This is a genomic window from Porcincola intestinalis, assembly GCF_009696445.1.
In the GTDB taxonomy this organism is placed as follows: domain Bacteria; phylum Bacillota; class Clostridia; order Lachnospirales; family Lachnospiraceae; genus Porcincola; species Porcincola intestinalis.
In genome coordinates this window covers 57,672-114,445 of sequence record NZ_VULZ01000009.1, presented here as the reverse complement: position 1 = coordinate 114,445, position 56,774 = coordinate 57,672, and the positions used below count along the sequence as shown (strand labels likewise).

Below are 56,774 nucleotides of genomic sequence, written 5' to 3'. Positions count from 1 at the left end.
CACCGGTTTGTCTATTTGTATACTTTACGATTGACATATGAGAAGTCCTCATATTGGTACTTATATATATCATACCAACACATATGTCAACCATTATTGGTACTTTTATTGATAAATAAGTACCAATAATTCTAGGCCTTTTTTTGCATGATTCAGCCCTGACATGCAGGAGCACATCAGGGCTGAAAGGTCCGTTCAATCTGATTTTCAGACAGTCCCGGAACAGGCTGGTTCCATTTTTACTCAGAGGGGTTCTGCCCGGAAATGTGTCTGATAGTACCATCGATGGTAAATCCATCCATCAGATGGCAATACTGTTCCCTGGTAAGATTCAGGGTGTCGCCGGAATTCCGGGGCCATTGGAAGCGGTTGCTGCCAATAAGATGTTTCGTCATGATGAACTAGCCGTCTCCCTCGAAAACAAGGATTTTGATCCGGTCAGGTCGTTTTCCGCAGAAGAGAAACATTGTGCCTTCTTCCAGCGGGCTGATTCCGGTTTCCATTTGGATAATGGCCTGGAGAGAGTAGATCCCCTTCCTGAGATCTGTGCGGCCAGCCCGCAGATAGATCTTCCGGATTCCGGTGGCCTCCCTAAGCATGGGATATCGCCCGGAGAACTATGTTCAGGCCCATTTCCGATACGCTGTTGTTCAGGTACAGGCTGTAACCGCTATGCTGAAGAAGCATGTCCCATGACGGGACAGAATCAGCATTAGACCCGCTGGGTTCACGGTCAGTGGAAGATGCCGGGACTGATTGCACAGACACTTCTATAAAGGAAGAATTCTGCAGACCGGTGGCAGCTGTCTTTTCGAAAACAGCCGTGAGAGACGACGAAACAGATGGAAGATCTGTCTTTTCAGCAACGGCTTCTCTGCGGAACAGCCGCTGCCAGTAATAAAAGCTGTTTTCAGAAAGGTGGTGTTCGCGGATGTATTGGCTCTTGGGAATATCTGAGTTGTTGGCCTCTAGAATAATCTGGCGCCATTCCCTGGCGCGAAGATCATGAGCAATCGTAGAAGAATCCATGGCATTACCTCCATAAATGACGGGTTTATCACCAGGAGTAATGCTAGCAGATCTGATATTTAGTCAAAAGACGCTTATTGTGTACCGCTCACGGTTGTTCAGTAAAATATAGTTATTCTAAGTTCCTCCATTTCAGTAGTTATTGTTCACTCTATTATTATGTCAAAATATTCAAAAATGATAACATTCTACCCTCTCTTCTTTTTTCTTATTCTCCGTGAACAACTTAGATGAAAATTAGAGCGGCTATGAAAGATCCTGATACTGCCGTTTATTTAATGCTAAATATACTGCACAAATATCTGTCTTATCTCAGCGTATGATTTATGCATATTGTATGATACCGTGCGGTATTTGTATAACCTGCATATTTTAGTGCTCGTTTTACAATATTATTTCTAAACTCCCACCTTCTGGCCGATATTTATAGCATACTATACAAATATTTTTATGTATTTTGCCTATTGTTGCTTTACAAAAGTACTTTTATGTGACATCTCTAATATCATGTACAAATAATTCCGTCATACATAGTCTTAAATTGTGCATTATTTAAACTTTATCCTGACACAGAGTCATTCATCCCTCCTTTTTCTGCCAATCCTACTCATCCTTGCACTGTTTTATCCTCTGACGATCGCATGACCACTAAGCCCGGCAGCCCTGAAACAAAGACCAGATAGTGTTCGTATTTGAATTCATTCGCGCACGTTAAAAAGAGACATCTGTTATGATACAGATGTCTCTTTTTTGTGAAGATGTCGTGCCAGAAGCCATGCTGCAAGTTTACATGGTATTCCTTACGATTCAAATCACCACGATATCGATACGCATCAAAAAAGATTCCCCGGAGCAGCTGCTATTGACAGCCTCTCCGGGGAATCTCTTCCGCTTACAGCCGCTTTACCACAATGTTCCGAAGCAGGGAGCCGTATTTGTTTCTCACGGCTGCCGTAAGATATCCGAGCTTCAGGCAGTTCTCCATGCTGTACGGATTCTTCGGGGAGACCGTTCCGACTGCATAGTGGAATCCTCTTCTTCTCAGCTCCTTCTCCGCTTCCATCATCAGCATCCGCTGGATACCATGTCCTCTGTACGCCGGCAGGACGGCAGCTGATTCCATATGCGCCGTGAACGGAAGCTCTCTGTCCGGAAGACCGGCATCCCTCCCAAGGTTCTCCGGTCCATTTCCCGGAATATGCACAATCAGGAAACCAACCACTCCGCCGTCGCACTCTGCAAGCTCCGTAAAGCCCTGATCTTTGATATGTCGGCAGATAAACTCCTCATCGTCTGTCACATAGATCTCCGGATCCTCCAGATTCTTTGCGACCGTCTTCATGATGTTCGCGATGGAAGCAGCATCCTCCTCCATCGCCATCCTGATTGTAATGTGAGTCATAAAGTCCGCCTTTCGTTACGCACTCTCCGCAGATGCTTCGTTCCTGAAGCCGGATTTTTTTCTGCCGCTTGTCGATATGAGAATCAGCATCGCAAAAACAGCCGCAAATCCAATCGCATCATAAACGGTGAACCGGCCTCCGAAGATAGTATAGGTAATGACAGCCGCCGTAACCGGTTCCGAGAAGCCGTACAGGATCGCCTTGTCCGGTCCGATCATGGACACTCCCGTCATGTAAAAGGTGAATGCAAGGACATTACCAACCAAAACAACAAATGCAATCCCCAAAATCCCTGCCGGAGCCGGTGTATAATGGAAGGTCCACGGGCGGAAAAGGATAAAGAAGGATGCTCCTCCGATCAGAAATGCCCACGTCTGGAGCACCGCAATCGGATATCTGTCCATAAAGGACTTTGGTACTTCATTGTAAAGAGTAACCATCAGCGCGCAGCCAACTCCGGTCATGACAGCCCTGGGCGATACCGGTACCGAATTCAACCGCCCATGTGTCGTGATGAGAAGGACCCCGGCCAGCGCCAGAATGATTGCCACGGCTTCCCGTGGTTTCGGTTTTCGCCGGGCTGTGAGGCAGGCCCAGGCAAGGATGAAGATCGGTGAGAGATCCTGAAGAATCGTGGCTGCCGCAGCGCTTGACCATTGAATCGTCTGGAAATACAGATACTGACAGATGCAGACCCCTGCCGCGTAGGTCAGGATCTGCCGCACATCCTGAGCCGCCGCAAATACCTGAAACAGCTTGTTCCGATGCCGGATCAGGCAGTACACAAACAGAACGACACCGGCAAGCCCCAGCCTGTACGGAACCAGCCAGCGGCTGTCCATTCCCTGATAGCGAAACAGATACTGCCCCATCGAGCCGCTCAACCCCCAGCAGATTCCGCCGCCTGTGGCAAGGACCGCACCGGCAAGCCCTTTCTCTGTGCTCTTTCTCTGAGCCCCTGCTGCTCTGTATTCTGCCTTTTGCAATCCTGCCTGTCCCATATATATCCGGTCTCCGCCTTCACAAAAAAAGCCGCGGGATTTCCCGCGGCCCTCTCTACGACATCCATCGGCTGCAGATTAAAGTGCAATCTGTCCCTTCACATCATCGTTCAAAACATAGTAGGCAGTATTGTCATCCGTGTTGACATACAGGCTGACCTTCTTCAGCTCAGCCGCCTTTCTGCCGAACTTCTCCGTCCAGTCCTTCTTCACCTGTCCCATTAGATCGCTGACCAGGATATCCTTCCCCGCGTACTGAACGGAAACAGACTCCTCCGGAGCTGCTGCCTTCTCGGCCGCCTTTTTCACTGCAGCTGTCTTCTTCTCTGCCTTCTTTACCGCAGTTTCCGCTGCAGCCTTTGTCTCCTCAGCTGCCTTCTTCACAGCGGATGCAACAGCTGTCTTCGTCTCCTCAGCTGCCTTCTTCACATTCTCTGCTGCCTTCTCGGCCTTTGCAAGTGCCGGTTTCTCGACAACCTTCGCCGCAGTCTTCTCAGCTGCCGCTTCCTTCTCCGCTGCCTTCACCTCTGCTGTCTGAACCTCTGATGCCTTGACTGTCTTCTCTGCAGCAGTCTTGCTCTCTGCTGCTTTTACAGCCTTGGAAGCGGATGACTTTTTCTGAACATTTCTCATAACTGTACTCCTCCTGAAACATAAAATACAATGAAGCTGTTCTTTGTCATGCGTTCACATTCGGCATCATACAACGAAACTGAAGCAAGTTCAAGCCTGCTTCCTACAAAATAAGCCCTGAATCGTCCATTTTAAAGCAATTTCTGGTATAAACGAGTCCGTTCAGAGTGTCATGTGAGCCTTTCCTGCCTCCGCCTGCCTCTGCAGCTCTCTGCGGATCAGGCGGTTTTCCTCTCGCTCCAGCTCCGGATCCTGCGTCAGAATTTCCTCCGCTGCCTCTGAAGCCTCCTGCATGATCCCGGCATCCTGATACACGTCTGCCAGAAGGAACGAAAGCTCGCCGCTTTGTCTCAGGCCGAACAGTTCCCCCGGCCCCCTGAGTTCCAGATCCTTCCTGGCAATTTCAAACCCGTCATTGGATTCCTTGAGGATCTGCAGTCTCTTCTTCACGGCGTCGCTTTCGCTGTGATGCATCAGGATACAGTAAGACTGATCTTTCCCTCTGCCGACCCGCCCCCTGAGCTGGTGCAGCTGCGCCAGCCCGAACCGTTCACAGTTTTCGATCATCATGACGGTTGCGTTCGGCACATTCACGCCGACCTCCACGACGGTGGTTGAGACAAGGACCTTGATCTCTCCGTCCAGGAACCGCTGCATGACAGCATTTTTCTCCTCATTCTTCATTCTTCCATGCAGATACTCTACCCGGATATCAGGCAGGTACCGCGTCAGCGCCTCCCGGAGCATGTCTGTATAATCAATGACATTCTCCGCCTCTATTTCTCCACTCCCGGATTCCTCAACCATCGGGCAGATTACATACGCCTGATGGCCCTCCTTCACCTGCGAGGCAATGAAAGCGTATGCCTTTGGCCGGTAAGAGGGGTCGACAACTGCGTTTTTCACCGGAAGCCGTTCAGAAGGCCGCTCTCTGATGACCGAAATGTCGAGATCCCCATACAGGATCACCGCAAGCGTCCGCGGAATCGGAGTTGCACTCATGACGATGGTATGCGGCATCTCCTCTGCTTTTCCGGACAGTGCCTCCCTCTGACCGACACCAAAACGGTGCTGTTCGTCCGTCACAACAAGTGCCAGATTCCGGAACCGGACGCTCTCCTGGATCAGGGCATGTGTTCCGATAACGACCTGCGCTTCTCCATTCTCAATCAGACCGCAGGCTTCGCGTTTTTCCCTTGCCTTCAGGGAGCCTGTCAGCAGAACCGCCCTGATCGGCAGCCCGGCCTGCTGCATCAGCTTCACGAAGCCATCATAGTGCTGCCGCGCAAGAACCTCCGTCGGAGCCATGATGGCCCCCTGCATCCCTGCAGCGGCCGTCTGGACCAGAGCCAGGAATGCGATGATGGTCTTCCCGCACCCCACATCCCCCTGGAGAAGTCTGGCCATCACTTTCTTTTGAGAAAGCTCCTCCGAAATGACCTCCCAGACCTTCTCCTGGGAGACAGTGAGCTGATAGGGCAGCGATTGGATCACCTCAGCTGTCTTCGGGGTTTTCGGAATCACATAGCTGTGTATCTGCGCTGTCCTTCGTTCCCGCAGCTGTTTGAGCAGCAGAATAAAATTGAAAAATTCCTCAAAAACCAGACGATGTCTGGCGTCCTGAAGCTGATCCTTGCTCTGCGGAAAATGAATGGCCCGGATGGTTTCCCGAACCGGAGGCAGACGATACCTTTCCATGATCCATTCCGGAAGCGGATCCATTGAAAAATCAAGCGGGTCTTCTCCAAGAAGCACCTGACGGAGTGCCTTGCGGAGTGAATGCTCTGACAGACCGGCCGTCAGCGGATAGACTGGCTGCAGGCTCTTCTGCAGAAGTGTATAATCGAACAGGTCATAGACCTTCGGCTGAAGGAGATAAAAGCTGCGCCCCTTCGCTTTGACCTGTCCCCGGAAGATATAGGTTGTCCCGGGGTGCACCTGGCTTCTCATGAACGGCATGTTGAACCAGGTAACGTCCAGCGTTTCCCCGTGCGAGTGGATTTTTCCTGTCACAATTCTGAAATTCCTGAGGTAACGGACGGACAAGGCCGCCTCCACGTGTCCTTCTACAGCTACGACTGCCCCGTCGTCTCCGGCAGAGAGCGTGGAAAGCTCCACCGGATCTTTCATTTCATCATATGCCCTGGGATAGTACCGGATGAGATCGCCGACTGTTCGGATGCCTGCCTTCTCATAAATGACGGCACTCTTCGGCCCGATTCCTTTGATCTTTGTGATGGGCGATGTCTCCTGCATGTGCTCACACTCCTGTCTTCGTTCCCTTCAAAAAGAAGACACAGGCATTCCGCCTGTGTCTTCCCTGGAAAACGATCTTCTGGTGCCTCCGGCACGCTCTCTGAGTCTTTACTCCACAGAAATAATGTAGTATTCCCTGTTCTGCCTAACATGACGTAACGGGTGGTAACGTAATAATACTGATTATTCAAGCATTTCAGGCGTTTTCGCTTCCTTATTATATGACGTGCAATAACATATTGCAACGCTTCGAAACGGTAGTACACGGTAGTAACGGTAGTGGTAACGGTAGTATGAAAGTAGCAGTTAAAACGGAATGACAATTCTGCTCATTTCTTCCTGCTTCTGCTCTTCGAACGTGTGATAGTACAGATTCATTGTGATACTGATTGACGAATGTCCGAGAATCTTCTGAAGTGTCTGAGGCTTCATCCCCTGATTAACGCACATCGTTGCGAACGTATCACGGAATCCATGGACTGCAAACCGCTCCATTCTCTGCCCGCTCTTCACAATCCGCGCTGTGATATGGTCGATTGCATCATCAACGTCTTTTGCTGAAATAATGCTGCCGTCCTTCTTCGTAAAAATCAGCTGAGATATGCTGACAACCTTATGCCCGTACATCATTTCATTCTGTGCCCGCTGCGCCTCAATCGCTCTGAGTGCAGCAGCTGTCAACGGAACATCACGATAGCTGCTCTCCGTCTTCACAGAATCCACAATCTGTGCTGTGTTCTTCCCGTTCTCATCCTTGCGGCGTGATACTGTCCGTGTGACGTGAATACAGTTTCCTTTTCGATCGATGTCGCACCACCTCAGAGCAGCAGCCTCACCGCATCTCATGCCTGTGCAGAGCAGCAGCCTCATGAGGTTGCAATACATCGTGTTACCCTCTGCGAATGAGAGAAACACCCTCAACTCATCGTCTGTGAGTGCTCTGTGAATGGTCTTCACTGCGCGCTCTTCCGTCCGTTTGATACCCTTCACATTTGATACGGGATTGAATGGAATCAGCCTATCTGATGCCGCGCTCTTTAAGATAGTTCCGAGGGTGGTTATCCTGATGTTTACACCCTCTGTGCTGTACCGATTCACCGTTTCCTTTTCAGGGCGCGGTTTGAGTGTTGCGCGCTTGTCATAATGCGCCCGCCTGCCGTTCTCATCCATCACATACCGCTCGACAGTCTCACTCAACAGCTGCTGCTGAAGTTTCCGCACCGTTGCCGCTGTAATGTCCTTTATCTTTACGCTGCCGATATACTTCGAAATGCTCTTGTATCTGTCATCATAAGCCGCCTGTGTAGCTTCTGAGACACTCTGCCGCCTGCCGTCCTTCCATACTTTGTAATATGCGTCAAGCGTCACATTGTTGCCTATTACAAGCCCTTTTGCAATCTCTTCCCGCCTCTGCTGTACCTTCTCAGCAACTTCTCTCTGAGTCTTGCCATAGACAAAAATCTGCTTGCCGTCTATCGTGAGTTTCTTTACATACAACCCGTCTGCCCGTTTTTTCATGTTGTCTGCTCCTGTCAATCGTTCCTGTGAATGCGCTGCTGAAAGATGAAACAGTTCAACGCCTGCCTGATAACATCGCTCACTGAACCGTCAACTGCATCTGCTGCCGCCTGAAGCTGTAAATACTCTTCCTCTGTCAGCCTGATTACAACCCGCCGCGCTTTTGGATTGTCAACGGGTGGTCTTCCCTTGCCTGCCATTGTTTCACCCCCTCTCTTTTCTGCTGCCTATAACCATAGTATCAAATGTATGCCATTTAATCAATAGACAATATGTCTGTAATATGGCATAATTACAGCGTTTCACCTCTTTTTCACTCTCTTTTAATTGTCATACAATTTAAAAAGAGCGTCATTTTCTGACTCTTCTCGGCCTGAAAGTACCCGCCCTATTGAGTGCAGCAGGCGCACAATATCTGCATTTGAACAAGTACACAATTCACTACAATTCAGATTATTTTGGGGGTGTCCTTAAACCCGCATAAACACTGCATTTCTCGAATCTATCAATAAATCATCTATGCGTAAAACAGTTGTTTATTATATAGATGTTGTTCAAATACAGCGAATTGTGTCTGTAATTGTCATGTTGCGTATTGTATTCTGTCTTATGAATACAATTATGATTTGTTGCCCATCTGGACAGAAAACGGCAGCAGGTATTCACCCGCCGCCGCTCTGCTCATTGTCATCTATTCCCGCTTCATCGCTCCAATCACTCTCCGCTGTCCCGTTGAGTGCGTCAAGGAATCCGTCATCCGGCTGCTGCTCTTCTGTTGACTGCTGCCCTTTGTCGAATGCTCCCGCGATTGTGAAAAGGAACTGTGCCGCCCTCACATCTCCGTGAATCGCGCTCTGAAGTAATGCAAGCAATACGCCTACACCCGCGCTGTAATTGTTCCCGCTCACATCCGAGAGTGACTTCATGCACTCCGCTGACAATGGCTTGCCGTACTTCTCCCCCGCCTGATTGACTGAGCGCGGATTACTAACAGGAATGTCCAACAGTGCGCGCGCCTCTTTTTTCAGATCCGCGCGTTTCTTCCGCGCCGCTCCTGAAGCCTTGCCGCCCCTTCTGCCAATTTCCCTTGCTTCGTCCTTACTTCTCCTGTCCATCGGAATCAGGTTTTCATGTCCGTACATATATTGCCGCCCGCTGTGAAATAATGTAAAATGTAACCGTGAGTTTCTAGAACTGCCCGTTCTGAACCACGATACAGCCGACCGCCTGACCGCTGCCGACTGTATTTTTTTACCCGTCCACGCTCATCACTCCTCTTCTGACATGATTTCAAACCATGTTTCCCGCTCCTGTTCTTCTTCCTCTTCCTTCTCTGCTGCAATCTCTGCATAAATCTTAGCCTCTCGCGCCCGCTCTTCTAAGTCTGCTGTGCCCTCAGATATTGCAAATTTAATCATTGACTCCCTGAACTGCATCTGCTGCGCGTCTCCATATACATCACGCATCCATTGCATAATGCAAAGCAGCAGTTCCGATGAAGATAATTTTATCTTTCGCCCGTCAACGGTAAATGTGTACCGCTCTTCCGTCTGTCTCATGCCGTCCCCCTGTGAAACTGCACCGCCCGCCCCTTAAAACCCTTTAAGAAACGTTCTCTCTAAGATGGCTATATATAATTGAGTGGGTGATTGCCTACTACCCCCACTGCCGAAATTTTCACACGGTAGTGGGGGATTGCCTACTACCCTTGACGGGGGGTAGTGGGTGATTGCCTACTACTTTGGGTGAAAGTAGTGGGTGATTACCCCCTTGGGTTTTAAACTCGCGGGGGCTTCCACGTTCTCCATTTTGCCGAATATCTATATATACTTTTTGTGTGGTTGGCTCGTCCGTTTGCAACTTCAGTGATAAAACCATGTTCCTTCAATGACCGCATATCTGCATAGAATTCCTTGCGTCCGTTCTTGCTGTATAGCCTGCATTTTTCTGATGCAAGCGCGAAATTAAAATAGAATGCGGGATTTTCATCGTCCCTGAATTCAGATGTGTTTGGAAAATCCTTGCATGGTCTGTACTTCGCGCCGTACCTCTGCGCCGCAATGTTGACGTAAAGAATCTGCTGTCTGCTGCTCATATCGCAAAACGCATCTGAGTGCAGCAGGTCGGTATATATGCGTGCAAACGGATAGTGCCTGTCGGATGTTTCCCACGGTTGAGGTGGTATCCGTTGCCGTTCCCCGTATCTTTTCAGCATCGCTCTCCACCGTTACACTGCATCTGCTTCATTCTTCAGCAGTTTCCGCGCTGATTTCACAGATATTGCAATGCCTGCAATGCGCTGCTCCATGTTCTTCACGAATGACTCAACCTCTGCTCTGCTCTGAGGTATCCAATAGCCCGCCTCACCGCTGCAAATAATGTGTCCTTCGTGTCTCTCACGCCGAACTTCTGCCCGCACTTCATCGCGCGTCCATCCGTATAACTGAGTCAGTTCAGCAACGTGCCAAGCCCGCTGCGTTGCCTCTAACAAGTCATATATGTTTGCCTCTGCCCGTTCTGTCATATTCTCACCTCACCTCTGTCTGAAGCAGTTTCGCGTCAATATCTGCCTTGCGTACACGGCTTGTATTACCAACTCTATGTCTAATGTCTGCCGCCCATTCACGGAACGTTGTCACACTCATGCGTGAATATGCCGCTCCCTGAAAGTCATCAAGCCACGTATAACGGTTGAAATCGGTCTGCTCTGCCTGCTGCATCCGCTCTTTATATCTGCTCATGTGAATGCCCCTTTTCTTTTGCTGTATGTTCTCACGCGTGAGCATTGTTTCTTTACGTGCATATTGTTGCATGATATATTCTTAATAAAAATAACTATTTTACATTTTCCTATTTTATGAAATAGGTACTTATTTACCTGTTGTGAAAGGAATGCACCATAGATGAAAAAGCACGAACTGAGCAGGATAATGAAAGCTGCATCACAGAATAAACTCAGAAAACTATTGCAGGAATCTTATGCGTTACCAACCTCTGCGCCTGAGAAAAATCAGCTTCTGAATTCAGATGATTTTTCAGAACGTATTTGGGAATTGAGGCGTGAAAAGGGACTTACCCAAAAAGAACTTGCTGAGAGAATCGGCGTTTCTGCTGAGACTGTGAAAAAGTGGGAATCAACCGAGAGAATCTATCCAAACGCCGCTGCGCTCTGCAAGCTGTCAACACTGTTTAACGTTGATATAGAATATCTGATTACAGACACTGAAGTACGCCGCCGCGCTGAAGTATCGGCAGCTGACTACACGGGACTCTCTTCTGAATCGATCGAACGTATTCGCAAACTGCCGCTGCTCCTGACGCAAACACTTGACGCTCTTCTGCAATACGGTGATGGAACACGGCTCTCTGCTCAAACCTTCACGGGGCTGCTCATGTCCGCAACAGCTGCAAAAGAGGCAAGCGGACAAAACCCGTCTGAAGTTGATAAAGACGAATATGAACTACAGCGCGACTATGATTTGGCACTCTTTAACGCATCGAATGATTTAACGGCTATGCTCCGTGCGCTCTACCCTCTGAAAAGCAGAAACGTTCCTGAAAGCCTCTGAGAGCCTCTGAAAGCCGTTTTACCCGTTTACATGATAAGTTATCAATCCGTGCCGTGAAATGGTTTCTGTGCCCTTCTGCGCGTTTCTGAAATGATTGAACAAAAATAACCGCCTCAGGCTTTACCCCTGAAGCGGTTATCCTAATCTCATGTTATCCTGTCCGACAGTCTTATTTAATCATTCGCAAAGTGTCTGCTACTTTCAACAATGCTTCACTCCATCTCTCAAAGTTCTTGTCTCTGCTCAACGTTGCTTCTCTGATTGCGGCAACCATTTTGGAATATATCGCCGCATCCGCTGAGACTAATTCTCTCAGTATTTTGCCCGTCAGACGCTCATTTCCCAATACACAATGCACTTCATCACTTTCGAGTTTGATTTCATCGGTTGCACCTTCTGTCAGCTGCACTCTCATAGCGTTTTTGCTCCTTCCTGAACTGAAAAAGTAGTAGATTTGGTAGTAAAAACCGTTCCAAAACGCCTGAAAGCATGATAAAATCAGTGTTTTTCTTACTCAACCGAGATAATGTAGTAGTAGATCGGCTGTCCGCCTGCGTTGACCTCGACATCGCAGTCCGGGAACGCCTCGCCAAGCTTCTCTCCCAGCGCCTGCGCCTTCTCCTCCGACATCTCTTTTCCATAGTAAACGGAAATCAGCTCAGAGTCGCTGTCGACCATCTTCTTCAGCGATGCGATTGCCGTATCATCGACTTCCTTCCCGACTGCGATGATGCCATGATCTCCCACGCCCATAATATCTCCGCTGTGGATGACATTGTCGCCAATCCGGGTATCGCGGACTGCATAGGTCAGCTCAACCGTCTTGACTGCGAGAATCTCTTCTCTCATCGCGGTCTCGTTCTCGGCAGGTGTCTTGTCCGGCATGTAATCAATCATCGCCGTGATTCCCTGCGGTATGGTCTTTGTCGGGATCACGATGATCTTCTTGTCGTGGATCAGATTCTGCGCCTGCTGTGCCGCCAGGATGATGTTCTTGTTGTTCGGCAGGATAAAAACGGTGTCAGCGTTTACCTTTGCCACAGCATTCATCACATCCTCCGTGGACGGATTCATCGTCTGCCCGCCCTCGATCAGGCAGTCCACTCCGAGATCCCGGAAAATGCCGCCAAGTCCCTCTCCGATGGAAACGGCAACAAAACCGACATCCTTATGGGGCGCAGGTGACGCTTCACTGGAAGCGGCTGCCAAGTCTACAGCGGCAGCCGCGGAAGAATTTCCTGCTTCTGGCTGCGATGCTGGCTCCGGATCTGAGTCCTCCTCCGGATTCTTCAGCGCCTCCTCCAGCTCCTTCTCATCAAACAGGTGGAGCGGATAAACCGGTCTGTCAATATTGTTGATGACATGGATCCGCGACATCGTACCGTACTCTGTCGCCTTTGTCAGCGCGGCTCCGGGATCATCTGTATTCAGATAGACCTTCAGCCCCTGGTCACAGCGCTCTGCGGCGACATCTGCACCAATGGATTCCAGGAACCCGACAAACTTCAGCCGTTCTTCCTTTGAGATATGCTTCGCGCAGTTCAGGATATACTCTACCCGGTAATTGAACTTGCGTACCTCTTCCTTCTCCTCTTCTTCCTCCTCGATTCCGAGGAAGCCGTTGAGACAGCCCTTCAGAATCTGGACAAGTCCCTGTCCGCCTGAGTCCACAACCCCCGCTTCCTTCAGAACCGGCAGCATCTCCGGCGTCTGATTCAGCACCTCATCCATATAACGAATGGTCTGACTGAGCAGATCACCGATCTCGATGTCCGGGTTTTCCTCAACCAGCTCGCAGGCTTTTGTCGCACCGCCCCGCGCCACTGTGAGAATTGTACCCTCCTTTGGCTTCATGACAGCCTTGTAGGCCGTCTCAACCGCCTTCTGGAATGCAGCCGCCGTGTTTTTCGGTGTGATCTCCGCTTCGTTCCGCCATACCTTACTGCATCCGCGGAACAGCTGGGACAGAATGACACCCGAGTTGCCTCTCGCCCCTCTCAGGGAACCTGAGGAAATGGCCTTGGAGACGGTCTCCAGTGTGACGCTCTCCAGTCCCTTCACTTCATCCGCCGCCGACTTGATGGTCAGGGACATATTCGTTCCGGTATCTCCATCCGGGACAGGAAACACGTTCAGTTCATTGATCCATTCTTTTTTTGATTCAAGATTTCTGGCTCCGGCGAGGAACATCTTCGCCATCAGCTGCGCATCTATTGAATTCGTACTCAATGTGAAATACCCTCCGAAGGGCAGAATGCCCTGCTCCTTATCAGTCGATGACTCTGACTCCTTCCACATAGATGTTGATCCGCTCAACCTCCATGCCTGTGAACGACTCCAGCTTATACTTGACATTGCTGATAAGGTTGTCCGCAACCGCGTGGATTCCTACCCCATAGGAAATGATCACATGGAAATCAAGTGTGATCTTTTTCTCGTTCACGTGAACGCTGATTCCATGCCCGAGGCTGTCACGGTTGAGGAGCTTGACCAGGCCATCCTTCATATTCACGCTCGCCATACCGACAATTCCGAAGCACTCTACGGCAACGGAGCCGGCATATGTCGCGATGACATTTGTATCGATGACGATCGATCCTAGTTTGTTTTCCATTCGAACGCTCATAGGATACCTCCAGACTCTATAATCACAGTCATTCTACCAGAATCAGCAATAAATGAAAACATCTAATTTCTTGCATTTCCCCTTGCATTCCGCTGTCCGTTCTGTTAGAATGTGTAAGTCGCGATTTGGCATGTCTGTTAAGTCTGCGGTGACAACAGAACGTATTCCCGCTGCACTGGTCTTTCTGCCACTTATACATGCGGGTGCAATTTTATAAGGAGGTGCTCAGGATGGCCAAGTGTGAAATCTGCGGTAAAGGTGCTCATTTCGGGAACAACGTATCCCACTCCCACAGAAGATCCAATCATATGTGGAAGTCGAACATCAAGCACGTCACTGCAAAGATCAATGGTGCAAACAAGAAGATCTATGTCTGCACGCAGTGCCTGAAGTCCGGCAAGGTTGAAAGAGGCTGAGCCTCTCTTCCAGGATGAGGACGTATATGTGAACCGGCAGGGTTGAACCTGCCGGTTTTCTTTTTTCAGCCGAATGTTCTAAGCGGGCAATACCGGGCAATCCTTTATGGATGCCCGCTGCCCCGCATCATCCCTCCTGCTGCTATGCTCAGAATGTCTGATCCTTCTTTGCTGCTTCATCCATAGCTGCCTTTTCCTGAGGGCTGTCCTGTTTCTTTTTGCCAGGCATAAAGCGGTTGATCAGATCCGGCGCCATGTCGATCAGCTTCGATATGGAGTCCTCATTCTTGATATTCACCAGTCTTGTCGAGCCGTCCTTGATGACGAGGAGAGCTGTCGGCGACATCTTCCCGCCCATTCCGCCTCCGCCGTTTGACCGCTGGGATTCATTCCGCGCGGAAGCCATGACCCCGAAACTCACATCAATGAGAGGGAGAATTGTCGTATCTCCAACTTTGACCGGTTCGCCGATCACAGTCTTACTCGTGACAAACTCTTCCATTCCCTTGAAAAGAGCTCCTACTGTTGTATCAAAGTGTTCTGCCATCCTGGTTATCCTCCCTGTTCCATAGCTCGCCAAAAGGCTTCCGAAACCGACCTATTTTCGCTTTTTCTTTTTCACTGACCGTCCTTTCGAACGCCCTTTCGAGCCTTCTTTCCCCTTCCGTCTGACATGGGCGAGAAGCTTTCTGAATTCTTTATCTCTCAGCAGTCTGATGAGAAACATCAGAACATGGTTCATACGGATATGCCCGGCTGCGTTCGTCCGGGTCTTCAGCGTTGCCTGATAAAAGTCCGCTCGAAGCTCATATGCTCTGGCTGTATCCGGCAGAATCATGTAGAGCAGCCCGATCAGCTCTCCGGTCAGATCCGGTTTCCCGGTACCGACCAAAAGGTATCCTTCCAGTCTGCGAAACCGCAGACTGCGAAGCAGCCTGCCAAGATGTCTCATGATCCTTCCGTATAGGCTGAATGCATCCGGTGAAACAAATGGTTCTGCTTTTCTCCTGAATGATTCGATCTTTGTATCCGCATTCTCATGGAATGTGTCGGAGAAGTCTCCAAGATCAGAAGGCAGTTCCTGCATCCGAAAGACAAACGCCATCGCCGTGACCAATCCCTTTGCTGCTTTCTGAATCGCCCTTGCGGCGATTCCCGCTGCCGCCCCGGATATTCTTGAAAGGATGTTTCTGACCGCTGAAACGGCGGAAATGGCAGCGCTCCGAATCCGGCTGGCCCGTTTTCGGGGTCCGATTCCATCTGAAGCTGCCTGCCCACCCGTTTTTGTCTTCTGCCCGGCGGTGTCCGTCTCCCCCCGGGGTATCTGTCTTCCAGTCTGATCCTCCCGTGTCTGCGTCCCCGTTTCTAAAGCCGCCTGACTGTGCGGCGCTTCCGCCCTCCTGCCCTCCGGTATCCGGAAGGTCTTCAGCCTCCTGCCGAAAATTTTCAGTGTGATCGTCCCGGTTCGTTCTCTGATCTGAACATCCGCGCTGAGAAGATGAAACAGCCAACCTGCCCTGCCCTCTGCTTCAAACGCCTGATCCTCCTTCCGAAGACTGATCTGATATTCAACCGGCCAGAAAAGTACCAGCAGGATCAGGACGGCGGCAATTCCCAACACAATCAGCAAAATGATCCCGATGATCCTCAGGATGGCCAGGATGATCTGTACCATATCCTACCCCCTGTCCTCCGATTCAAGGAATCGTCTCACATCTGCATCCCCCTGAGCCTCCCACGTATCCTGCACAATCCGGGATGCCACGTACTCTGCCTCTGCCTTTCCGCCCGCAATTCCCACGACCGTCGGAAGCTGGGAGCGGACACAGGCCACTTTCAGCTCTGAAGCCGGAATCAGCTCCAGCACCGCCTTTCCCTCCGAGAGCGTCACGAGGTAGACCCCCGGCGGATAAGTCCCCGTGTCAATTTTTCTTTTGATTCTGCCCGCCTTTTTTCGGACAAGTGCCCCCAGATAGAGGCTTTTATACCAGATGATCCCCATGCGGTTCTCCAACATCTGCATGCCCGGACACCAGGCCCGGGTTCTCCGGGCCGAGCACCCGGAGCTCTTCCTCTGTCAACGGCCTCCACTGATCTGTCCGCTTCAGTTCCTGATACATCCGGTATGCAGTCTCCAGAATCATCTTCTCGTTGGAGAACTTCAGAAGATGATAGGCCTCATGATACTTATAATACCCGGAATCCACCAGGTATTCTTCCCGCTGTGGCTTCGAATAATAACTGTCTGCCTCCATCAGGTACCAGTGTACCGTCTTGCGGATCGAATCCCTGGTCACATTGAATGTATACTGGCTTTGTCCAACATACTTTACAATCTTCGGCTGTGTCCCCGTCTCTTCATGCACCTCACGGAGTGCCGTCTCGGGAAATGTCTCTCCGGCTTCAACCGTCCCCTTCGGGAGAACCCACCCTTCATAACGGTTCCTGTAGCTCTTATACAGCACAAGAATCTTGCCTCTGAAGATTACGACTCCGCCGCAGCTTGTTGCCTCAGTCATTGCAACTCCTTTCTGCCTGTCAGAAGTCCGTTCCGGCTTTCTCAATAGTTGTTTCTGTCTGCGGAACATAGTGTGTTAAAAAGTATATCGCATCCTGAAGCAATTATCCACCGTAGTAGGCATCAAAAATCTGTTTGGCAATCGGAACAGCAACCGCTGATCCTGTCCCGGCATCCTCCGCGATCACGGCAACGGCAATATCCGGATCATCCACATTGGAAAACCCGCAGAACCATGAATGCGTGCCCGTTCCTCCGCTATCAATGTCATGCTCGGCAGACCCCGTTTTTCCGGCAACACTGTAGCCTGCTCCTGAAAGCGCCTGCGCGGTCCCGGAAGTGACAGTGGCTTCCATGAACTGCGTGATCGTCTGCGCCTCGTCCGGCGTCATCAGCTTTTTGTAAATCGACGGATCGTTCTTGGACACCGTGTCTCCTTCAGAGGATTTAATCTGATCCACCAGATACGGGCGCATCATGATTCCGCCATTCGCAATCGTGGATGTCACCATCGCCATATGGAGCGGGGTTACCAGCGTATCCCCCTGGCCGATCGCAGTCGTCATCTTCTCTCCGTCTGAGGAATTCTTCGTAAGCTTGAAAACGCTCTGGGAGGACTGGATGTCGGTCGGAAGCTTGCTGTTGAACAAAAAATTCTCCGCGACGTTGTGCAGCGCATTGTCCTTCAGATTCAGCCCGATATCAGCAAATGCAGTGTTGCAGGAATTCCGGAATGCTGCTGTCAGGTCTTCCTGGCCATGCTGCTCGCCATGGTAGCAGGTGATGGTTACATCGCCCTGAGACAAAGAACCGGTGCAGTCCCATGAAAACTGGGTGTAATCAGACGGATGTTCACGCAGATAGGCCAGTGTCGTCAGCATCTTGAAAGTGGATCCCGGAGGATACAGTCCCTGCGTCGCACGATTCAGCAAAACACCTGAGGAGGAGTCCGACACAAGGTTCTCCCACTGCGTGGAGATGGTGTTCGGATCAAAGTCAGGCTTCGAGACCATCGCAAGAATCTTGCCGGAATCCGGTTCCATGACAACCACTGCTCCCCTGTAGGAACCCAGGGCATAGTAAGCCGTCTGCTGCAGAGAGGGGTTCAGTGTAACGATCACATTGTCTCCCTGCACCTTCTTTCCGTCATCCTTGCTCTGGATCTGGGACAGTAGACTCGTATGGGAGGACATCAGGTCATAGTTTTCTTCTGCTTCAAGGCCTGCACTTCCATTCGACGCATACCCAATCACATGCGCAAAGATATTGGAGTACGGATAAGAGCGGGTTTCATTTCCGTCCCCGTCGATGCTGGTCGAAGCCAGGACCGTTCCATCCCCTGTCAGGATGCTCCCCCGGATCACATTGCCGCTCGCCCCGGCCTTCTTTGTATTGTTGATGTTGCTGTTGAGGTCATCCCGCTTGAAAATCTCGAGGTATCCGACCCAGACCGTCAGAAGAAGCAAAAGCGCAATGAATAAGTAAGTGACGGCCACAAGCTCTGTATTCCGGCGGTCCCCCGGCTCCTCTGTCTCTCCGGGCTGCTGCGGACTTAAGTCAATTTTCCGGATGTGGACGCGGCTCAGAAAACTTCTGCGCCGCCTGCTGTCCTTCTGAACGCTGTTTCCGGTGTCAGTCTCTGTATGGTTGTCCGGGTTCTGATATCCGGGATCGTTCTGTCTCATATTCTTCTCTCACCTCGTCGCTTCGAAGCATATACAGTCCCTGCACGATCGCAATCATGATCAGCGTGCTGAGCAGGCTGCTTCCACCGTAGCTTACAAGCGGAAGCGTGACGCCCGTCATCGGGATCAGCTTCGTCCCGCCTCCGATTGTCAGAAATACCTGTGTGGCATAAATTGCGCCAAAGCCGACCGCCGCCAGCCGGTAGAATCTGCTCTCAAGCTTCATGGCAATGTTAACAAACATGATAAATACCGCCAGGCAGACCAGGATGAGGCAAATCCCAAAGATGCCGCCCATTTCCTCGAGGATCGCACTGAACATAAAGTCCTCCTCGACATAGGGGATCGCTCCCGGACTTCCCTGGTAGAGTCCTGTTCCCAGCCAGCCGCCAGCCGCGATCGAGAACAAGGACTGACAGATCTGATACCCGCTTCCGGCATAGTCGGCAAACGGATCTTTCCAAATCTGGACACGCACCCGCACGTGTGAAAACAGAAAATAAGCCGCCACCGCGGCAGCCGCTCCTGCCAGCACGCCGATCGACACAAGAAACGGATTTCGTGTCGTTACAAACAGCATCACAAGATAGGCGACAAAGAAAATCAGCGCGGAACCAAGATCCGTTGAAATCACCAGGATGCCGACATGAACCGCTGCCAGTACTGTCGCTGTTATGATCCGTTTCAGGCTGTGCTCACCTGCCAGAAGACCTGCAACTGCAAACACAAAGATAATCTTGACAAACTCTGAAGGCTGGAAGGCAAACCCGCCAACTGTAAGCGTCAGTTTTGCACCATTTACAGAACGGGAAGCGACCATCACCAGCCCCAGAAGTCCGATTCCGACAAACGCGTAAGCCCAGGTCATCTTTGTCAGAAGATGCAGTTTCCGGATGATCACCGGAACGATGAGTGCAATCACCGTCCCGATGCAGGCAAAACGGAACTGTCGGACGGACTCATCATATGAAAGTCTGGTAATCATCACAAAGCCCGTCATCACGAGCAGACACATATTGTTCAGCAGCCCCTTTGAAATTCTCGGATACAGATTCCGGAACAGAAGCAGCACAAACAGAAAATAGACCAGCTGCGCTGCATAGAACAAAAGTAGCTCTGTATTGAGTGTCTTGAGATACATCGTCAGGTAGGCCAGAAAATGGATGCCCAGAAGCAGCCAGTCCTGTCTGAGGAACAGCCGCTCCCTGGTCTCCCTGCTCCTGCTTCGGAAGACTGTATAAGCAGCGACTGTATAAGCGACCATCAGAATCAAAATCAGGTAGTGGGCTGCCTTCATCAGGATGGTGAACAGGGTGCTCAGATTCACTTACTCCACTCCTTTCCGGATATGACCTCTTGTTATGGAAACCGGAAGTTCTCCGCCCAGCACCCGCCGGACCTCCGCAGCTGTCTCGGTTGTAAAGCTGTAGCGGATATACGCTGGGGAGAGAAGGCGGCGCTCCTTTTCTGCTGTGATCAAATCCAGCGGAACGCTGTTGTAGATGATGTTCCCGCAGAAGGCACACTCACATCTGACCGGAAACTGTGCTTTCATACGGTCCGTGAGCGTCAGCCAGGATGCCGCATGCGTGCAGCCGCCGGTATTTTTCCGCAGACACTGGGCAGTAACCATCAGAGGCTGACGCCCGTATACAACCAGCTCGGATCCGCTCATATTTCTGGCAGAAAGCTCCGCTGCCGTACACTCATACGGGCAGGTATCAAGTGTCGCCCCCAGCATGCGCACTTCTTTCTGTGCTTCCGTATTCCAGGTATAGATCCCAGCATCCGCAATCACTTCCCTCAGAGGAAGCCAGTCCGCCAGTCTGCCGAGCTGATCGATGCTTCTGACAAGAATCCCGTCAAAGAGCTTCATCTTCTCTGCAGGAAGTGTCTGTTCAAAGGTTCGCCTGACGTCCTCTCGCCAGATGTAGGGCATTGCCAGATATGCCCGTTTGCCTGCATCATGAATCAGGCCTGTGATCGCCTCGGGGGCAGTGGCAGGCTGCCCGATAAAAATCGACACCTCCACATAGACCCCTCCGACGCTTCTCTCCTTCAGCACCGCCTGAAGCTGCCCCATCGTCAGAACGGAGGCTGTGACCGACGGGTGTCTCACCGCCGCGCCTTCCCTCTGCATGCCCTCTGTGGCGCCATCCGTCGTCCCGGAAGGCGGGCTTTCCGGAGCGCCTCCTGCCCATATGCCTGCTTCAGACCGGTTGTCTGCCCCAGCCAGAGTGTTCTGTATGCTTTGATCACCCGCCTGCTTCGGGATTCTTCTCCAGCTGCCGGACAGAATCTCCTCTTTCAGCCGGTCCAGCACTTCCCTCCTGGCCCGGTTCATATCGCTGATCGGGAGGAAACAGTTCCCGGAAAGCTCCACATCCAGCTTTTGAAATGCAAACGGTGTGTCTCCGGTCTTTCCGAGCTGCCGGCGGACGTCCTGTGCCGAAAGCGGATGCTTCTCCGCCTCCTGGACAACCGATCCGCTGAAGACAGCCTCCCTGCCAAGGGCGGAGGCCGCTATCCTGAGCGGCTCTCCCGCTTTCATCACGACATGTCCTTCAGCCTCTACAGACAATTTCCGGTCCACATAGGTCTCTGTGAGCGTATCCAGCAGATGCTGGGCACGGACACGCATGACAATGCTCCCCGCTTTCAGTCCCGGGCAGGTCCCGAGCAGGGAAAATGTCTGTCCTGCACGGACACGCTCCGCACACTGCACCGTCTTTCCCTCAACGCTCAGGATGTCCGACGGATAGAGGTCCTCCAGCGCCTGCAGCCTGCAGCGGCTGCCTGTCTTCAGCACGCTCGCCGCCGCGCTCCCGCTGTGATCCGGCTGGTCCATCGTCATCATGGAGGGGCCGTTTTTCTGATTATAATACCCTTCGGAAAAGCCGCCTCTCGAATAGAGGTCTGTGAGCGCCGTCATATCCGCCGGATCAATCCTGTATCCTTCCCGTCCTCTTTCAAGGTACAGATCGATATACTTGCGGTAGATCGCCGTCACTCCTGCGGCATACTGCGGACGCTTCATCCGCCCTTCGATTTTCAGGGAGGAGATGCCGGCATCGATGAGGTCCGGCAGAATCTGCAGCGTGCAGATATCCTTAAGGCTCAGCAGGTATCGGCCGTTTCTCTGATCAGCCCCGAATCTTCCGCATCCGGCCTCCCGGCGCGGATTGTTTCCGTCCGCTCTGCCTGAACGGTTCCCGGCTGTCATGCTCCGGCTGCCGCTTTCTCCGCGCGGATTGCTGCAGGCGGCCTTCTCCCGGCTGACAGACCGGGCGTCACCTTCCGTCCCTGGAAACCCGTCCCGCAGGCTGTATGGAAGCCGGCATGGCTGTGCACACCGCCCCCTGTTCCCGGATCTTCCCCCGATCAGACTGCTCATCAGACATTGGCCGGAATAGCAGTAGCAGAGGGCTCCGTGCACAAAGGTCTCAAGCTCCACATCCGTCCGGCTTCTGATGGCACGGATATCGCTGAGCGTCAGCTCCCTGGAAAGAACAACCCTGTCGGCACCCATCTGCTGAAGAAGAGCTGCTCCATCCTCCCCGGTGATGGTCATCTGTGTCGAAGCATGCAGCGGCAGATCCGGAAACCATTCCTTCAGCGCTCTGAAAACACCCAGATCCTGTACCAGCACCGCATCGATCCCCCGCTCATAGAGGGGTCTGATGTAAGAATACAGCTCCTCCCGAAGCTCTCTTTCCTTGAGCAGCGTATTGACAGTCAGATACATTCTGACGCGGTGGAGATGGCAGAAATCGATGGCTTCCAGAAGCCCGCTCTCATCCGGATTCTCCGCATATGCGCGCGCACCGAACAGACTGCCGCCCGCATAGACCGCATCTGCTCCTGCCGCCACCGCGGCTTTTATCCCCGTCAGACTTCCGCCCGGGGAGAGAAGCTCTACCTTCGCCAATCGCCTGCCTCCTTCCTTCTCTACATCAGTGCCTTCTGCGGTTCTTCCTGCTGTAGCTTCCGGACTGGTTCAGGAAGTTTTCCCGAGCCGAGCGGAGCATGTTTTCCCGGTCCGCCGCTCCCGGGACAAATGTCTTCGCATGACCGTTTTCAGCATCCTCCGCCGCTGCCGGTTCCCCGGATGATGCGTCCTCACGCGCAGCATTACCAGGCCTGAAGACCGCACCTGGATCCTCGGCGGGTTCCGGAGCCGCCTGCTCCTTTCCGCCCGGCAGATCAAAGCTCAGCTGGCCCGGAATCTGTCCGTCCGAAGCCTCGTCCTCTCTGATCCCGGCAGTGATGCCGCTCTTTTCTGCTCCTTCTCCTGCAAAGGGCTTCGATTCTGGCTTCACAGCCGCACAGTCGGCTGCCTGATCGGTCAGCTGATCAGCCTGCTGACCGGCATCCTGCTCCGGCTTGTCAGACAGCTGCCCTGCCGTCTCGCCTGCGCCTCTTTGCGCTGATACCGCCTGAAGCCTCAGCAGCTCCTTCTGGCTGTCCTCATACTCTCCCTTCAGCGTCTGGATTGTACGGCTTGCTTCCTCCAGCTTCATCTGAAGCGCCACCAGATCATGCTTGACCCCGTAAAGTTCCTTGTCCTTGTCAGCAAGCTCCTTCTCAAGATGATCGGCGGACTTCTTCGCCTTGAAGTAATCATCCGCGATATTCAGCTCCATCATCAGGGCCTTCTGGGAGGTCGGAAGATGATGATACCCGTCAAGGGCCTTCAGCTCCGTTGTTTTATTGTTCAGATACCCGGCGACCTGCTGCAGGTACTCGCTGCTCTCATATCCGCCCAGTCTGTATATGACACCGTCAATCACGACCTCCGTCACATTTTTCTTTTCCATCACTCTGCTCCTGCTGTAGATGTACGGTTATCTCCTCAGTCCCAGATGGCTGAAGGCCAGATCTGTCACCTCGCGGCCCTTCGGGGTCCGGATGAGAAAACCATTTTTTATCAGGTACGGTTCGTACACGTCCTCGATGGTACCGCTGTCTTCGCCGATCGCCGCCGCAAGCGTGTCGAGTCCCACCGGCCCGCCTCCGAACTTGTCGATCATCGTCGTCAGAATCATCCTGTCCAGGTTGTCAAGACCGCTCCGGTCTACTTCAAGGAAGTCCAGCGCAGCTCTTGCAACCTGCTCCGTGATCTCTCCGTCATAACGGATCTGTGCGATATCCCGCGTCCGTTTCAGCAGCCGGTTTGCCAGTCTGGGTGTCCCGCGCGAACGCCTTGCAATCTCCGCGGCCCCATTTTCATCGATCTTCACGCCAAGCACCTCCGCGGATCTCAGCACAATCGTCTGAAGCTCCGAAGGCGTATAATACTCAAGATGATGTACGACCCCGAAGCGGTCTCTGAGCGGCGCGCTGAGAAGGCCTGCCCTTGTTGTCGCCCCGATCAGGGTGAAATGAGGCAGCGGAAGGTGAATCGACCTGGCGCCCGCGCCTTTTCCGATCATGATGTCCATCGTGAAGTCTTCCATGGCGGAGTACAGATACTCCTCCACCTGCCGGTTCAGCCGGTGGATCTCATCGATGAACAGGATGTCGCCTTCGCTCAGGCACTTCAGAATCGAGGCAATATCCCCCGGCTTTTCGATTGCCGGTCCGGATGTCACGCGGAGCTTCGTGCCCATTTCATTGGCAATGATGCCCGCCAGCGTCGTTTTCCCCAGTCCCGGCGGGCCATAGAAGAGAACGTGATCCAGTGTTTCATGGCGTTCCTTTGCCGCCGCGATATAGATCTTCAGCGACTGCTTCGCCTTCTCCTGCCCGATGTACTCGTCCAGCCTCTGGGGTCTGAGCTTCGGTTCGATCCTGGAATCCTCTTCCGTCTCATCCGTCGTCGTAATTCTTCTTGCCATCTTACAGTCCTATCACTTTCAATGCCTCGCCAAGGATATCCTCTGTCTTCATGTTCCCGTCCATCTTCACCCGCTTTACTGCGCGGAGAGCCTCCGAGCTGGAATACCCCAGTGTCACGAGCGCCTCCACTGCCTCTGTCACATCCGTATCCTGCATGTGGGAGCCGGCTTCCTCGTCCATATTTCCGCCTCCCGGAATTGCATCCTCCAGCTTCAGTCTGTCCTTGAGCTCCAGGATCAGCTTCTTTGCCGTCTTCAGTCCGACGCCCGGCGCCTTTGAAATGGCCTTGACATCATCCGAGAAGACTGCGAATCGAAGATCATTGGCAGAAAGAGCCGACAGAATGCCAAGTGCTGCCTTCGGCCCGACTCCCGAGACTGTCAGAAGCTGGCGGAAAACCTGCCGATCCTCCTCCGACAGAAAGCCATACAGCCAGATGGCATCTTCCCGGACAGACAGATAGGTATAGAGCTGAACCGGCTCGCCGACAGCCGGGAGGTCTGCCTGATCACGGTCTGTGATAAAGACCCTGAAGCCCATCCCGCCTACATCGACTACAGCTATTCCTTCCCCCGCGCCGGCCAGCTCTCCTTTCAGATATGATATCATTCTTCTGTGTCCTCCGCGGGAAGAAGCCGCTCGATCTTCCTGAAGCGATGCGTCCTCCTCCAGTCTTGTTCCGATACCGTTACCAGAAACCCATCTCCGTTCCAGACATGCCAGTCGTAATAGCTCTTTTCCGGATCCCCGAAGGCAGCCATCACACTCATGATGGTCCCTCCATGGACGGCAAAGGCAGCGTTCCGGATTCCGTCTGCAAACAGTTCCTCTGTCACAGCGAGAAATGCATCTGACGTCCGTCTTCTGAAATCCTTCGGATCCTCCCCGCCCGGAAATGCACCCATCCCGTCGGATTCGACCCAGTGCTGAAAATCCGGCACGCCGCTCAGCTCCGCATAGCTCTTCCCGTCAAACGCTCCAAAATCACACTCACGGAAATCCTCCACCACCCTGCACGTCTCCGGTCTCAGAAGTTCAGGCCAGATGATCTCTGCTGTCTGAAGACAGCGCTTCATCGGACTTCTGTAGAGCCGCTCCGCAGCCGGATACCTGCCCTCGCTTTTATAGATCTCAAGCTCCCTTCGCCCATCCTCGCAAAGGTCCTCATCTGTGCGGCAGCCGATATAGCCCCGCCGGACATTTCCCTCTGTCTTTCCATGCCGCACAAGGCAGATTCTGATCTCCCCCGTCATCTCTCTCCTCATTTCTGTCCTTCCAGCATCCGGTTTCAGCTGAAGGACCATTCCGATCCCGCAGACAACCCGGTCGACCCGCTGCGCACGGCATGCAAGGAATGTACAGACTCTCCCGACTGCCTCACGGTATGCCCGCTCCTCCGGATCCATGGGTACAATTCCCGAGCCGACCTCATTCGTCACCAGCACAAGGTCTGGGTTTTCTTCATATAATTTCCGTGCAAAGGCTTCGAGCTCCTCCTCTTTCTGCCCCGTGAGATAGCGGCGCACATAAAGGTGGAAGTTCACGATGCCCTCTGCATGAAATATTTCTTCATATTCAATCGTCTCTCCGTCCACAAATGCAGTCGCCGGGAGACCGGTCTGCTTCTGCGCATAGCTCCATTTTCCCTGGAATGCGCCGCCTGTAATGATATACATGTCTTTTATCCCACCAGTGCCATCACAGCCGCCATGCACAGCTCCTCCAGGCAGAGGAAACAGCCCGCCAGGTCGCCGGTGATCCCACCAAATGTTTTTTCGGACAGCCTCCGGTACAGCCAAAATCCGGCAGCCCCTGCCAGGGAGCAGCTCAGGCCTCTGACCGGAGCCATCAGGATCATCAGAGCTGTCTGCGCTGCCAGCATTCCCGTCAAGATCCGAGCCCCCCTGTCATTCATCGCCCTGTCGGAAAATGTCCGCAGAAGGCCCGTATTTTTCGCCTTCGGAAATGTCAGAAGCGCCAGTCCCGAGTATGCCCGCGCGGTCATGTAGGTCAAAAGCAGCTGTGCCATGCAGGATGGGCTGGATGTCTTCATTTCAGAGAAGACACCGAATGAGGCGAGGAAATAGGCACAGCACCAGATGACCGCGAACGCGCCGCAGTGGCTGTCCTTCATAATTGCGAGCCGCTCCTCACGCGGCTTCCAGGAGCTCAGGGCATCCGCCACATCGAGCAGTCCATCAAGATGGATGCCACCCGTCACAGCCAGCGGGATCAGGACCAGCACTGCCGATCTCAGAATTACACCGATCCGGAGTGCCGCCGCAAGGGCGGCAAAGAGCCATGAAATCCCGCCGATCACCGCACCGATGAGCGGAAAGAAACAGATGGTATACTTCATGTTTTCGTCATTCCAGTCCACCCTCGGCATCGGAATGCTGGAATAGGTGGAAAATGCAATGACCAGACTTTCATACAGATTCCGTATCGTCATATGCCTGCTCACAGACAGAGGCAGCCGCCAAGGTTCCTCCCCGAAGGGGAACAGGGATCCCGTACACAACCTCGTACGCCGCATCCGCCTGCCTTGCCGCGGCACTGTTCAATGCCCCGAGTAGGCGCAGATACTGCATCGTCCCCTCCCCATAACGGATACCGTCCGCAAATACCTCATTCATCACAACAACCAGATTATCAGCCTGATTCTGCAGATATCTGAGATCCTGCAGACAGGCCGCACAGGCTTTTTCCCTGTCTGCCCGTCCCACTGTTTCCTCTCCTGTTCCGAAGAAAACATTCGCAGCCAGGTTTGACAGGTCCTCCAGCAGTACCGTCGCCCCCTGAAGAATACCTGGATCGATCTCACAGAGCCTGTCGGTTTTCTCAATCGTCAGGAACCCCTTTCCGCGCCTCAATGCCCTGTGCCTGCGGATTCGCTCCTGTGCTCTGGCGCCGTCCCGCATCATCGTGGCAAGGTACAAAAGCCGGCCACCATCTGCCAGCCGGACGGCTGTCTGCTCTGCGTATGCACTTTTCCCGCTCCCGCTTCCGCCTGTCACCGCCACCAGCATCCTGCCGTCTCCTGTCCTGATAATCCTGTCAATTATAGCAACGAGACCGCCCTCTGACAAGTTTCACCCATCATCCAGTCACCGCCTTCCCGCTCAAATCGAGCAGAGCAGATTCACGCTGCCTGCCTGATACGGCAACTCGCCGGTATAAAAAATAAGCGAAGCAGCCGCAGCTGCTCCGCTGTTTCCTACGCATTCTTATAGAACCTTTGACAGAAAATCCTGAAGCCTCGGGTTCTGCGGGCTTGTGAAGAACTCGTATGGCGTGTTTTCCTCCGCAACGATTCCCTCATCGATGAACAGCACCCTGGAGCCGACCTCCCGGGCGAAGCCCATCTCATGCGTGACAACGACCATCGTCATCCCGTCCTCAGCCAGCTCCTTCATGATGCTCAGCACCTCCCCGACCATCTCCGGGTCGAGGGCTGACGTCGGCTCGTCAAACAGCATCAGATCCGGATTCATGGCAAGCGCCCGTGCAATCGCAATTCGCTGCTGCTGTCCGCCGGAAAGCATCCCCGGGTAGGCATCTGCCTTGTCCGGCAGACCGATCCGCTTTAAAAGCTCCTCCGCCCGCGCGTCGGCTTCCTCCTGCGTCATTTTCTTCAAGCGGACCGGTGCCAGCGTGATGTTCTGCCGTACTGTCTTCATCGGGAACAGATTGAACTGCTGAAAGACCATCCCCATCCGCTGCCGGACCTGGTCGATATCGACCTTTGGTGCGTTGATCTTCTTTCCCTCGAAGATGACATCCCCGGAGGTCGGTTCCTCCAGCAGATTCAGGCATCGCAGAAACGTCGACTTTCCGGAGCCTGAGGGGCCGATGATGACCACCTTCTCGCCCTTTTCAATGTGCTGGCTGATGCCGCGCAGGACCTCATGGTCGCCGAACGTTTTCTTCAGATTCACCGTTTCGATCATGCTGCTCATAGCGCGCCTCACTTTCTGGTTCCTTTTTCCATCCGATGTTCCACCATACTGAGAATCTTGCTCAGCCCGAGCGTCATTGCCAGGTAGAACAGTGCAGCGATCACATAAGGCGGAATGACATCCCAAGTGCGGGACCCCACATAGCCGGCCATTTTTGTCAGGTCGTTGACCGCAATGATGGAGATGACAGAGGTCTCCTTGATCAGGGATATAAACTCATTGCCGAGCGCCGGAAGGATGTTCCGGATGGCCTGCGGAAGAATGATTGTCGTCATCGTCATCCGGTACGGCATTCCGAGCGACCGGCCGGCTTCCATCTGGCCGATCGGAATCGACTCAATGCCTGCCCGGATGATCTCCGCGACATAAGCCCCCGAGTTGATCCCGCAGCATACGGCCCCTACGATCACCGGATTTGTATTCGGAGAGGTAAAGATCAGATTATAGATGATCAGAATCTGAACGATCATCGGTGTGCCGCGGATCACTGTCACATACAGGACCGCAAGCTTGTTCAGGAGCTTTACCACCGGACTTTTCGTATGTCTTGATGATACCCTCGTCACGGCGATCAGGATTCCGATCAGAATCCCGAGGATCACTGCGAACAGTGAAATCAGAAGGGTCATGCGCAACCCGGAAAGATACGCCAGATAGCGTTTTTCGGGTACCCACGCATTGTAGAAAGCCTCACCGATACTCTTCAGCCAGTTCATGTTTCAATCTTCTCCTGTCCTGTATGCGCCACAAGGGCGGAGCCCCCGTCTTCACGGAGGTTCCGCCCACTATGCCTTTGTCCTTCATCCGGCGGCAGTCTTCTCAAGCCTCGGTAGAAGCTTCCGTCTCCGCCTCTGTCTCAGCGCTTTCTGCATGAGATGCGAAGATCTGATCCATCTCTCCGCTCTTCTTGAGCTCTTCGATGACCACGTTTACTGCACTCTTCATCTGGTCATTGCCCTTCTGAAGCGCAATTGCATAGGAATCCTCAAAGACCGGATCGCCATCCACGATCGCAAGCTTGCCATCAGAAGACTTGACCAGCTCCTCAGCCGGAACCTTGTCCATCACGATGCAGTCGATCTTGGAATTGGCAAGATCCGCTGCTGCCTGCGCAAACTTTGTGTAGCGCTGCACACTCTTCGGCGAAGCGTTATCCGGGTTGGAAACCCACAGATCTGCGATGTTGCCCTGCTGGACACCCACTGTCAGATCCTTCAGCGCATCCGCGGAAGATTCCTTCACTGCCGGGCTTGCTGCATTCACGACAATCACGTCGCTGGAATCAACATATTTGTCAGAGAAGTCCATAACCTTCTCACGATCAGGAGAAACGGAAACGCCAGCCGCCACAATGTCAACCTTCCCCTGCTGGACTGCTGCCAATGCACCGTCAAAATCCATATTCTGAACGACGAGCTTGACACCCAGCTTGTCTGCGATCGCCTGGCTGATGTCGATATCGACTCCCTCAACCTGATCGCCTACCAGATACTCATACGGAGCAAAGCCTGCCTCCGTACCGACGGTCAGCTGACCGTCAACCACCGTCTTGACAGCTGAAAAATCAACTGAAGCTTCCGTGGAAGCCTCTGTCTCTCCTGCATAAGCTGCCATGCCAAGAGACATGCTCATCAGTGCTGCTGAAAGAACTGCGACAATCTTCTTCATAACAAGATCCTCCTCCTTCATGACCACCGCAGCAGGTCTTCCTTTATTCACTCCCCCGCCGCAGTACTGTCATAACATTTCCTCATATTATATGCAGGGAAGATGAATTATTCAAGGGGCAATATGCATATTTTCGTTGCATTTTTCCATAATACACTGTGAATATTCATTATATCATGCATATTTATTCTTAGGATCGTGAACAGTCCCGTGACTGTTTTCCTCTGCCGTGCATAAGCCCTCGCGACGCTTTGCTGCTTCGCAGCTCCCGCGTCGCTTCAGACATTCGCGCTTCCGCGCTGCTTCGCACCGCTTTGCGCTCATGTCTGTTGCCGTCGCTCGTGAACAGTCACTTTGACGCGCAAGCGCGTCACGTGACTGTTTTCCTCTGCCGTGCATAAGCCCTCGCGACGCTTTGCTGCTTCGCAGCTTCCGCGTCGCTTCAGACATTCGCGCTCCCGCGCTGCTTCGCACCGCTTTGCGCTCATGTCTGTTGCCGTCGCTCGTGACCAGTCACTTTGACGCGCAAGCGCGTCACGTGACTGGTCACGGCGACTAGGCTTATGCACTCAGTTTTTGAATGAGTGGATGGGGGCGGGGATGCGGCCCTTGCGGCTGACAAAGCGTTCGCAGCCAAAACTGCTGACAGGCATAATGGGCGCATGTCCGAGGAGTCCGCCAAACTCAACGGTGTCTCCGACCCCTTTTCCGATCACCGGGATCAGACGGACGGCGGTCGTCTTCTGATTCACCATCCCGATCGCCATCTCATCCGCTATGATGCCGCTGATCGTGCTGGCCTTCGTGTCTCCCGGGATGGCAATCATGTCCAGTCCGACGGAACAGACACAAGTCATGGCTTCCAGCTTCTCCAGATGAAGAGCACCGGCATTCACGGCATCGATCATGCCCTGGTCTTCGGAGACCGGGATGAAAGCCCCGGAAAGTCCGCCGACATAGCTGGACGCCATGACGCCGCCCTTCTTGACCTGGTCATTGAGAAGCGCCAGCGCCGCCGTCGTGCCGGGCGCGCCGGCGTAGTCCACTCCGATCTCCTGAAGGATATCCGCAACCGAGTCGCCGATTGCCGGTGTCGGCGCCAGCGACAGGTCCACGATACCGAACGGTACACCCAGCCGCTCCGATGCCTCCTTCGCGACCAGCTGTCCGACTCTTGTCACCTTGAATGCGGTCTTCTTGATTGTCTCGCAGAGTACCTCGAAACTTTCGCCGCGGACCGCCTGGAGCGCGGTCTTGACGACCCCCGGCCCGGAAACGCCGACATTGATGACAGTATCACCCTCTGTCACTCCGTGAAACGCCCCGGCCATAAACGGGTTGTCATCTGGCGCATTACAGAAAATCACGAGCTTTGCACAGCCAAGCGAATCCTGCTCCTTCGTATACTCGGCTGTCTGAAGAACCATCTCCCCGAGAAGCCGGACCGCATCCATGTCGATCCCTGTTTTGGTGGATCCTACGTTCACTGAGGAGCAGACAACATCTGTCTCCGCAAGCGCCTTCGGGATTGAACGGATCAGATTCTCCTCTGCCGGCGTCATTCCTTTTGAAACGATCGCAGAAAAGCCGCCCAGAAAGTTTACGCCAACCTTCTTTGCGGCCTTGTCAAGCGTCCTGGCAATCTGGACAAAATCATCCGGTGTCCTGCAGGCACTTGCCCCGATCAGACCGATCGGCGTCACAGAAATCCGCTTATGGACAATCGGAATTCCGTACTCCTTGGAGATCTCCTCGCCGGTCTTCACCAGCTTTGCCGCTCTCGATGTTATTTTATTGTAGATATTGTCGCAGAGCCTGCCCAGATCAGAATCAATACAGTCCAGCAGACTGATGCCCATCGTGATCGTGCGGACATCCAGATTCTCTCTGGCGATCATATCGACCGTCTCTTTGGCTTCCAGTATATTGATCATCTCTTCATCCTTTCCCCGCTGCTGCCCCTCGGAGTGTCAGATCCGGTGCATGGCATTGAAAATGTCTTCATTCATGACCCGGATGGAGAGTCCCATCTCACTGCCGAGCTGTGAAAGCTCATCTGCAATCTGCGCTGTCGGGATTGTCGCCCCGGTCGGATCCGTGACCATCATCATGTTGAAGTATCCGCCGACGATGGTCTGGGAGATGTCAAGGATATTGATTCCGCGCTCCGCGAGGTAGGTGCAAACCCGCGCAATGATACCGACTGTGTCCTTGCCGACGACTGTGATAATTACCTTTTTCATCATGAAACTCCTCTCCGGGGCTGACCTGTCCGCCGCGCCGCTGCCCCGCCCGGGCGCCGTCTCCTCATACTGTCACAGGCTCCATCGGATGGCTGCGGTCCGCTACCATAATCGGAAGGTCATGTGACCGGACCTCACAGTCCTCGTCTGCATCAATCTCCGTCGTCACCGTCGCATACGCCAGCGCATCGTAGTTGTTGTTCTGACTCAGGTGTCCCAGGTACACTGCCTGCATCCTCGGGCTCAGAATCTGTGTGAGAAGGTGCCCGGCTGCCTCATTCGACAAATGCCCCTTTTCTGACATAATACGTCTTTTCAGCGGATACGGATACGGCCCGACCTCCAGCATGTTCACATCATGGTTGGACTCCACCAGCGCCACATCAAGATCCTTCAGGTGGCTGATCGTATAATCATCGTAGCACCCCATGTCCGTCGCCACCGCTGCCGCCTTTCCGCCCTGCTCGATCCGGTAAGCCACCGGATCCGCTGCATCGTGAGAAATGTGAAAGGCCTCCGCCCTCATATCCCCGATGGTAAAGGGCGTGTCCGCCGTGATGACCCTGAAAAGCGACGGGTCGACTTTCCCGATCGGCGTATACCGCATGATCTGCCGGATGGTTGCCGCCGTCGCATAGATTGGAATCTGCACCTTCCTTGAAAGAACGCCCAGTCCGCTGATATGGTCAGAATGCTCATGCGTGATCAGAATACCTGTCAGATCGGACAGGCTTCTGCCGATCCCGGCAAGTCCCTCCGCGATCCGCTTGCAGCTGATGCCCGCATCAATCAGAATCGCTGTTTCATCCGACCCGGCAAAGATGCAGTTCCCGCTGCTTCCACTTGCAATACTACAGAAATCCATGGATTTCTTGTTTCCTTTCTGCTTCTTACAAAAACAGCTCCGGAAAATGGCTCTTCAGCCCTTCTTTCAGCTGCCTGAAGGTATTCTGAACGAAATCATCCGTGTTGTCAATTGTCAGCTGTGTGTGGCGGCGGAAGGAGGCATCGCTTCTCTGCGCCTCAAACATCCGCGTGATGCGCTCGTCCGAATAATGACGTCTCTCCCTGAGTCTGACACGGCGTTTTTCATCGTCTGTATGAATGTACCAGATCTCGTCGCACAGCTCCTCGTAATGATCGTCAATCAGGAGCGCCGCCTCGACAACCGCCAGTGCGCGCCTCTTTCCCGGATGGACTTTTCCAGCTTCCTCCCTCTGTGGATCCGGCGCCCGGTCCGGCAGTCGTCCTGCTGCCATCAATCCCGGCGCCGGCATGCTCTGCTCTCCCGCTTGGCAGGCCGTTCTGTCCTCCGATGCTCCATGGTTCTGGAAAAGGCCGGAAAAGCCGGCTTCTGTCTGCCTGTCAAAGGCCTCCAGCTGCCTTCTGACTTCCGCCTTTACGGCCGGATGCACGATGCAGCTCAGCATATCTCGCTTCTGTGCGTCCGTGTAGATCAGGCGGGCAACCGCCTTCCGGTCAATTGTCCCGTCCGGGAAAAGGATTCCGTCTCCGAAAAGCTGCCGCATCGGCTCATAGCAGGCAGCGCCTTTTTGCTGAAGCGCCCTGCCAACCTCGTCACATTCGATGATCAGCGCTCCATACTGCTCATGAAGCGCTGTGAGAATTGTGCTTTTTCCTGCGCCGACACCGCCTGTGATGCCAAGTACGATGATCTGACTCCAGATTCTTTCAGGGGGCACGTTCTGTACATCTGACTGCTCCCGGGCGGCATCCGCCTGCGTTCCTGTCATCATTTCCCCCTTTTCCATCCTTTTTCCATCAGTGTGCCTCGAACCAGCTCTCACCGCTCTTCATGTCAATCTCAAGCCGCACCCGGAGCCTGGCCGCACCTTCCATTTCCTCCCTGAGAATTGTTTCAACCTGGTCTTTCTCGCTGATCTCTGTCTCCACCAGCAGTTCATCGTGTACCTGAAGCACCAGTCTCGATTTCAGGCCTTCCTCACGCAGCCTCCGGTCGACTCCCACCATCGCGATTTTAATGATGTCCGCCGCCGTTCCCTGGATCGGGGCATTCATGGCAACCCGCTCGCCGAACTTCCGCCGCATAAAGTTCTTCTCCTTCAGCTCCGGAACCGGGCGGCGCCTTCCGAACATGGTTACGGAGTACCCTCTTGTCTTTGCCGACTGGATACAGCCGTCCAGGAAAGACTTGATCCCCGGATATGTCTCAAAATACTGGTTGATGTAGGACTGTGCCTCCGCAGCCGTGATGGAAAGTCCCTGCGACAGGCCGAAGGAGCTGATTCCATAGACGATCCCGAAGTTGACCGCCTTTGCATTTCTACGGAGCTGGGGTGTCACCTCGTCCAGCGGCACATGAAAGACCTTTGATGCAGTGATCGCATGAATGTCCTCCGCCGAGTTGTACGCATCGATCAGGTTCTGGTCATCCGATGCGGACGCCAGCACTCTCAGCTCGATTTGTGAATAGTCCGCATCGACAAAAATCGAACCATCCTTCGGAACGAACACCTTCCGGAGCTGGGCTCCGAGTTCTGTCCGCACCGGAATGTTCTGGAGGTTCGGATCGGTTGAGGAGATCCTTCCCGTCGCCGTGACCGTCTGGTTGAACCTGCCATGAATCCGGCCATCCTCCGCGATGTACTGCACCAGACCGTCCGCATAGGTCGATTTCAGCTTTGTGAGCTGTCTGTACTCCAGGATCAGACGGACGATCGGAACATCCTGTGCCAGGTTCTCAAGGACATCCGCGGACGTCGAATATCCTGTCTTTGTCTTTTTCCCTCCCGGAAGCTTCATGTCCTCGAACAGAACCGTCCCCAGCTGTTTCGGGGAATTGATATTAAACTGCTGGCCGGCCTGCTCCCAGATTGCTTTCTCCAGCTCGTCAATTCTGCCGGAAAGGGAGTGCCCGAAGCGCCTGAGCTCGTCCCCACGGACCAGAATCCCCTCCTGCTGCATATGGTAAAGTGTGAACATCAGCGGCATCTCAATGTCCGTAAACAGTCTGAGCATATCCTCTTTCTCAAGGCTGTCCCTGATCGGCTGCATGGCCGCCAGCGCCGTTCTGGCATTCAGACAGCTGAAGCGCGTCAGCGCCTGTCTGGCGCTCTCCCTGTCCGCCGGGCCATCCTGCTTTTTTGCAGTCCTTTTCTCCCCTGCACTTCCACTCATCATTAGCGCAAGATTCTCCTCGGCAAGCCCCGCCAGATTCAGAAGGCTCTTCTTTCCGAGCAGTTCTTCCCGCGTCTCGACAAGCCTTCCCGTGTAGACAGAGGAAATCCCATCATATACGTAGGTACCCGCCAGTGGATTGAGCAGATAGGCGCCGATCGCGCAGTCAAAGTAACGGCTCTGCTGCTCCTTCGGAAATGAATCCCCACCATCAAGAAATGAGAGCTGTTCCTTCAGATTGATGCCACTGATCAGGCAGCTCCCGGACGACAGGATGGCAAGCTGCTTTCTTGTCACCGGAAGAAGAAGCACAGTCTCCGCCCCTGCAGCGACCGCTGCCCCGAGCAGCCGGCTGTCCTCCTCAAGCACATATAAACCGATTTTTTCTTCCTTAACAGCCCTCTCGAGAAACGCTTCTGCTTCTGCAGCATCCTCGATCAGCCGAAAATTCTTCGCGCCTTCATCCGCCTTTTTGCTGCTCTCTGATTTCTCATCTGCGGTGCGGGAGCCTTCTCCGGATGGATACACCTGTTCACGAAAACCATCCATTCCATCGTGCCGGCTCTCTTCCGGCAGACTTATCTGCCCGGAAGGCTCTGTATCATCCGTGTCAGCCCTCTGTTCTTCAAACGGATTGGCACTGCTTTCTGCCTGCCGGGCAGGCAAAGCCGACGGTCCCGTCTGCATATGGTCTGCAAACCGCCTGACCATCTGTCTCAGCTCCAGTCTCTTGAGCAGATCCATCGCTTCCTTCGTATAGAGACTGCTGTTATCCTCTCCCAGACGCGCCTGCTCAAGCGGCAGCGCGAAAGGTGCATGCCGGTCAATCAGCGCCAGTCTGTAGGAAAGTTGTGCCATCTCCCAGTGATCCTGCAAGGACAGCCTGGCTTTGTTGGGCTTGATTTCATCCAGATGGTCATATGCGTTCTGAATGGAGTGAAATTCCGCGATGATCTTTGTCGCTGTCTTCTCACCCACACCCGGAATCCCCGGGATGTTGTCAGAGGCATCCCCCATCAACGCCTTCACATCAACAAATTCCGATGGTGTAACGAGATACTTTGCCTTCACATCCTCCGCATAATAATTCTCGACTTCTCTTCCTTCTTTCTTCGTCTTCGGAATCCGGACCATCGTCGTGTCCGAAGCCAGCTGCAGAAGATCCCGGTCCCCGGAAATGATCCGTACATCGAGTCCCTTCTGCTCCATCGCCAGCGATACAGTGCCGATCAGATCATCGGCCTCGAAGCCTTCCAGAGACATCAGCGGGACATTCATCGCCCGCAGGACATCCTTCATCACCGGGACCTGCTCCCGCAGCTCCCCGGGCATCGGGCTTCTCGTCCCCTTGTAGGCATCGTACATCTTATGGCGGAACGTCGGAGCATGGAGATCGAAGGCGACAGCGAGATACTGCGCCTTTTCTTCATCAAGTACGCGAAACATGATATTCAGAAAGCCCAGGACCGCATTCGTGTGAAGTCCTTCACTGTCTGACAGAAGCGGAAGGCCGTAAAAAGCCCTGTTCAGGATGCTGTGTCCGTCGATCAGAATGATCTTCTCTCTTTTCTGGTCACTCATAATGCTTCTGTCCCCCTGTCTGCCCGGAAATCTTGTCCCGTGCCGAAATATCCATGACGCAGCGCATACAGCGTATACTGTGCGGATCAATCCATCTTCACCCTGATGGCAGGATTTCTGTTCCAGATCCGGCGGAGTCCCTGCGTGTCCGGTTCCGTCTCCGTCTCCACCATCTCGATGGTGCTCTGAACTTCCTCGAGTTCTCTTGTCACAAGCCCTGAGAAGGCGGCGATGAAAAACAGCTCCGCACATACAATGAGCACGATCTTCATGGAGCGGAAGATGTGCCTTCGTGTCAGGTACTGCTCAGACCTCTGCAGCTTCTCGTCCAGCTTCCGTGTGAAATTGTAATCACCGTCATCCGTTTCCTCGCCCAGCGTCTGATAGATGGAAAAATAGATTTCCAGCTCGTCATGGCAGGCCGGGCAGCTATCGACATGATCGAGAAACTCTTCCAGTTCACGATCCGACAGCTTCCCGTCCAGATACGGTCTGATCAGCTTCTGAGCCCTCACACAATCCATCAGGATCCCTCACTGTGTCTTCTGTCAGTTTTCGGCGTTGCGCCTGCAGCATCTGGTATTCTATCAGTTTCCGGCGTTGCGCCTGCAGCATCTTGTACGATCTCAGCTGCAGCCGGGTTGCGCAGGTGCCGTGGCGCATATGCCCTAGTATAGCGCAGGCCGTCTATGTTGACAAACGCCCTTCCATTGCTGTAAGGTTTCGGAAATCCTCAAAAGGAGGCTTGATGAGATGGAAAACAAGACGATTATTCAGTTTTTTGAATGGTATCTTCCCTCTGACGGGACTCTCTGGGAGAAGGCAGAAGCCTGCGCAGCCGACCTGAGAAACACCGGCATTACCTCTGTCTGGCTCCCGCCGGCCTACAAGGGTGCTGCAGGCGCGGCATCCGTCGGCTACGACGTCTATGACCTTTACGATCTTGGAGAATTTGATCAAAAAGGCAGCGTCCGTACAAAATACGGAACCCTTGACCAGTATCTGGCTGCTGTCCGGGCGCTTCACGCCGCAGGCCTGGAGGTCTATGCCGATATCGTCTTCAATCAGATGATGGGAGCCGACGAAACCGAGAAAATCACGGCGGTCGACACAAGACCGACAGACCGGGAGGAACAGATCTCCGGTCCCCATGAGATCGAAGCATGGACAAAGTTCACATTTCCGGGACGGGGCGGCAAATACTCTGACCATACCTGGGACAAGAAGAACTTCTCCGGCACGGACTTCGATCAGGCGACCGGCGCAAAAGGTATCTTTCTGTTTGAGGGAAAACGCTGGAACCAGGAGACTGATTCAGAGAATGTCAACTTTGATTACCTGATGGGCGTGGACCTCGATACCGACGAGCCGGACACCTACAAGGCCTTGACAGACTGGGGCAGCTGGTATTTCGACACCGTCCATCCGGACGGCCTGAGGCTCGATGCGGTGAAGCATATGAGCTTTGATTTCTACAGAAGATGGCTGCGCTTCATGCGGGAGCGGGAAGGCCGGGACTTCTTCGCCGTCGGTGAGTACTGGAGCGGCGATCTGAAGAAGCTTCTTCACTACCTTGATGTCGTCGTGGATGGGATGCCGGAGCGGACGCTTCCTCCAAGGCCGCAGAAGTCCTCCGGCGACTGCCGGCAGGAGGCCGATGAAAGTGTGCCTTGTGCTGATGAAAGCACATCGGGCGCGGACAAGACAGATCTCCCCGCCCAGACGCAGGCAGACATCATGGTCCCGGACAGTGATGAGCCCATTCAGCCTGTTGCGGAGGGAACACCCCTGACCCTGTTCGACGTTCCGCTTCATTATTCATTTCTGCGCGCAGCCCAGAACGGACAGAACTTTGATATGCGGGGTCTGTTCACCGATACCCTTGTAGAAGCGCGGCCTGAATGCGCTGTCACCTTCATCGACAACCATGATACGGAGCCCGGCCAGGCACTGGAAAGCTACATCCCGGAATGGTTCAAGCCCATTGCCTACTCGATGATTCTTCTTCGGGAAAGCGGCATCCCCTGCGTCTTTTACGGAGATTACTACGGAGTTGAGAGTGCAAATGAATCGCCAATTCTCGATTTGAAAAAGCTGATCCGAATCCGGTCCCGTTATGCATACGGGCCTCAGACCGACTATTTTGATGACCATTCCATCGTCGGCTTTACAAGAGGCGGAGACGCGGAGCACGCTGATTCCGGGCTCGCCGTTCTTGCCACCGCCGGGGCAGAGGGCACGAAATACATGGCGCTTGGCCCCGCATTTGCAGGAAAAATTCTGCGGGATGCCCTCGGACGGCATAACGATCCAGTCCTGCTTGATGAACAGGGCGGAGGTGTCTTCCATGTACATGGCGGATATGTCAGTGTATGGCTGACCGAACCGGCGTACAACGACATCCGGATTCATTTCTGACCTCTGAAGGCCCGTAAAATCGGTGTAAAAAAATGTCCCTGACACGGCAAGGGAGGTTCAATTCCAGAAGGGCCCGTGGTAGAATCGCTGTATGCTACCTTACAGACAGATGCGGGAGGACAGCGACGTGGCTGCAGATTATAATGAGATTTTCAGACTACTGACAAGCGGCAAACCGGATAATATTCAGAAGCTTGTGGATGAAACCCACCCTGCCGACGTCCTGCAGGCTGTCCAGGATATCGGCGACGAGGATTACCGGTATCTGCTCGTGCTCCCGGATGACTATCTGGCGGATGTCATCGATGAAGCGGAAGATGATGACAAGTATGAAATCCTGAAGGTCATCGATCCGGGCCGGATCGGCTCTGTCCTGAACAGGATGTCCGTCGACGAGATCGCCGACCTGATCCGGGAGCTGGAGGATGACAACAAGGACGCTGTCGTCAAGTCCCTCCTTCGCGGACGTACGAAGACCGACGTCACGAAGCTTCTGAAATACGACGAGGAAACTGCCGGCGGTATCATGACCACGCAGTTCATCGCCATCTATGCGTCGAATACCGTGATGCGCGCGCTGAACTACCTCAAGACAGAAGTCAACGCCGAGACATCCTGGTACCTGTACGTGGTGGACAAGGTCACCTATAAGCTGATGGGCGTTGTCTCCCTGCGCGACCTCGTCATGGCGCCCTTCGACACCCTGATCTCAGACATCATGAACGACAACGTGATTTCCGTACGGACCGACCTGGACCAGGAGGCCGTGGCCCGGCTCTTCACCAAGTACGGATACGCTGCACTGCCGGTTGTCGATGAGAACGGAAGGATGGTCGGTATCGTCACCGTCGATGACGTCATCGATGTCATCAACGAGGAGGCAACCGAGGATATCCACCGGATGGGCGGAATCGACAAGGAGGAGAAGATCGACGGCTCCGTGAAGGACGCGGTCCGCTCCAGACTTCCCTGGCTTGTCGTCAATCTTGCCACCGCGATCCTGGCCTCCAGCGTCATCGCAAAGTTCAACGGAACCATCTCCCAGATTGTTGCTCTTTCCGCCGTCATGACGATCATATCCGGCATGGGCGGCAACGCCGGGACCCAGTCCCTCACCATTGTCGTCCGTGCCCTGTCGCTGAATGAGATTGAAAAGGAAAATGGTCTTCGAATCCTTGGCAAAGAGATTGTGACCGGTCTGATCAATGGCCTCGTGATCGGAGCTCTGGTTTCCATCATCGCCCTGTTCTACGATTTCAACCCCTGGTTCGGTCTTATTTCCGGCGTGGCGATGATTCTGAACATGCTCGCCGCTGCGCTGGCAGGCTACCTCATTCCGATCATCCTCGAAAAAGTCCATGTTGATCCTGCCATCGCATCATCTGTCTTTGTAACAACCGTGACCGACTGCCTTGGTTTCTTCTTCCTGCTCGGCCTTGCAACCATCGCGATGCCGCACCTTCGATAACAGCCTCCTGCTTCAGGTTTTCCAGGCGTTTTGCCTGCGGCGGGCAGCCGTCACAGGCGATAAGATTATCATCCCTTGACAGCTCCGGCAACCATGCCCTTGATGATTTCCCTGCTGAAGGCAAAATAGAGGATGACGACCGGTGCCATCGTGATGAGCATCGCTGCCATCTGCTTCGGATAGTCGGATGCAAACTGTCCCTTGAACTGTGTCAGTGCCAGCGGCACAGTCTGCAGGGATACATCCTTGATCAAAACGAGTGCAAATGAGAATTCGTTCCAGCAGCCGAAGATCTGGATGATCGCGACCGTTGTCAGGATTGGCTTGCAGATCGGGAATATGATATGCCACAGCGTATAGGAGAACGAGCTTCCATCGATTGCGGCGGCTTCCTCCAGTGCCACCGGAATCGTCCGCACAAAACCTTCCACCAGGAAAATACCCATCGGCAGCCCGAATGCGATGTACGGGAACAGCAATGTATACCACTGGTTGGACATCCCGCAGCGGCGAAACACGACATAAATCGGTACCAGCAGCGAGTGAATCGGGATCAGCATCCCCATCAGGAACATCACGTAAAGCGCCCGGTTCATTTTAAAACGCACGCGCGCCAGAATATAGCCGACAATAAAGCTGAACAGCACAATCGCCACGATCGAAATTCCTGTCGTCCGAACGCTGTTCCACATAGATTCAGCGAGATGATAGTCTTTGTTTGTCAGGATCCTGATGTAATTGATCAGCGTCGGATTCTTCGGAAGACCGATGATATCTGCGTTAAACACCTTTTTTTCCTTCAGGGAGGAATAGAGCATCCAGATGATCGGGAAGATGCAGGACGCTGAGAAAATGATCAGAACCAGATTGATCAGAACGGCACAGACTCCATGCTGCACCCGCTTTCCTGGCGTGACAGCTGACTTTGCTTTTTTTCCGGATTCTATCATTGTCTCAATCCCCCATATTCCTTGTCGCCCGTTTGATCGCCCACTGTGACCCGCCAATTACAAGCAGAGACAGAACAAAGATTGCGACAGATATACAGCTTCCGTATCCCATGTTGGATTGCTGGAAGGATACTTTGTAGCCCCACATTGCCATAACCATGGACGATGTACCAGGCCCGCCGGACGTCATCACATAGATGTTATCGAAGGCCTTCATATTTCCTGCGATGCAGAGCGTGATGCACACCAGCATGGTGTTGCGGATGAGCGGCAGGACAATGTAAACAGACTTCTGAAATCCGTTGGCTCCGTCAATCTCTGCACTCTCGAGGACATCTGTGTTGATTGATGCGATCGCCGACAGGATGATGACCATGTAGTATCCGATATACTGCCAGATCAGCGGGATTGTGACATAGAGCATGACATGTTTGGAGTCGTTCAGCCATACCTGCTGAAGATCCGGGCGCCCGATGATTCTGAGAAACCAGTTGATCAGACCAAACTTGTAATGGTAGACCATGCTCCAGATCAGACCGATGCAGACCGCTGAGATCGTGCTTGGAAAGAAGCCGAATGTTCTGTGGATTCCCTTCAGTCTTGCCATTCTGGAGTTGACAAACATGACCATGATGAAGGCGATTCCGATCTGCCCGATGATGCAGGCGACAACCAGGTAGATATTGTGGCCGAATGCCTGCCAGAATACACCGTCCCGAAACAGCTGCTGATAATTGGCAAGTCCGGTGAACTGTTTGGACGGGCCGCCCTTCCATTCAAAGAAACTGTACACAAGTGCTGTGACAAGCGGCACAAATACCGTAAAGACAAAGAGCGCTACCGGGACACTCAGGTACAGCATGACTGTCCTGCGCCTTGGTTTGATGGTCGTCAGCATGATCGTTCCCCCATATATATGGAAACAGCCGTTCCACCCGCTTTGGCGGGCGGAACGGCCCTCAGTCTCAACTAGTGTCCTGCGGATGCTCCTGCGGCTTCAGCCGGTCAGGAAGCTTCCGTCTCAGTCTGTGAAGAAGAGAGATAATTCTCCTCATATGCCTTCTGGACATCCTCGGCAACCTGCTGCGGCTCCATCTCGCCATTCATCATGGACTGAAGCTCCTGGTTGCAGACGCCCCACACTGCACTGTTGATGTAAGAATCATAGATCTCGCACGGTGTTGTGTCGACATAGCTGTAATTGTAGAAGTCCTGGGTAACCTGGTCGAAAGCAGAGAGGTCAACATCTGCAACCTGTGTCAGTCCGCCAAGTGCGTACTTGGATGCCACATAAGAGGCAAAGGCCGGTCCGGTCAGCTCCTGTGCAAGGTCAATGCATGCCGCAAGCTTATCCTTGTCATCAGCAACCTTCGGGTTGATGGCAACTGCATATCCAAGACCAATGTTCTGGGAATTCGGGTCCTCCGTTGCATCTGCCGGCTGCGGAAGAACTGCAAAGCCGATATTGTTGTACTTATCCTTATCCGAATCCAGAAGCGTTGTAGCGATGTAAGACTCATCCCAGTTTCCGCCGATGAACGCTGCTGCGTCGCCGCTGATATAGTATTCGCGGGCATCCTCGTTCGTCACAGAGTTGAAATCCTCGTTAAAGATCTTCGTCTCCGTGAACAGATGCTTCATCTCGGTAAGAGCCGCGACAAACTTGTCATCCGTGAACTTGGATCCACTGCCGTCAATCAGGCTCTGGAACCATTCCTTTCCGGTATAACGATCCCCAAGTGTGCTCAGGAAATCGGAGTTTGCCTGCCACTGTCCGCCATTGCCGAATGCAATTGTCGTAACACCCTTGCCATTGAAGTAATCGGAAGCCTTCTCAACATCATCCCAGGTCTCCGGGAACTTATCGAATCCAGCTTCCTTCCACATTGCCTTGTCGTAAATGACAACCGTGCACGTTCCACCGGTCAGCACCGGGAAGCCGTAGATCTTGTCGCCGTCCTTGAACGGTGTGAAATAATCCTGCTTATAATCCTTATAATATGGAGAAGCCTTGATAATATCAGTCAAATCCATGACCTGTCCCTGGGCTGCCCACTGCTTGGTATTCATTCCCTGGAGAAGGAAGACATCCGGAAGATCGCCCGCCGCCGCAAGCGTTGCAACCTGTGTCTTATACTCTGCATTCGCCAGGACATTCTCCTCAACACTGATGTCAGGATGAGCATCTTCCCACGCTGCCAGTGTCGTGCGGAATCCATCTGATCCGCCATTCGCCTGCGACTCTTCAGATGTTGAGAAATGCATGATGTCGAGGCTTCCCTTGTATGCAAGGTCGTTCTTTGCCACTTCCACGACGCCGCTTCCTGCGCCCTCTGTCGATGCCTCCGTCGATTCCGCATACGCCGGCACTCCCATTGCCGCAACCATGGCTGCCGACAAAACAACGCTCAAAGCTCTTTTTTTCATCAGATTCCCTCCTTGTTGAATAAGTTGATTGCGTAAGCTGTTAGAAGTTCATGAATTATTGTGTTTACTTAATCGTTTTCGTTTAAAACATATCACAATTGTTTCCTGTTATCAAGCGATTTGAAATCATTATTTTGCAATATCACCATTTTCATCATGTTTACTAATTAACGTTCATCAATTTTGTGCATTAATTGTTCTCGTTTTCGTTAGCTTTACGAAATTATCGAAAGCGTCGTACCTATTCACGTACCTATTCAGAATCCAAAAAAGACTGCATTCCTGCAGCCTCCCCTTCTGTTCCCCACTTTGGAGTGCAAACTGGGGTCAAAAATTCACGCCATCCGGTAAAATTATAGTTTACAGTCATTCATTCCTGTGGTATGATAGAAAAGTCGATTAATTCAGAAGAATATTTTTCTCTTGCGGCCATAGTTCATTGGTAGAACATCAGCTTCCCAAGCTGAGGAGGCGGGTCCGATTCCCGTTGGCCGCTTTTCTTGTACAGGAATCCGCCTGCAGCGGATTCCTGTTTTATTACTTTTCATTCTTCATTCCACCGCATGCAGGTGTTCTGCCCCCTGACTGTGCAGGCGGGGCAATCCATCCGGAGCATCGGGCAAAGCCAGCACGATCAATTCGATTCCAGCTTTTCCTTTTCTGCCTTCGCAATTGCGCGGATCCGGCGGTCCTGTTCTCTGTACTTCTCCCGTTCCATGTCTGCTTGCTTCAGCTCCTCTTTGCAAAGATCCTTCACGATCTCGGAAGCCATGAACAGACCGGCAACGGAGGGTCCGAATGCAATTGACCCCGGAATGTCTCTTCTGTCCGTGCACTTATGCACCGTCCCCGGCGGACAGATACAGTGAGTACGGCAGCTGATGCTCATATCCTCAAGCGGTCTGACCGGCTTTTCAGTGGAGTAGACAACCTTCAGTTTCCTGACCCCTCTCTTTTTCAGCTCATGGCGCATCACCTTCGCAAGCGGGCACATCTCTGTCTTGTAGATGTCAGCAATCCGGAACGAAGTCGGATCCAGATGGTTCCCGGCTCCCATACAGCTGATGACCGGGATCCCCTCTCTCTTCGCCCTCGTGATGATTTCAAGCTTCGCTGTCACTGTGTCAACACAGTCTGCTGCATAATCAAACTCCTGAAAATCCAGCTGATCTGCGTTTTCCGGCAGATAGAAGCTCTTGACAATCCGGATATCCGCTCTCGGCTCGATATCCAGCATCCGGTCCCGCATGACTTCCGCCTTGTACTTGCCGACCGTACTTCTCAGCGCATGGATCTGCCTGTTCAGGTTTGTCAGGCATACCCTGTCATCGTCAATGAGCACAAAGTGTTTTACCCCTGTGCGGACAAGGGCCTCGCAGACATAGCCACCGACGCCTCCGATCCCAAAGACCGCAACCGTAGCCTTCTCCAGTCTGTCCATCGCTTCCTTTCCAATCAGAAGCTGTGTTCTTGAATATTGATTCAGCATAAATTTGTTTCGTCCATTTCTCTAGATTTCGGATCCTGTTTCAGCCGCCGGATAGTGTAACACATATTTGGTTTTTCTGGACACTTCCCGGCAAACACATTATAGTAAAGAATGTTGCAAGCAGAAATCGGCAATATTATGAAACAGGTTTTACATACATATGAATATTTACTACATTGATTATGAAAACGTAAACAGCTTCGGACTCAAGGGTGCACAGCTTCTCGGGGCTGACAGTAAGATCTACATCCTCTACAGCAAAAAGGCCGACAATGTCAAGATCGACGTTCTCACTGAGCTGATGAAGTCAAAGGCAGAGATCCATTTTCTTCCTGTACATGTCGGAACACCAAACGCACTGGATTTCCAGTTGATTACGCTGCTTTTCCTTGGCTACCAGAACGAAAATCACTACTATATCATCAGTAAGGACAGCGGTTACGACTGCTGTATCCGTACCGCGCAGGAGTGCGGTGCACCGAATGTGCGTCGCTTCAAGGATATCGAGTCCTCCCTTGTCAGACAGACGCCCACGCAGGGCAGTTCCCCGCAGGATGTCTCCGAGGTCAGATCAGTTTCCCTGCCTCAGCCGGCATCGGATGCCGCTTCAACGGCAGAGTCCGCTGAAGATGCCGTGAACGGCACAGACGAAGCACTGGCAGATGGATGTTCTCCTGCTGAGACTGTCTCATTCGCCATCCTTCCGGAAGAAATCGCCTTCACCGATCCTGGCCAGCCTGTTCCCTCTGAAAACAGCCTGGATAGTTCCGGCCAAATAACTTCCTCCAACGAAATATCATCCCGCCATTCGAGAAGAAAGAGACGTTCAAGAAAGTCCTCCGCCTCCCGTGCTCAGAAGGGACAGGAGGAAAGGCCGGAGAAAGTGACAGCCGATTCTGAGCCTTTCGCAGACAGCTCTGCTGATCGAAGGCTCCCCCCTGTTCAAAGCAGCCCCAAAGCCGAACAGCCGTCCCCGAAGATCCACGACAGCTTCCAGCCCGGTTCGCAATCCCGTCCGGAGCAGGAGCCCGAAACGCTGTCTGAGAATGTACAGATCATCCCGGATTCTGTCAGACAAGCTGAACCCACAGTCAATGCTGAGTCCCCGGAGAATAAGAAACCTGCTCAACGCCCAGAGCACCCTGCCCCGGTACAGGTGCCTGTGAAAGCTGGACGCTCAGAAAAGGCACAGTCGGCGGCACATGAGGAGCATTCAGCTCAGCCAGAATCCGCTTCTCAGGAAGGCGGCCCATCGCAGGCAGGTTCATGCCGCTACCCTTCCTCCAGAATTACAGAGGTTCTGAACAGAAAGTGCAGCTTCTCTCCCGATGAAAAACAGCTCTCCATCATCCGCGATGTTCTGATGAAAGCCAGGAATAAACAGCAGTTTTACACGCTCATCGTCCGCAAATGCGGTCAGAAGAATGGCCTTGCATTGTATCATACAATCCGCTGTGCCTATAATGATCTGCTGTCAATCGAAGGCTGAGGGCATTACACCAGAAGTCTTGTCCGTTCCTCCTGCCGGGGCCCGTCTTCTACAGGCTCCGGTCTGGACGTGTAAATAGCGGTGATAATCGCAGTCCCGGTATCCGCCGCACAGAAGATGCGGAACCTACATGTCTTTTCAAGCAGCAGCTTTTCCACCGGCTGTCCGTGTTCATCCTGGATGATGCATGACTTTGTCCTGGATAAAAGCAGAATGCTGTCTTTTCTGGCACACATCTTCACCTTCGTCAGCTCAGTTCCCTCCAAATATGTATCCTTAATAATCTCTGAGAGCTTTACGCCTTGTCTGTATTCCCGGAGACACACCTGGTTCATTGCCGGCACCCCGAATACCTTCTGCTGCTCCATCACAACATAGTAGCGGAGATATCCGGACAGGTAACGTGCCTGTGCCTGGAACAGAAGAATCCCGCCTGCAGTGATCAGCAGTCCGATCATAGCCGCGGCCATCCAGACAGCCTGCGTACTGCCGACCAGTGCCTGCACATCTGCGGCAATTTCGACTTCTGACGACTTTCCTCCGCGCTCTGCTGAAACACGGATGATCGATGCTCCATTTTCAAGCCCGCGGATGATCAACCGTGTTCCATCCACCTGCACACGGACGGACCGCCCATCCATCACCTGTGCCGTAACCGCAGCCGGTACCTGGTTCCGGCGATTCTGCGCCTTCAGGCTGAACAATGCCTCAAGGTCAATGGATGCCCTGCAGGCCTGTGGAATCAGTCCGCCGAGTCTGACAGGCCCTGAGATGCTCCCGATAATTGCCGGCGCTCCTTCTGTCTCCGTTTCATCTGCCTGGCCGTCCTTCTCTGTATACCGAGGGTCCGCCTCTGTCATCAGAAAAGCTGCAGGCTCCGTTTCAGCCTCTGTCTCGACTTCTGTTACCAGCTCTGGCGAAGGTACGGTTTCCCTGGCCTGTGTGCTCAAAGTCAGCAGGATACCGCTCAGGTACGATACATCCTCCGCCCGGATAAAGCTCCCGCCCGTCCGGTCCGCAAGGTACCCCAGCAGATTCTCATCAATTGCTCCACTGCTTCCAAGGCCGATGGTATCGAACCGGATTCCCATTTCCCTGGCCTCCTCCGCTGCTGTCAGGGCCATTGTCAGAGAAGCCTTCTCAGCGGCCTCCTCGTTCTGCTCATGCGGCAGATCAATCATCCCGTCCGTCACGAGGATAACCCGTCTGTCCTGTCCTGAAGCATCTTCCTGCAGAATGGATACAGCTCTCCTGGCCGCACGCCCGATATCGGTATCCCCCCGTGTGTAGGACAGCGCCTGAATAAAGGAACACGCACCGTCCACCTGGCTGCCCGTCACCCCCGACAGAGGGTATTCCGTGCCGATTTGATCTGAAAACGGGATGACGGCAACCTTTCCATTCAGCTCCGAGAGCTTCCGGATGCTGTCCGCAACTGCCCTTTTCAGCTGGTTGTCCGGATCCGTCTCAAACATAGAGCCACTGATGTCCAGTACAAATACGACCTCCAGGACAGCTGCCGGATTCACAGCCTCTCCTGCTTCGGCGGAAACCGCCCCGGTGCCTGCTCCCCGGCCCGAAAGATGCAGAAGGACGGCCACCCCGATGATCACCGGCAGCATAACAGCAATATGACAATATGAAGCACTTCTTCGATGGATACGCCGTTTCATAGAGCACCTCCCTGGCTGGAATATGGTTGTGTGAAGCCACCGGCCCGAAGCAAAGCCCGGCCGCTGTATACAGAATTGAAACATCAGAACCGGATAATGGCAGATCAACGGATTCTCCAAGGAAACAGACAGATTAATTAAATCATGCACTGGAACAGGTTTGATGATTTTCAGATATGAAGATAGAAATTGATTCAGATTCAGAATTGAAGTGTCCTCATTCTACGATGGGAATGGTACATTTGCAAGCGGATTTTCGTTAAATTGTTACATTTTTTCATATCCATTCATACTTTCTTTACAATTGTTTCATCTTATTGTAAGATACACGGAGATATATTGATTGATTCTGTTCATTTCCATGATTTTGATTCCGCATAGCCGACTTGATCGGTGATGAGAGGCTTTCCGGAATCTGTCAAGAAAGGGTTTTCATGATGAAACAGCATTTTGTTACCCGCCGGTCCCATGCAATACGCGCTGCCATGATTTTTCTGGTGGCATGCGCATGTTTCATGTGTCTCTTGACTGTCAACCCGAAACCGGCATACGCGGCCAGCTCCAAAAACGCGCTCCGCACCTCACTCTTAAAAGGGAATCACCTTGCAGGCTGGACGCGGGATGGGGAAGCCGTCTCCTATATCCTGCCGTCCGGAAAGAAGGCTGTCGGATTCCGGAAAATCGGGCGATACTGGTATCACTTCGATAAAAGCGGAACGCTCAGCACGGGATGGTTTACTGTAAAGTCCCGCCGTTACTTCGCCAGGAAAACCGGAACCGTCGGCAAAACATATGGTGTTCTTCGAACCGGCTTCCGGAAGGTGGATGGCGTCTATTACTACTTCAACACAACCGGGAAGAAGGGCGTGGCCGGCAGTCAGAAAACAGGCTGGATTACCATTGGCAAGAACCGCTACTATTATCATCCGGACGGTACGAAAGCCTCCGGTCTGACAACGATCGGCAGGAAGCTTTTCTACTTCTCCGAGACCGGCGCTGTCAAATACCGTGGAAGACTTATAACCGGCTGGAAGACCGTCGATGGTAAAAAATACTATTTCCGTTCTGCCGGCAAGACCGGCACAATCGGAGCTGCATACAGAAATCAGAGAGTAAAAATCAAGAAGAAGTACTACCGCTTCGACGCAGAGGGGGCGCTGATTACCAATACAACGAAAAACGCTTCCACCAATGCGGCGCCGGTCGCCAGTATCGTCTCAAACGAAGTCTTCATTGAGACCATCGGTGCTCTGGCGCATGCGGACATGCAGCAGAGTGGTGTCCTGGCTTCTGTCACGACTGCACAGGCCATTCTTGAGAGTGCCTCCGGCACCTCGGTTCTGGCGATCTACGCCGGCAACCTGTTCGGCATGAAAGCAGCCCTCTCCGGAAACAACTGGGCTTCTGTATGGAGCGGTACAACCTACAAGAAACAGACATTGGAATACTTGAACAATACCTTTATCTCCGTCTATGCGGACTTCCGGAAGTACGAGAACTGGGCGCAGAGTGTCGCGGATCATTCCGCTTACCTGACAGGCGCGCAGAAGTCAAAGGGTGTCCTGCGGTATGCAGGTCTTGCCGGTGAAAAAGATTATAAAAAGGCCGCTTCCATCATCAAGGCTGGCGGTTATGCCACAGACCCTGGCTACGTTGCCAAGCTCTGCAGTATCATCGAGCGCTACAATCTCACGCGTTTTGACTGACTTTTGATCCAGTGAATAACAAAAAGAGGGGATGCGAGTCCGGCTCTTGCCGCCGTACTCGCGTCCCCTCCTCTTTTTCAAACTGGGTCAGTCTCTATATATGTTCCTGTCCTTTGCAGAGACCGGCCCAAAGCCTCTGTCAGACAATACCCTGTGCGTTCATCGCGTCAGCGACCTTGACAAAGCCTGCAATGTTTGCGCCGGTCACATAGTCGCGCTCTCTGCCATATCTCTTTGCTGTCTCGGAGACATTCGCAAAGATATTGTTCATGATGCGGTGAAGCTTCTCATCGACTTCCTCAAAGGTCCAGGAGAGTCTCTCGGAATTCTGGCTCATCTCAAGCGCGGAGGTTGCGACACCGCCGGCGTTGGATGCCTTTCCAGGTGAGAACAGGAGTCCCTTGGACTGGATGAACTGAGTCGCCTCCAGAGTCGTCGGCATGTTTGCGCCCTCAGCAACACAGTAGCAACCGTTTTCAACCAGCATCTTCGCATCATCCAGGTTCAGCTCGTTCTGAGTTGCGCACGGGCAGGCAATGTCGCACTTGACGCTCCAGACACCCTTTCCGACATGGTACTCGGCATTCGGTCTCTTCTCCTTGTACTCGGTCAAACGTGCACGATGCACCTCCTTGACCTCCTTCAGGGTTGTGACATCAATTCCGTCCGGATCGTAGATCCATCCGGTCGAATCAGAGCAGGTGACAACATTCGCGCCAAGCTGCTGAGCCTTCTCGATCGCGTAGATCGCGACATTCCCCGCACCGGAAACTGCGATGGTCTGACCCTTGATATCTCTTCCGTTCTCCTTCAGCATCGCCTCCAGGAAATAGATCAGACCATAGCCTGTCGCCTGCGTTCTTGCAAGGGAGCCGCCGTAGGAAAGTCCCTTTCCGGTCAGAACGCCCTCATAGCGGCCTGTCAGTCTCTTGTACTCTCCGTACAGATAACCGATCTCCCGTCCGCCGACACCGATGTCCCCTGCCGGAACGTCTGTGTCCGCGCCGATATGGCGGTACAGCTCATCCATGAAGCTCTGGCAGAATGCCATGACTTCCCTGTCGGACTTTCCCTTCGGATCAAAGTCGGCGCCGCCCTTGCCGCCCCCGATCGGAAGCCCTGTCAGCGAATTCTTGAAGGTCTGCTCAAAGCCGAGGAACTTCAGCGTTCCAAGCGTGACAGACGGGTGAAAACGAAGTCCTCCCTTGTACGGCCCGATGGCGCTGTTGAACTGGACGCGGTACCCGTTGTTGACCTGAACCTGCCCCTTGTCATCTACCCACGGAACACGGAACATGATGACACGCTCCGGCGTCGTCAGTCTCTCCAGAAGCGCTTCTCTTCTGTATTCCTTCTCATTCTCCTCGATCGCCGGGCGAAGGGTGCTCAGAACCTCCTTCACGGCCTGATGAAACTCCGGCTGCGCCGGATTCTGTGCTACGACACGGTCATAGACTTCGTCTACATATGACATGAATCTGTCCTCCTGAACCTGATAAATTGTCGTAATGCCTCAACGCTCCTATTATAGTCGAAGAAACTGCGGCTTTCAAGCATTTACCGGAAATAATTCCGATGTACCGGCGGTATCTGTTATATTTTTGGAACAATTCTTCAGATTCAAACATTTTCTGCGGTCAGCTGCTTTTTCAGAAATGTTTCAAACCTTGACCTGTCCTCCTCATATTCCTTAAGACCTGTGTCGTAAATCCCCTGCAGCACGCCGGGATCCTTTGTGTAGGTCGAGACATGAATCGGTTCATGCGGTGCAAAGATGAATGCATGCCCCTCCTCCTCCAGCCTCCGTGTCGCTCTGAGCTGGCGGTTATAGCGGATATGCCGCATCTCGATGGAATGGATCAGGTTCGGGTAGTTCCGAAGCACTGTCCGATAGGCAAACCTCATCTTTTCGGGTTCCCTGACGGAATCCTTCGGTCTGCACAGAATGACAATGACTTTGTCGCAGCCTGCCTCCAGCGCATGCTGCACCGGCAGGGAGTTGCTGCATCCGCCGTCACAGTATTTTCTGCCGCGCACCTCAATCGGCCTGCAGACGACCGGAATGGAACAGCTGGCCATGATGGCTGAATAATCAGTCGCAGAGACGTCCTCCTTGGTGAAATAATGTGGTTTTCCGGTTTCCACATCGGTCGCGACCGCCCACCACTCGGCAGGATTTTTGACCATTGCGTCGTAGTCAAGCGGGTCGATGCCTCCCTCTGCCGTATAGTCCTGATAAATACGCCTCAAATTGAAAATGGAGCCGCTGCTCTTCCAGGCCTGAAGGCCAAGGTATTTCGGATCCTGTACGTGGTCGACGAAAAATCTTCTGTTTCTGTCCCGCTGTCCCGCCAGAAAGGAAGCCCCGCACGCACACCCCGCCGACACGCCGATCACATAGTCCGGCTTTACCTGATCATCCATCATGCGGTCCAGAATTGCAGCCGTATACGCGCATTTCATGCCGCCGCCTTCCAGCACCAGTCCTAGTTTCATCGTTCTTCAAGCTCCTTCTTTCCTTATATGGTTTTCAATGTGATGATAGATGATTACAGCGTCCATAAGCCCTCCGCCACGCATGCTTGCATACAAGTTGGTGGCAGGACTGATTGACACACCCTGCATGAGGCATGAAGCGGCGCACAGGCGACACGAGGATGCCGAATGTGGCAGCGTGGTGGGAGTTGCGAAGCAGCGAAACCACGAGTAATCATAAATGAGCGGCAAAAGGTCCTTTTTGTCAGCAGCAACGCCACATGTGCTGTGTTTCCCGCGTCACTTCTTCAGTGCCGCCTCCGCCACATGCAGAGCCAGCACGGATGTCGTGACTGCTCCGACTCCGCGCGGCACCGGCGTAATCATCGATACGACCGGCTCTGCCTCCTCGAAGGCGACATCCCCGCACAGTCTCCCGTCCGGTCCGACATTGATGCCTACATCGATGACAACTTGTCCTTCACGCAAAGACGTTCCTTTTACAACTCCTGCGTGACCGGCTGCAGCGACCAGGATATCTGCTTCCCTTGCAACAGACGGCAGATCGGCTGTCCGCGTATGTGCGATGGTCACGGTCGCATGCCGCTGCAGCAGCATCATTGCGACAGGTCTTCCGATTACAGAGGACCTGCCGACAACCACTGCTCTTTTCCCTTTCGGATCAATCCGGTAATAATCAAGAATCTCCATCACTGCCTGCGCCGTGCAGGGAGGATAACCAAGATTTTTTCCCTGGAAGACCCCGCTGAGCGACAAGTCTGTCATGCCGTCGACATCCTTTGACGGAGTGAGCGCATTCTCAATCCGGGATGCGTTCAGGTGGCCTGGAAGCGGACGGAAAAGAAGAACACCGTGGGCAGCCGGGTCTTCATTGGCCCCATGAATCGCAGCCAGAAGCTCCTCCTCCCCCACATGCTCAGGAAAAGCAGCCGTCCTCACATTGATCCCGAATGAACGGCACCTTTTCACAGCCCCCTTCTCATAGGACAGATCGCTTTCCCTCTCTCCAACCCGGATGATCAGAAGGCCGGGTATGACCCCCTTGTTCTCTGCCTCCTGAACCTTCTCTCTGACCCTGGCTGCAAGAGACTCGTTCACGTCCTTTCCGAGCATCAGCTGTGCCATACGCCGTTGTCCTCCGTTCTGTGCATTCTATTCACTCTGGCTGCCCCCGTGCTTCCCTGTTCATTGGTTCCGCTGAAGAAAGCTGCCGACTGACAGATAGATGCTTTCTGATTCTGCCTGGCATTCAGAAAGGATTTCCTGTGACCGCCGCTCCAGTCCCCCGGCCGTCTCCTGATCCTCCATCAGTCTGGTGTTGACCGTGACATTCAGGGCAGCACAGCGGGCAGCAGCCTCAAGAATGGCCGCTGCGCAGCCGGCATCCGAAACTGCGATCACGGATCCCTTCCCGGCAGCCTCCCTTACAAGCGCCATTGCCTCCCGTGTCTTTTCCAGGATACGGAGCGGCGATTCGGCCGCGCGCCTGAGCGCCTGCTCCATCTCATTCCTGCGGGCAGCCTTCTCCTCCTCTGTCCAGTGCGGAAGACGGTACGCAGCAGCAAGCGGCTTAAATGCCTCTGCATCTTCATCGATGAGGCTCAGAAATTCCTTTCGCAGCCGGCCGGCATCCCGGATCAGCGCATCCATGTCCTCCCGAACCGCTTCATACTTTTTCTTTCCAACCGTCAGTGAAGCAACCATGCTGCTGAGAGCGGCTGCAAGTGCGCCGCAGAGCGCCGCCGCCCCTCCGCCGCCCGGGACAGGCGCATTTCCTGAAAGCTCCCGCGTAAAATCCGCAAGCGTCATCTGCTGCATCTGTTCCACACCCTCTTTCACCATCCTTACCCCCTGATTCCCGGTCTGTCCGGTTCTGCCGGACACCATCTTACCGGAGACCGGCGCGCTGAAGGACCTCCCTCACATCCTCGCTTCTGTCCATCGTATAGAGGTGAATCCCGTCGATCCCCTCCGCAATATACTGCTCAAGAAGCCGGACCGTATAGGCAATTCCTTCCTCGCGGAACGCTTCCCGTGCCCCCGGAATTTCATTTCCCTCCGGGTCTGTATCAAACCAGTTTTGTGTCAGAACAAGCGCCAGGTCGCGCGGAACCGGGCAGGCATTGTGGCTGAAGCACTGATTGATCACCGATTTCTTTGAAATGACCGGCATGATGCCTGCATCAACCGGGATGGTGATTCCTGCCTTTCGGATTGCCTCATGCCAGCGCCGGAACACATCCATGTCAAAGCAAAGCTGCGTGATGATGTAGTCCGCCCCCAGATCCTGCTTCTGACGAAGATGCATAATATCCGCCTCAAGGCTTGAGCACTCCACGTGACCGCCGGGCGTTCCTGCGACTGCAATCTCAAAGGCTGTCCCGAACTCTTTCCGGATGAAAGCGACCAGATCCGTCGCGTGACTGAATTCTCCCCCCGTTCCGCTCTGGCCATACGGGATGTCCCCCCTGAGCGCAAGAATGTGCGTGACGCCCTGATCAAGATATGCCTGGAGCTGTCTTCTCACGCTCTCCTTTGTCTGCCCGATACAGGTCAGATGGGTGACCGGGACCGCAACCTTCTCCACCTCACGAAGAACCTCCCTGTTCTTGCCGACATTGCTGCCGCCGGCTCCATAGGTGCAGGAAATATAATCCGGCTGAAGCTCCCCAAGCCGCCGGATCATACCCGGGAGATTGTTCATCCCCTTCTCCGTCTTCGGCGGATAGACTTCGAAGGAAAGGGTCTGGCGCTTCTTCATCAGGTCACTGAATTTCATAAAGGAAGCCATCGTATTATCTGTCCTTTCATAAAAACAGCCGGAATCACAGACAGGTCTGTCATTCCGGCTGTATGGGCTGCCCCCTCTTTCTGCCGGGCAGGTTTCATTCATCGCGCCGAAAGGTTCCGTTTACGCAAGCATCATGCGGTCATTCGCAAACTGTCCATGCGAGACATCGCTGAATTTCTCGAGCAGGTCTGACACCTGCAGATGCTTTTTCTCCTCACCCGACACTTCGTAGACGATCCGGCCCTCGTTCATCATGATCAGACGGTTCCCCATCCGAATCGCGTCGCGCATATTATGCGTGACCATCAGAGCCGTCAGGCTGTCCCGCTTCACAACCTCGTCCGTCAGGCGCAGGACTTTCTCCGCTGTCTTCGGATCCAGGGCAGCCGTATGCTCATCGAGCAGCAGCAACTTCGGTTTCTTCAGCGTCGCCATCAGCAATGTCAGCGCCTGCCTCTGTCCGCCGGACAGGAGCCCGACCTTCTGTGTCATACGGTCCTCGAGCCCCAGCTCGAGCGTCTTCAGCTGCTCATGGTAGATCTCATGCTCCTGCTTTGTGATGCCCCAGCCGAGTCCTCTTCTGTTTCCGCGTCTGGCTGCAAGCGCCAGGTTTTCATCGATCTGCATGGTAGCCGCTGTTCCATTCATCGGATCCTGGAAGACACGTCCGAGGAATTCCGCTCTTTTGTATTCCGGCAGCCCGGTGATATTCTCTCCATCCACAATGATTGACCCGCCGTCCACCGGCCAGACACCGGCGATTGC

The 56,774-nt window shown here is 53.4% G+C and carries 55 protein-coding genes, 1 tRNA gene and 1 pseudogene (2 of these 57 cut by a window edge); 7 read left to right on the top strand and 50 right to left on the bottom strand.

From position 1 onward, the window contains the following. The 14 genes from FYJ35_RS09425 to FYJ35_RS09360 all read right to left on the bottom strand — a co-directional run. On the bottom strand, positions 1–37 hold the 5' end (the start) of the coding sequence (locus FYJ35_RS09425; RefSeq protein ID WP_154525861.1) for a hypothetical protein. The gene continues 347 nt to the left of window position 1, outside the view; 37 of the gene's 384 nt are visible here — the first part of the coding sequence; it begins with the start codon at positions 35–37; its stop codon lies off the left edge, out of view. 202 nt (positions 38–239) lie between these two features. Next, positions 240–395 (bottom strand): hypothetical protein, encoded by a 156-nt coding sequence (locus FYJ35_RS09420; protein ID WP_154525859.1) that lies wholly within the window; start codon positions 393–395, stop codon positions 240–242. 6 nt (positions 396–401) lie between these two features. Further along, positions 402–599 carry an IS66 family insertion sequence element accessory protein TnpB gene (gene tnpB / locus FYJ35_RS15410; RefSeq protein ID WP_154525857.1) on the bottom strand — a complete coding sequence of 66 codons (198 nt, stop codon included), beginning with the start codon at positions 597–599 and terminating at the stop codon, positions 402–404. Continuing rightward, entirely contained in the window at positions 592–1,029 is a 438-nt protein-coding gene (gene tnpA, locus FYJ35_RS09410) for an IS66 family insertion sequence element accessory protein TnpA (protein WP_154525855.1), read from the bottom strand. Before tnpA ends, tnpB begins: the two co-directional genes overlap by 8 nt. Positions 1,030–1,921: 892 nt before the next feature. Further along, entirely contained in the window at positions 1,922–2,431 is a 510-nt protein-coding gene (locus FYJ35_RS09405) for a GNAT family N-acetyltransferase (protein WP_154525853.1), read from the bottom strand. Between the two features lie 15 nt (positions 2,432–2,446). Beyond that, the gene (locus tag FYJ35_RS09400) at positions 2,447–3,433 is read right to left on the bottom strand and encodes a DMT family transporter (RefSeq protein WP_154525851.1); all 987 of its coding nucleotides are present in this window, start codon (positions 3,431–3,433) and stop codon (positions 2,447–2,449) included. Between the two features lie 78 nt (positions 3,434–3,511). Then, a complete protein-coding gene (locus FYJ35_RS09395; RefSeq protein ID WP_154525849.1) occupies positions 3,512–4,066 on the bottom strand; it encodes a DUF6465 family protein in 555 nt (184 codons plus the stop codon). Positions 4,067–4,228: 162 nt separating this feature from the next. Continuing rightward, positions 4,229–6,322, bottom strand: coding sequence for an ATP-dependent DNA helicase RecG (recG, locus tag FYJ35_RS09390; protein WP_154525847.1), 2,094 nt, complete (start codon positions 6,320–6,322; stop codon positions 4,229–4,231). Positions 6,323–6,628: 306 nt separating this feature from the next. Then, on the bottom strand, positions 6,629–7,840 hold the full coding sequence (locus FYJ35_RS09385) for a tyrosine-type recombinase/integrase (RefSeq protein WP_154525845.1): 1,212 nt from the start codon (positions 7,838–7,840) through the stop codon (positions 6,629–6,631). A 14-nt stretch (positions 7,841–7,854) separates the two neighbouring features. Next, positions 7,855–8,040, bottom strand: coding sequence for a ribbon-helix-helix domain-containing protein (locus FYJ35_RS09380; RefSeq protein WP_154525843.1), 186 nt, complete (start codon positions 8,038–8,040; stop codon positions 7,855–7,857). 462 nt (positions 8,041–8,502) lie between these two features. Then, a complete protein-coding gene (locus tag FYJ35_RS09375; protein ID WP_154525841.1) occupies positions 8,503–8,982 on the bottom strand; it encodes a KGG domain-containing protein in 480 nt (159 codons plus the stop codon). A gap of 126 nt (positions 8,983–9,108) precedes the next feature. After that, complete coding sequence (locus tag FYJ35_RS09370; protein ID WP_154525839.1) at positions 9,109–9,399, bottom strand: hypothetical protein; 291 nt, start codon at positions 9,397–9,399, stop codon at positions 9,109–9,111. A gap of 218 nt (positions 9,400–9,617) precedes the next feature. Beyond that, on the bottom strand, positions 9,618–10,055 hold the full coding sequence (locus tag FYJ35_RS09365; RefSeq protein WP_154525837.1) for a hypothetical protein: 438 nt from the start codon (positions 10,053–10,055) through the stop codon (positions 9,618–9,620). 313 nt (positions 10,056–10,368) lie between these two features. Continuing rightward, positions 10,369–10,581: a hypothetical protein gene (locus tag FYJ35_RS09360; RefSeq protein WP_154525835.1), complete on the bottom strand. Its 213-nt coding sequence runs from the start codon at positions 10,579–10,581 to the stop codon at positions 10,369–10,371. Positions 10,582–10,743: 162 nt separating this feature from the next. Between FYJ35_RS09360 and FYJ35_RS09355 the strand changes: the two genes are divergently transcribed. Further along, positions 10,744–11,409 carry a helix-turn-helix domain-containing protein gene (locus FYJ35_RS09355; RefSeq protein WP_154525833.1) on the top strand — a complete coding sequence of 222 codons (666 nt, stop codon included), beginning with the start codon at positions 10,744–10,746 and terminating at the stop codon, positions 11,407–11,409. Positions 11,410–11,578: 169 nt separating this feature from the next. Here the strand turns inward: FYJ35_RS09355 and FYJ35_RS09350 are convergent, their stop codons facing one another. The 3 genes from FYJ35_RS09350 to FYJ35_RS09340 all read right to left on the bottom strand — a co-directional run bounded on the left by FYJ35_RS09350 (position 11,579) and on the right by FYJ35_RS09340 (position 14,035). Next, on the bottom strand, positions 11,579–11,824 hold the full coding sequence (locus FYJ35_RS09350) for a hypothetical protein (RefSeq protein ID WP_154525831.1): 246 nt from the start codon (positions 11,822–11,824) through the stop codon (positions 11,579–11,581). Between the two features lie 95 nt (positions 11,825–11,919). Beyond that, positions 11,920–13,707, bottom strand: a complete 1,788-nt coding sequence (locus tag FYJ35_RS09345; protein WP_330683496.1) for a DAK2 domain-containing protein — start codon at positions 13,705–13,707, stop codon at positions 11,920–11,922. Next, positions 13,679–14,035 (bottom strand): Asp23/Gls24 family envelope stress response protein, encoded by a 357-nt coding sequence (locus tag FYJ35_RS09340; protein ID WP_154525827.1) that lies wholly within the window; start codon positions 14,033–14,035, stop codon positions 13,679–13,681. The genes FYJ35_RS09345 and FYJ35_RS09340 overlap by 29 nt, the downstream gene beginning before the upstream one ends. Positions 14,036–14,265: 230 nt before the next feature. On the opposite strand from FYJ35_RS09340, the gene rpmB reads away from it, so the two are divergent. Continuing rightward, positions 14,266–14,451 (top strand): 50S ribosomal protein L28, encoded by a 186-nt coding sequence (gene rpmB / locus FYJ35_RS09335; protein ID WP_154525825.1) that lies wholly within the window; start codon positions 14,266–14,268, stop codon positions 14,449–14,451. Between the two features lie 148 nt (positions 14,452–14,599). Here rpmB and FYJ35_RS09330 read toward each other — a convergent pair whose 3' ends face one another. The 22 genes and pseudogenes from FYJ35_RS09330 to FYJ35_RS09225 form a co-directional block, all read right to left on the bottom strand. Further along, a complete protein-coding gene (locus FYJ35_RS09330; RefSeq protein WP_154525823.1) occupies positions 14,600–14,998 on the bottom strand; it encodes a GerW family sporulation protein in 399 nt (132 codons plus the stop codon). A gap of 51 nt (positions 14,999–15,049) precedes the next feature. Continuing rightward, positions 15,050–16,126 (bottom strand): hypothetical protein, encoded by a 1,077-nt coding sequence (locus FYJ35_RS09325; protein WP_154525821.1) that lies wholly within the window; start codon positions 16,124–16,126, stop codon positions 15,050–15,052. Positions 16,127–16,129: 3 nt separating this feature from the next. Further along, the gene (locus FYJ35_RS09320; RefSeq protein ID WP_154525819.1) at positions 16,130–16,453 is read right to left on the bottom strand and encodes a hypothetical protein; all 324 of its coding nucleotides are present in this window, start codon (positions 16,451–16,453) and stop codon (positions 16,130–16,132) included. Positions 16,454–16,538: 85 nt separating this feature from the next. Beyond that, positions 16,539–16,970: pseudogene (locus tag FYJ35_RS09315) on the bottom strand (NUDIX hydrolase); the annotation flags it as partial. A 103-nt stretch (positions 16,971–17,073) separates the two neighbouring features. Next, positions 17,074–18,654 (bottom strand): peptidoglycan D,D-transpeptidase FtsI family protein, encoded by a 1,581-nt coding sequence (locus FYJ35_RS09310; RefSeq protein WP_154525815.1) that lies wholly within the window; start codon positions 18,652–18,654, stop codon positions 17,074–17,076. After that, positions 18,602–19,981, bottom strand: coding sequence for an FtsW/RodA/SpoVE family cell cycle protein (locus FYJ35_RS09305; protein ID WP_328597072.1), 1,380 nt, complete (start codon positions 19,979–19,981; stop codon positions 18,602–18,604). The genes FYJ35_RS09310 and FYJ35_RS09305 overlap by 53 nt, the downstream gene beginning before the upstream one ends. Then, positions 19,982–22,582 (bottom strand): peptidase U32 family protein, encoded by a 2,601-nt coding sequence (locus FYJ35_RS09300; RefSeq protein WP_154525813.1) that lies wholly within the window; start codon positions 22,580–22,582, stop codon positions 19,982–19,984. A gap of 25 nt (positions 22,583–22,607) precedes the next feature. Then, positions 22,608–23,471, bottom strand: a complete 864-nt coding sequence (locus tag FYJ35_RS09295) for a cell division protein ZapA (RefSeq protein ID WP_154525811.1) — start codon at positions 23,469–23,471, stop codon at positions 22,608–22,610. A 27-nt stretch (positions 23,472–23,498) separates the two neighbouring features. Continuing rightward, a complete protein-coding gene (ruvB, locus tag FYJ35_RS09290; protein ID WP_154525809.1) occupies positions 23,499–24,491 on the bottom strand; it encodes a Holliday junction branch migration DNA helicase RuvB in 993 nt (330 codons plus the stop codon). Between the two features lies 1 nt (position 24,492). Continuing rightward, on the bottom strand, positions 24,493–25,101 hold the full coding sequence (ruvA, locus tag FYJ35_RS09285) for a Holliday junction branch migration protein RuvA (protein WP_154525807.1): 609 nt from the start codon (positions 25,099–25,101) through the stop codon (positions 24,493–24,495). Next, a complete protein-coding gene (locus FYJ35_RS14445; RefSeq protein WP_205839791.1) occupies positions 25,098–26,168 on the bottom strand; it encodes a bifunctional adenosylcobinamide kinase/adenosylcobinamide-phosphate guanylyltransferase in 1,071 nt (356 codons plus the stop codon). Before FYJ35_RS14445 ends, ruvA begins: the two co-directional genes overlap by 4 nt. A 5-nt stretch (positions 26,169–26,173) precedes the next feature. Beyond that, positions 26,174–26,944 (bottom strand): adenosylcobinamide-GDP ribazoletransferase, encoded by a 771-nt coding sequence (gene cobS / locus FYJ35_RS09275; protein ID WP_205839790.1) that lies wholly within the window; start codon positions 26,942–26,944, stop codon positions 26,174–26,176. Further along, entirely contained in the window at positions 26,922–27,521 is a 600-nt protein-coding gene (locus FYJ35_RS09270) for a bifunctional adenosylcobinamide kinase/adenosylcobinamide-phosphate guanylyltransferase (protein WP_154525803.1), read from the bottom strand. Before FYJ35_RS09270 ends, cobS begins: the two co-directional genes overlap by 23 nt. 198 nt (positions 27,522–27,719) lie before the next feature. Further along, positions 27,720–28,442, bottom strand: coding sequence for an amino acid ABC transporter ATP-binding protein (locus tag FYJ35_RS09265; protein ID WP_154525916.1), 723 nt, complete (start codon positions 28,440–28,442; stop codon positions 27,720–27,722). A 17-nt stretch (positions 28,443–28,459) separates the two neighbouring features. After that, entirely contained in the window at positions 28,460–29,167 is a 708-nt protein-coding gene (locus FYJ35_RS09260; protein WP_154525801.1) for an amino acid ABC transporter permease, read from the bottom strand. A 103-nt stretch (positions 29,168–29,270) separates the two neighbouring features. Further along, positions 29,271–30,119 carry an ABC transporter substrate-binding protein gene (locus tag FYJ35_RS09255; protein WP_235906493.1) on the bottom strand — a complete coding sequence of 283 codons (849 nt, stop codon included), beginning with the start codon at positions 30,117–30,119 and terminating at the stop codon, positions 29,271–29,273. 569 nt (positions 30,120–30,688) lie between these two features. Continuing rightward, positions 30,689–32,053, bottom strand: coding sequence for a PFL family protein (locus FYJ35_RS09250; protein ID WP_154525799.1), 1,365 nt, complete (start codon positions 32,051–32,053; stop codon positions 30,689–30,691). 36 nt (positions 32,054–32,089) lie between these two features. Next, positions 32,090–32,362, bottom strand: coding sequence for an ACT domain-containing protein (locus tag FYJ35_RS09245; RefSeq protein ID WP_154525912.1), 273 nt, complete (start codon positions 32,360–32,362; stop codon positions 32,090–32,092). Between the two features lie 64 nt (positions 32,363–32,426). Then, the gene (locus FYJ35_RS09240; protein WP_154525797.1) at positions 32,427–33,227 is read right to left on the bottom strand and encodes an MBL fold metallo-hydrolase; all 801 of its coding nucleotides are present in this window, start codon (positions 33,225–33,227) and stop codon (positions 32,427–32,429) included. 25 nt (positions 33,228–33,252) lie between these two features. Beyond that, complete coding sequence (coaE, locus tag FYJ35_RS09235) at positions 33,253–34,134, bottom strand: dephospho-CoA kinase (protein ID WP_154525795.1); 882 nt, start codon at positions 34,132–34,134, stop codon at positions 33,253–33,255. A gap of 10 nt (positions 34,135–34,144) precedes the next feature. Continuing rightward, the gene (gene polA, locus FYJ35_RS09230) at positions 34,145–37,102 is read right to left on the bottom strand and encodes a DNA polymerase I (protein ID WP_154525793.1); all 2,958 of its coding nucleotides are present in this window, start codon (positions 37,100–37,102) and stop codon (positions 34,145–34,147) included. Between the two features lie 86 nt (positions 37,103–37,188). Beyond that, positions 37,189–37,626 carry an anti-sigma factor family protein gene (locus FYJ35_RS09225; RefSeq protein WP_154525791.1) on the bottom strand — a complete coding sequence of 146 codons (438 nt, stop codon included), beginning with the start codon at positions 37,624–37,626 and terminating at the stop codon, positions 37,189–37,191. A 229-nt stretch (positions 37,627–37,855) separates the two neighbouring features. Between FYJ35_RS09225 and FYJ35_RS09220 the strand changes: the two genes are divergently transcribed. Both FYJ35_RS09220 and mgtE read left to right on the top strand, forming a co-directional pair. Continuing rightward, positions 37,856–39,520, top strand: a complete 1,665-nt coding sequence (locus FYJ35_RS09220) for an alpha-amylase (RefSeq protein WP_154525789.1) — start codon at positions 37,856–37,858, stop codon at positions 39,518–39,520. A gap of 127 nt (positions 39,521–39,647) precedes the next feature. Next, positions 39,648–40,988, top strand: a complete 1,341-nt coding sequence (gene mgtE, locus FYJ35_RS09215) for a magnesium transporter (protein WP_321058974.1) — start codon at positions 39,648–39,650, stop codon at positions 40,986–40,988. Positions 40,989–41,056: 68 nt separating this feature from the next. On the opposite strand, the gene FYJ35_RS09210 is transcribed toward mgtE, so the two are convergent. From FYJ35_RS09210 to FYJ35_RS09200, 3 genes are all read right to left on the bottom strand, one after another. After that, positions 41,057–41,938 carry a carbohydrate ABC transporter permease gene (locus FYJ35_RS09210; RefSeq protein ID WP_154525787.1) on the bottom strand — a complete coding sequence of 294 codons (882 nt, stop codon included), beginning with the start codon at positions 41,936–41,938 and terminating at the stop codon, positions 41,057–41,059. A 4-nt stretch (positions 41,939–41,942) separates the two neighbouring features. After that, entirely contained in the window at positions 41,943–42,836 is an 894-nt protein-coding gene (locus tag FYJ35_RS09205; protein ID WP_154525785.1) for a carbohydrate ABC transporter permease, read from the bottom strand. Positions 42,837–42,943: 107 nt separating this feature from the next. Beyond that, positions 42,944–44,365, bottom strand: a complete 1,422-nt coding sequence (locus tag FYJ35_RS09200) for an ABC transporter substrate-binding protein (protein WP_154525783.1) — start codon at positions 44,363–44,365, stop codon at positions 42,944–42,946. 425 nt (positions 44,366–44,790) lie between these two features. Here FYJ35_RS09200 and FYJ35_RS09195 point away from each other — a divergent pair. Beyond that, a tRNA-Gly gene (locus tag FYJ35_RS09195) sits at positions 44,791–44,861 on the top strand. A 138-nt stretch (positions 44,862–44,999) separates the two neighbouring features. Here the strand turns inward: FYJ35_RS09195 and FYJ35_RS09190 are convergent. Beyond that, positions 45,000–45,854: a tRNA threonylcarbamoyladenosine dehydratase gene (locus FYJ35_RS09190; RefSeq protein WP_154525781.1), complete on the bottom strand. Its 855-nt coding sequence runs from the start codon at positions 45,852–45,854 to the stop codon at positions 45,000–45,002. 160 nt (positions 45,855–46,014) lie between these two features. On the opposite strand from FYJ35_RS09190, the gene FYJ35_RS09185 reads away from it, so the two are divergent. Then, entirely contained in the window at positions 46,015–47,343 is a 1,329-nt protein-coding gene (locus tag FYJ35_RS09185) for a PIN domain-containing protein (protein WP_154525779.1), read from the top strand. A 5-nt stretch (positions 47,344–47,348) separates the two neighbouring features. Here FYJ35_RS09185 and FYJ35_RS09180 read toward each other — a convergent pair whose 3' ends face one another. Then, on the bottom strand, positions 47,349–49,016 hold the full coding sequence (locus FYJ35_RS09180; RefSeq protein ID WP_205839789.1) for a vWA domain-containing protein: 1,668 nt from the start codon (positions 49,014–49,016) through the stop codon (positions 47,349–47,351). 515 nt (positions 49,017–49,531) lie between these two features. On the opposite strand from FYJ35_RS09180, the gene FYJ35_RS09175 reads away from it, so the two are divergent. Next, complete coding sequence (locus FYJ35_RS09175) at positions 49,532–50,722, top strand: glucosaminidase domain-containing protein (RefSeq protein WP_205839788.1); 1,191 nt, start codon at positions 49,532–49,534, stop codon at positions 50,720–50,722. Positions 50,723–50,861: 139 nt separating this feature from the next. Here FYJ35_RS09175 and gdhA read toward each other — a convergent pair whose 3' ends face one another. From gdhA to FYJ35_RS09145, 6 genes are all read right to left on the bottom strand, one after another. Continuing rightward, positions 50,862–52,196: an NADP-specific glutamate dehydrogenase gene (gdhA, locus tag FYJ35_RS09170; RefSeq protein WP_154525773.1), complete on the bottom strand. Its 1,335-nt coding sequence runs from the start codon at positions 52,194–52,196 to the stop codon at positions 50,862–50,864. A 146-nt stretch (positions 52,197–52,342) separates the two neighbouring features. Continuing rightward, on the bottom strand, positions 52,343–53,218 hold the full coding sequence (locus tag FYJ35_RS09165) for a patatin-like phospholipase family protein (protein ID WP_154525771.1): 876 nt from the start codon (positions 53,216–53,218) through the stop codon (positions 52,343–52,345). 279 nt (positions 53,219–53,497) lie between these two features. Beyond that, positions 53,498–54,343 (bottom strand): bifunctional 5,10-methylenetetrahydrofolate dehydrogenase/5,10-methenyltetrahydrofolate cyclohydrolase, encoded by an 846-nt coding sequence (locus FYJ35_RS09160; RefSeq protein ID WP_154525769.1) that lies wholly within the window; start codon positions 54,341–54,343, stop codon positions 53,498–53,500. 60 nt (positions 54,344–54,403) lie between these two features. Then, positions 54,404–55,060 (bottom strand): cyclodeaminase/cyclohydrolase family protein, encoded by a 657-nt coding sequence (locus tag FYJ35_RS09155; protein ID WP_235906491.1) that lies wholly within the window; start codon positions 55,058–55,060, stop codon positions 54,404–54,406. 46 nt (positions 55,061–55,106) lie between these two features. Further along, the gene (locus FYJ35_RS09150) at positions 55,107–55,997 is read right to left on the bottom strand and encodes a methylenetetrahydrofolate reductase (protein ID WP_154525767.1); all 891 of its coding nucleotides are present in this window, start codon (positions 55,995–55,997) and stop codon (positions 55,107–55,109) included. A 132-nt stretch (positions 55,998–56,129) separates the two neighbouring features. Continuing rightward, positions 56,130–56,774 carry the 3' portion of an ABC transporter ATP-binding protein gene (locus FYJ35_RS09145; RefSeq protein WP_154525906.1) on the bottom strand. Its footprint extends 150 nt past the window's final position, so only the last 645 of its 795 coding nucleotides appear in the window; its start codon lies beyond the right edge, outside the window; it ends in the stop codon at positions 56,130–56,132.

Bases quoted from the DNA above. Each gene is read 5' to 3' on its own strand.
- ruvB (WP_154525809.1), bottom strand. From the start codon at position 24,491: ATGGCAAGAAGAATTACGACGACGGATGAGACGGAAGAGGATTCCAGG.
- FYJ35_RS09250 (WP_154525799.1), bottom strand. From the start codon at position 32,053: ATGATCAATATACTGGAAGCCAAAGAGACGGTCGATATGATCGCCAGA.
- FYJ35_RS09385 (WP_154525845.1), bottom strand. From the start codon at position 7,840: ATGAAAAAACGGGCAGACGGGTTGTATGTAAAGAAACTCACGATAGAC.
- FYJ35_RS09380 (WP_154525843.1), bottom strand. From the start codon at position 8,040: ATGGCAGGCAAGGGAAGACCACCCGTTGACAATCCAAAAGCGCGGCGG.
- tnpB (WP_154525857.1), bottom strand. From the start codon at position 599: ATGCTTAGGGAGGCCACCGGAATCCGGAAGATCTATCTGCGGGCTGGC.
- ruvA (WP_154525807.1), bottom strand. From the start codon at position 25,101: ATGATATCATATCTGAAAGGAGAGCTGGCCGGCGCGGGGGAAGGAATA.
- FYJ35_RS09295 (WP_154525811.1), bottom strand. From the start codon at position 23,471: ATGGAAAAGAAAAATGTGACGGAGGTCGTGATTGACGGTGTCATATAC.
- FYJ35_RS09375 (WP_154525841.1), bottom strand. From the start codon at position 8,982: ATGTACGGACATGAAAACCTGATTCCGATGGACAGGAGAAGTAAGGAC.
- recG (WP_154525847.1), bottom strand. From the start codon at position 6,322: ATGCAGGAGACATCGCCCATCACAAAGATCAAAGGAATCGGGCCGAAG.
- FYJ35_RS09405 (WP_154525853.1), bottom strand. From the start codon at position 2,431: ATGACTCACATTACAATCAGGATGGCGATGGAGGAGGATGCTGCTTCC.
- tnpA (WP_154525855.1), bottom strand. From the start codon at position 1,029: ATGGATTCTTCTACGATTGCTCATGATCTTCGCGCCAGGGAATGGCGC.
- rpmB (WP_154525825.1), top strand. From the start codon at position 14,266: ATGGCCAAGTGTGAAATCTGCGGTAAAGGTGCTCATTTCGGGAACAAC.
- FYJ35_RS09350 (WP_154525831.1), bottom strand. From the start codon at position 11,824: ATGAGAGTGCAGCTGACAGAAGGTGCAACCGATGAAATCAAACTCGAA.
- FYJ35_RS09395 (WP_154525849.1), bottom strand. From the start codon at position 4,066: ATGAGAAATGTTCAGAAAAAGTCATCCGCTTCCAAGGCTGTAAAAGCA.
- cobS (WP_205839790.1), bottom strand. From the start codon at position 26,944: ATGACGATACGGAATCTGTATGAAAGTCTGGTCATTGCATTTTCCACC.
- FYJ35_RS09160 (WP_154525769.1), bottom strand. From the start codon at position 54,343: ATGGCACAGCTGATGCTCGGAAAGGACGTGAACGAGTCTCTTGCAGCC.
- FYJ35_RS09270 (WP_154525803.1), bottom strand. From the start codon at position 27,521: ATGCTGGTGGCGGTGACAGGCGGAAGCGGGAGCGGGAAAAGTGCATAC.
- FYJ35_RS09210 (WP_154525787.1), bottom strand. From the start codon at position 41,938: ATGATAGAATCCGGAAAAAAAGCAAAGTCAGCTGTCACGCCAGGAAAG.
- FYJ35_RS09325 (WP_154525821.1), bottom strand. From the start codon at position 16,126: ATGGTACAGATCATCCTGGCCATCCTGAGGATCATCGGGATCATTTTG.
- FYJ35_RS09355 (WP_154525833.1), top strand. From the start codon at position 10,744: ATGAAAAAGCACGAACTGAGCAGGATAATGAAAGCTGCATCACAGAAT.
- FYJ35_RS09240 (WP_154525797.1), bottom strand. From the start codon at position 33,227: ATGGATTTCTGTAGTATTGCAAGTGGAAGCAGCGGGAACTGCATCTTT.
- FYJ35_RS09330 (WP_154525823.1), bottom strand. From the start codon at position 14,998: ATGGCAGAACACTTTGATACAACAGTAGGAGCTCTTTTCAAGGGAATG.
- FYJ35_RS09370 (WP_154525839.1), bottom strand. From the start codon at position 9,399: ATGAGACAGACGGAAGAGCGGTACACATTTACCGTTGACGGGCGAAAG.
- FYJ35_RS14445 (WP_205839791.1), bottom strand. From the start codon at position 26,168: ATGTATATCATTACAGGCGGCGCATTCCAGGGAAAATGGAGCTATGCG.
- FYJ35_RS09175 (WP_205839788.1), top strand. From the start codon at position 49,532: ATGTGTCTCTTGACTGTCAACCCGAAACCGGCATACGCGGCCAGCTCC.
- FYJ35_RS09185 (WP_154525779.1), top strand. From the start codon at position 46,015: ATGAATATTTACTACATTGATTATGAAAACGTAAACAGCTTCGGACTC.
- FYJ35_RS09155 (WP_235906491.1), bottom strand. From the start codon at position 55,060: ATGGTGAAAGAGGGTGTGGAACAGATGCAGCAGATGACGCTTGCGGAT.
- FYJ35_RS09180 (WP_205839789.1), bottom strand. From the start codon at position 49,016: ATGAAACGGCGTATCCATCGAAGAAGTGCTTCATATTGTCATATTGCT.
- FYJ35_RS09200 (WP_154525783.1), bottom strand. From the start codon at position 44,365: ATGAAAAAAAGAGCTTTGAGCGTTGTTTTGTCGGCAGCCATGGTTGCG.
- FYJ35_RS09255 (WP_235906493.1), bottom strand. From the start codon at position 30,119: ATGAAGAAGATTGTCGCAGTTCTTTCAGCAGCACTGATGAGCATGTCT.
- FYJ35_RS09260 (WP_154525801.1), bottom strand. From the start codon at position 29,167: ATGAACTGGCTGAAGAGTATCGGTGAGGCTTTCTACAATGCGTGGGTA.
- FYJ35_RS09225 (WP_154525791.1), bottom strand. From the start codon at position 37,626: ATGGATTGTGTGAGGGCTCAGAAGCTGATCAGACCGTATCTGGACGGG.
- FYJ35_RS09310 (WP_154525815.1), bottom strand. From the start codon at position 18,654: ATGAGACAGAACGATCCCGGATATCAGAACCCGGACAACCATACAGAG.
- FYJ35_RS09165 (WP_154525771.1), bottom strand. From the start codon at position 53,218: ATGAAACTAGGACTGGTGCTGGAAGGCGGCGGCATGAAATGCGCGTAT.
- FYJ35_RS09245 (WP_154525912.1), bottom strand. From the start codon at position 32,362: ATGAAAAAGGTAATTATCACAGTCGTCGGCAAGGACACAGTCGGTATC.
- FYJ35_RS09205 (WP_154525785.1), bottom strand. From the start codon at position 42,836: ATGCTGACGACCATCAAACCAAGGCGCAGGACAGTCATGCTGTACCTG.
- FYJ35_RS09360 (WP_154525835.1), bottom strand. From the start codon at position 10,581: ATGAGCAGATATAAAGAGCGGATGCAGCAGGCAGAGCAGACCGATTTC.
- coaE (WP_154525795.1), bottom strand. From the start codon at position 34,134: ATGGAAAAGGGGGAAATGATGACAGGAACGCAGGCGGATGCCGCCCGG.
- FYJ35_RS09340 (WP_154525827.1), bottom strand. From the start codon at position 14,035: ATGAGCGTTCGAATGGAAAACAAACTAGGATCGATCGTCATCGATACA.
- gdhA (WP_154525773.1), bottom strand. From the start codon at position 52,196: ATGTCATATGTAGACGAAGTCTATGACCGTGTCGTAGCACAGAATCCG.
- FYJ35_RS09220 (WP_154525789.1), top strand. From the start codon at position 37,856: ATGGAAAACAAGACGATTATTCAGTTTTTTGAATGGTATCTTCCCTCT.
- FYJ35_RS09345 (WP_330683496.1), bottom strand. From the start codon at position 13,707: ATGTGGAAGGAGTCAGAGTCATCGACTGATAAGGAGCAGGGCATTCTG.
- FYJ35_RS09150 (WP_154525767.1), bottom strand. From the start codon at position 55,997: ATGAAATTCAGTGACCTGATGAAGAAGCGCCAGACCCTTTCCTTCGAA.
- polA (WP_154525793.1), bottom strand. From the start codon at position 37,102: ATGAGTGACCAGAAAAGAGAGAAGATCATTCTGATCGACGGACACAGC.
- FYJ35_RS09190 (WP_154525781.1), bottom strand. From the start codon at position 45,854: ATGCTGAATCAATATTCAAGAACACAGCTTCTGATTGGAAAGGAAGCG.
- FYJ35_RS09265 (WP_154525916.1), bottom strand. From the start codon at position 28,442: ATGATCGAAACGGTGAATCTGAAGAAAACGTTCGGCGACCATGAGGTC.
- FYJ35_RS09420 (WP_154525859.1), bottom strand. From the start codon at position 395: ATGACGAAACATCTTATTGGCAGCAACCGCTTCCAATGGCCCCGGAAT.
- FYJ35_RS09400 (WP_154525851.1), bottom strand. From the start codon at position 3,433: ATGGGACAGGCAGGATTGCAAAAGGCAGAATACAGAGCAGCAGGGGCT.
- FYJ35_RS09365 (WP_154525837.1), bottom strand. From the start codon at position 10,055: ATGCTGAAAAGATACGGGGAACGGCAACGGATACCACCTCAACCGTGG.
- FYJ35_RS09320 (WP_154525819.1), bottom strand. From the start codon at position 16,453: ATGGGGATCATCTGGTATAAAAGCCTCTATCTGGGGGCACTTGTCCGA.